The following is a 56411-nucleotide window of genomic DNA, read 5'->3' as shown; positions in this document are numbered from 1 at the left end:
CCAGCCGCACGTCCAGCGTGATGGGGAGATTGCCGCGCCCGCCGAACTCCCGCACGGTTTGTTCGAGCGCCGGGCCGAGCCCGCCCTCGATTTTCAGGCGGAAGGTGGACAGGAGACCGCGCAGTTGGCGGCAGGCGGTGTCGAGCTCCGTGCCGAGCTCCGCCAGGGCGCCGTCGGCAGCCGGCTGCTTCGGCGCTTCCCGCACGGCGGATTCGAGGCGGGCCACCTGGATGCGCATATAGGCCAGGGACTGGGCGACGGAGTCGTGCAGCTCGCGGGCGATGGCACTGCGCTCCTCCAGCAGCGACAGGCGACGGTGCTGTTCCTGGTGGCGTGCGGTGCCGATGGCCGCGCCGCAGTGGCGGGATAGGGCGTCGAGCAGCTGTTTCTGCCAGGGGGCGCTTTCCCAGCGCTCTGGCAACAGCAGTTGCAGCAAGCCGTGTTGACGCTGCGCATCCTGCAGGGGAACAGCCAGCACGCGCCGGCCGCCGAGCCGGCGCGTGTGCACGCCGCGGCGGCGCAGGCATTCGGCGCAGCCGCTCAAGCGGCAGAAATCGGGATCCGCTTCGCGGCGCAGAGTGGAGGCCAGCACCCGGGCCCGCGCCCGGTCCTCGTCGACCAGACAGGCAATCCCGCGCTCCGCGCCGAGCCCGTTTTCCAGATCCTTGAGCATGATCAGGTAGGTCTCGCGCGCCAGGGGGCCGTTGTAGACCCGCGCGATGGACTGGTACAGCAGATTCAGCGCGCGGTTGCTGCGCTCCAGGTCGGCTGTCTTGGCAGCCACGCGGGCCGCCTGTTCGGCCTGCAGCCGGACCAGGTCTTCCGCCATGCCGTTGAAGGCCCTGCCGAGCTGGCCCAACTCGTCGGCGCCCACGTAGGCGGTGCGGGCGGCGAGCTCGCCCCGGCGGAAGGCGGTTGCGCAGCGCAGCAGTTCGCGCAGGGGAGCGAGCAGTTCGGTGTGCAGGTGGTACAGGGTCACCGCCACGGCGGCCAGGGTGAGGAAGAGCGCGGCGCCGAGGATCCCGCGCACCCATTGGGCCGTGGAACCGGGCAGGGTATTGGCCAGGATGGCGGCGCTGCCGATGCCGAGCACGGTCAGCAGGACGACAGCGCCCAGGCCCGCCCCCAGCCGCAGCAGCAGCGATGATGCGAAGAGCTTCTGCAATGTCCGCATGTGGTTCCGGTCCGACCGACCGTCCTCCCGAAGCAGAGGTGATACCTCCAAGGAGCCGCCAGGGGGCTCCGCCCGCGAGTTTCCAGCTGCAAATCTCATTTTTAGCAATAACTTAGCCGTTCATCAAGCTACCACTTTGGTGGTAGGCGGCCGCTTTTGCCGGCCGGCGCGCACCGGCTGCCCGCCAAACCGCGGCCCGACGGAAAGGTCTCATCCATCGATGAGAGCGATGCGCCTATCCAGGACCCAGGGACAGCCATGGCGACGCAAACCCACCAGCAGATAGCCGTGCTCACCATGAGCACGCTGGCTTTCACCGTTTGCTTCGCGGTGTGGATGATGTTTGCCGTGATCGGCATTCCGATCAAGGAGCAGCTCGGACTCAACGAGACCCAGTTCGGCCTGCTGGCCGCCACGCCCGTGCTCACCGGCTCCCTGGTGCGCCTGCCGCTCGGCATGCTGACCGACAAGTACGGCGGCCGCAGCGTTTTCTTCGCGCTGATGCTGAGTACCGTCCTGCCCCTCTACCTCATCGGCCAAGCCCGCGAGTTCTGGCAGTTTCTGCTGCTGGGGCTCTTCGTGGGGCTGGCCGGCGGCGCCTTTTCGGTGGGCATCAGCTACGTGGCCCGCTGGTTCGGCAAGGCGCGCCAGGGCCTGGCCATGGGCATCTTCGGCGCCGGCAACGCCGGGGCGGCGCTGACCAAGTTCGTGGCGCCGTCCATCGTGGTGGCCTACGGCTGGACCATGGTGCCGACCGTCTACGCCGCCGCCATGCTCGTCATGGCATTGCTCTTCTGGTTCCTGACCTACTCCGACCCGGCGCACCGGGTGTCGGCCACGGTGACCGTGGGCGAGCAGCTGCGTGCGCTCAAGGACCCGCGGGTGTGGCGCTACTGTCAGTACTATTCCATCGTTTTCGGCGGCTACGTGGCGCTGGCCCTGTGGATGACCAAGTACTACGTCGCCGAATACGGCTTTGACATCCGGATCGCCGCCCTGTTCGCCGCCGCCTTTTCGCTGCCGGGCGGCGTGCTGCGCGCCTTCGGCGGCTGGTTGGCCGACCGCTACGGCGCCCATACCGTCACCTGGTGGGTGCTGTGGGTGTCGCTGGTGGCGCTATTTTTCCTGTCCTATCCGCGCACCGATTTCGTCGTTCATACCGTGGACGGTCCTCGGACCTTCCACATCGGGCTCAGTGCCTGGGTCTTCACCGCGCTGCTCTTCGTGGTCGGCGTGGCCTGGGCCTTCGGCAAGGCGTCGGTGTTCAAGTACATCTCCGATCAGTATCCGCACAACATCGGCGTGATCTCCGGCATCGTCGGGCTGATGGGCGGCCTGGGCGGCTTCATCCTGCCCATCCTCTTCGGCGCCCTGGTGGATCTCACCGGCGTGCGCTCGTCGGTCTTCATGCTCCTGTTCGGCATCATCTGGGTGTCGCTGATGTGGATGTACTGGACCGAAGTGCGGCCCATGGCGGCGGCCCGGGAGCGGCAGCGGGCCGCGGCGGGGGACGTGCTGGAATGAGGGGCGATCGGATGCGCGGGACACCATGGGGGAGACAGGCATGGCCACGCATGTGCTGACGAGCTGGAACCCGGAAGACCGGGCCTTCTGGGAGCGCGAGGGCAAGGCGATCGCCCGGCGCAATCTGTGGATCTCCATTCCGGCCCTGTTCCTCGCCTTCGCGGTGTGGATGGTGTGGAGCATGGTGGTGGTGAACCTGCCCAACGTCGGCTTCCGCTTCAGCGAGAATCAGCTCTTCTGGCTGGCGGCGGCACCGGGCCTATCGGGGGCGACCCTGCGCATCTTCTACTCGTTCATGGTGCCGATCTTCGGCGGGCGCAAGTGGACCACCCTGAGCACCGCGGACGTGTCTGCGGTCTTCCTGATCCTGGCTCTGCTCTGCGGCTTCGGCGGCGGCAATTTTTCTTCCAGCATGGCCAACATCAGCTTTTTCTTCCCGAAGGCGGAGAAGGGCACGGCCTTGGGCCTCAACGCCGGGCTCGGCAACCTGGGGGTGAGCGCCATGCAGTTCCTGGTGCCGCTGGTGATCACGGCCGGGGTATTCGGCGCCCTGGGCGGCGAGCCGCAGACCTGGGTCAAGGGAGGGGCGACCCGCGACATGTGGCTGCAGAACGCCGGCTTCATCTGGGTACCCTTCATCGCGCTGGCGACCCTGGCCGCCTGGTTCGGCATGCACGACATCGCCTCGGCCAAGGCCTCCTTCGCCGAGCAGGCGGTGATCTTCAAGCGCCGGCACACCTGGATCATGAGCTGGCTTTACCTGGGCACCTTCGGCTCCTTCATCGGCTTTTCCGCCGGACTGCCGCTCCTGACCAAGTACCAGTTTCCCGACGTGGACCCGACCCAGTACGCCTTCCTGGGGCCGCTGATCGGCGCGTTGTCCCGCCCGCTGGGCGGCTGGGTGGCGGACAAGGTCGGCGGTGCGCGGGTGACCTTCTGGACCTTCATCGTCATGGCGCTGGCGGTACTGGGCGTGCTCTATTTCCTGCGCGGCGAGGCGCATGGCGGCGTGTTCTGGGGCTTCATGGCCATGTTCCTGCTGCTTTTTTTCAGCACCGGCATCGGCAACGGCTCCACCTTCCGCATGATCCCGGTGATCTGCTCGACCATGTTTCGGCGCGAGACCGAGGCGCGCGGCACGGCGCTGTCGGAGGAGGCGCTGCGCAAGGAAGCGGGCATGCTGTCCGCCGCCCTGCTCGGCTTCAGCTCGGCGGTGGGCGCCTATGGGGCCTTCTTCATCCCCAAGGCCTTCGGCACCTCCATCGCCATGACCGGCGGGCCGCAGGCGGCCCTGTACACCTTTCTGCTGTTCTACGTGACCTGCATCGCGGTCAGCTGGTGGTACTACGCCCGCCGCGGCGCGGAAGTGCCTTCTTGAACGCGCCCGGCGCAGCCTATTGGAACAAGGAGTGATCTCATGAGCCATTTTCTCGACCGGATGCTGTTCTTCCGAAAAAACGTGGGGCACTTCGCCGACGGCCTGGGCGTGGTGGTGAAGGAGGATCGCGAATGGGAGGACGCCTACCGGATGCGCTGGCAGACCGACAAGGTGGTGCGCTCCACCCACGGGGTGAACTGCACGGGATCGTGCTCCTGGAAGATCTATGTCAAGAGCGGGCTCATCACCTGGGAAATCCAGCAGACCGATTATCCGCGCACCCGTCCGGACCTGCCCAACCACGAGCCGCGCGGCTGCCCGCGCGGCGCCAGCTATTCCTGGTACGTCTACAGCGCCCAGCGCCTGAAGTATCCGCTGGTGCGCGGACGCCTGATGGAGCTGTGGCGCGAAGCGCGCAGCCGCCTGGGGCCGGTGGAGGCCTGGACCGCCATCCAGGCCGATCCGGCCAAGCGCAGGCAGTACACCGCCGTGCGCGGCCTGGGCGGCTTCGTGCGCAGCAACTGGGACGAGGTGACGGAGCTGATCGCCGCCGCCAACGTCCACACCATCAAGCAGCACGGCCCGGACCGGGTGATCGGCTTCTCGCCGATCCCGGCCATGTCCATGGTCAGCTACGCCGCCGGCGCCCGCTACCTGTCCCTGATCGGCGGCGTGCTGCTGTCCTTCTACGACTGGTACTGCGACCTGCCGCCTTCGAGCCCGCAGGTCTGGGGCGAGCAGACCGACGTGCCGGAGTCGGCCGATTGGTACAACTCCACCTATCTGCTGGTCTGGGGCTCCAACCTGCCGCAGACCCGCACCCCCGACGCCCACTTCTACACCGAGGTGCGCTACAAGGGCACCAAGACCGTGGCCATCGCCAGCGACTACGGCGAATACGTGAAGTTCGGGGACATCTGGCTCGCCCCGAAGCAGGGCACGGACGCGGCCCTGGCGCTGGCCATGGGCCACGTGATCCTGAAGGAGTTCCACCTGCCCGGCAAGAGCGCCTACTTCGACGCCTATTGCCGCCAGTACACCGACATGCCCATGCTGGTCACCTTGCGCGAGCACGACGGCACCCTGGTGGCGGACCGCCTGCTGCGCGCCGCCGACCTGGAGGGCGGGCTGGGGCAGGCCAACAATCCCGAGTGGAAGGCCGTGGTGATCGATGAGCTCACCGGCTATCTGGTGTCGCCCAACGGCAGCATCGGCCACCGCTGGGGCGAGGTCGGCGTGTGGAACCTGGAGCTCCGGGACGCCGCCAGCGGCCAGGAGATCAAGCCGCGGCTGAGCCTCATGGGGGTGCAGGACGAGGTGGCGGCGGTGAGCTTCCCCTACTTCGGCGGCGACCGTGACGCGCTGCTGGCCCGCCAGGTGCCGGTCAAGCGCCTGTCCGTGAACGGCCGGGAGACCCTGGTGGCCACGGTCTACGATCTGCTGCTGGCCAATTACGGCATCGACCGCGGGCTGGGCGGGGAGAACGTGGCCGCCAGCTACGACGAGGACGTGCCCTATACGCCGGCCTGGGCGGAGAAGATCACCGGCGTCAAGCGCGCCGACATCGTCACCGTGGCCCGCGAGTTCGCCGACAACGCCGACAAGACCCAGGGCAAGTCCATGGTCATCCTGGGGGCGGGCCTCAATCACTGGTACCACAACGACATGATCTACCGCGGCATCATCAACATGCTGGTGATGTGCGGCTGCGTCGGCCAGTCGGGCGGCGGCTGGGCGCACTACGTGGGACAGGAAAAGCTGCGGCCGCTGACCGGCTGGACGCCGCTGGCCTTCGCCCTCGACTGGCACCGGCCGCCGCGGCAGATGAACGGCACCTCGTTTTTCTACAACCACAGCAGCCAGTGGCGGCACGAAAAGCTCAAGGTCGACGAAATCCTGTCGCCCACCGCCGACCCCGCCCTGGTCGACCAGCGCCTGATCGACTTCAACGTGCGCGCCGAGCGCATGGGCTGGCTGCCGTCCGCCCCGCAGTTGGAGAGCAATCCGATCGAGGTGGTGCAGCAGGCGGAAGCGCTGGGCCTGGACCCGGTCAAGTACGCGGTGGAGCAGCTGAAATCCGGCGCCCTGCGCTTTGCCAGCGAGGATCCGGACAATCCCCGGAATTTCCCGCGCAACCTCTTCGTCTGGCGCTCCAATCTGCTCGGTTCCAGCGGCAAGGGCCACGAGTATTTCCTGAAATACCTGCTGGGCACCCAGAACGCCGTGCTGGGGCCGGATCTGGGCGAGCTCGGGGAGCCCAAGCCCAACGAGGTCGTGTGGCACGAGCAGGCGGCGGAGGGCAAGCTGGATCTGCTGGTGACCCTGGACTTCCGCATGTCCACCACCGCCCTCTACTCGGACGTGGTGCTGCCTTCCGCCACCTGGTACGAGAAGGACGATCTCAACACCTCCGACATGCACCCCTTCATCCACCCGCTGACCGAGGCGGTGCAGCCCCTGTGGCAGAGCCGCAGCGACTGGGAGATCTACAAAGCCATCGCCAAGCAGTTCTCGGCGCTGGCCGCCGAGCACCTGGGCACCCGCAAGGACCTGGTGCTCGTGCCTCTGCAGCACGACACCCCCTCCGAGCTGGGCCAGCCGCTGGACGTGCGCGACTGGAAGAAGGGCGAGTGCGAGCCGGTGCCGGGCAAGACCCTGCCCCATGTGGTGGTGGTGACGCGCGAATACGGCGACACCTACAAGAAATTCACCGCGCTGGGTCCGCTGCTGGACAAGCTCGGCAACGGCGGCAAGGGCATCAACTGGAACACGGACGTCGAGCTCAGGCAGCTGGCCGAGCTCAACCGGACCGTGCAGGCCGAGGGCGTCAGCCAGGGGCGGCCGCGCATCGACACCGCCGTCGACGCCTGCGAAGTGATCCTGATGCTGGCGCCGGAGACCAACGGGCACGTGGCGGTGAAATCGTGGGAGGCGCTGTCCACCATCACGGGCCGCGACCACACCCACCTGGCGCTGCCGCGGGAGCACGACAAGATCCGCTTCCGCGACATCGTGGCGCAGCCGCGCAAGATCATCTCCTCGCCCATCTGGAGCGGCATCGAATCCGAGGAGGTGAGCTACACCGCCGGCTACATCAACGTGCACGAGCTCATCCCCTGGCGCACCCTGACCGGCCGCCAGCAGTTCTACCAGGACCACAAGTGGATGCTGGACTTCGGCGAGGGCCTGTGCGTGTACAAGCCCCCCATCGCCACCAAGACCGTCCAGCCGGCCATCGACCGCTTCGGCAACGGCCAGCCGCATCTCGTGCTCAACTGGATCACGCCGCACCAGAAATGGGGCATCCACAGCACCTACACCGACACCGGCCACATGCTGACCCTGTCGCGCGGCGGTCCCCACATCTGGATTTCCGAAGTGGAGGCGCGCGAGGCGGGCATCCGCGACAATGACTGGGTCGAGGTCTTCAACGTCAACGGCACGTTGACCGCGCGCGCCGTGGTGAGCCAGCGCGTGCCGCGCGGCATGGCGCTCATGTACCACGCCCAGGAGAAGATCGTGAATGTGCCCGGCGCGGAGACCAGCGGCTTCCGCGGCGGCATCCACAACAGCGTGACGCGCACGATCACCAAGCCGACCCACATGATCGGCGGCTACGCCCAGCTGAGCTACGCCTTCAACTACTACGGCACCGTCGGCTCCAACCGCGACGAATACGTCATCGTGCGCAAGATGCAGCACGTGGACTGGATGGAAGGGCCGCTGACCCCGGAGCGGGAGGCCATGCGCAGCCCGGCCCGGGCGCGATGACGTCCGCCGCCGCAAAACGAGGAGATCCGCATGAGAGTGAGAGCGCAAATCGCCATGGTGATGAACCTGGATAAGTGCATCGGCTGCCACACCTGTTCCATCACCTGCAAGAACGTCTGGACCTTCCGCGACGGCATGGAATACGTCTGGTACAACAACGTCGAGACCAAGCCCGGCATCGGTTATCCCAAGGAGTGGGAGAACCAGGAGCGCTGGAACGGGGGCTGGGCGCACAAGGGCGACGGCGAGATCCAGCCGCGCCAGGGCAGCCAGTGGCGCATCCTCGCCAATATTTTCGCCAACCCCAACCTGCCCGCCATTGACGACTACTACGAGCCCTTCACCTTCGACTACCAGCGCCTGCACGACGCGCCGCTGTCCGAGACCCCGCCCACGGCGCGGCCGGTGTCCATCATCACCGGCGACAAGATGGACAAGGTGGTCTGGGGGCCAAATTGGGAGGACGATCTCGGCGGCGAGTTCGAATCGCGCAGTCGCGACATCTGCTTCGACGACGTGCAGAAGGAGATGTACGCCACCTTCGAGAACACCTTCATGATGTACCTGCCGCGCCTGTGCGAGCACTGCCTCAATCCCACCTGCGTGGCCTCCTGTCCCTCGGGCTCCATCTACAAGCGCGCCGAGGACGGCATCGTGCTGGTGGACCAGGACAAGTGCCGCGGCTGGCGCATGTGCATCAGCGGCTGCCCCTATAAGAAGGTCTACTACAACTGGAAATCGGGCAAGGCGGAAAAGTGCATCTTCTGCTTCCCGCGCATCGAGGTCGGGCAGCCGACGGTCTGCTCGGAATCCTGCGTCGGGCGCATCCGCTACCTAGGCGTGCTGCTCTATGACGCCGACGGCATCCGCGAGGCGGCCAGCGTCGCCGACGAGCAGGATCTCTACGAAGCGCAATTGGGCATCTTCCTCGACCCCAACGACCCGGTGGTGATCGACCAGGCGCGCCGCAACGGCATCGCCGAGGCCTGGCTCGAGGCGGCGCGCCGCTCGCCGGTGTACAAGCTGGCCATGGACTGGAAAATCGCCTTCCCCCTGCACCCCGAGTTCCGCACCCTGCCCATGGTCTGGTACGTGCCGCCCCTGTCGCCGATCCAGGCCGCCGCCGAGAGCGGCCGCATGGGCATGAACGGCATCATTCCCGACACCCGCTCGCTGCGCATCCCGGTGAAATACCTGGCCAACCTGCTCACCGCCGGCGACGAGGCGCCCGTGGTCCGGGCGCTGGACCGCATGCTCGCCATGCGCGCCTACATGCGCGGCAAGTCGGTGGAGGGCCGCGCCAATACCGAGGTGCTCAGCCAGGTGGGGCTGAGCGAGGCGCAGGTGGAGGAGATGTACCGCTACCTGGCCATCGCCAACTACGAGGACCGCTTCGTCATCCCCACCGTGCGCCGCGAGGTGTCGGAGGAGGCCTTCACCGACAAGGGCTACTGCGGCTTCTCCTTCGGCAACACCTGCTCCGACGGCGTGTCCAAGGCGGGCCTCTTCGGCACCCGCAAGACGCAGCGGCTGCACTACCATCCGCGCCCCAAGTCCACGGGAGGGCTGCCTTCATGAAAACTTTCAAGGCATTGGCGTTGCTGCTCACCTATCCGGAGCCGGCCTGGCTGGCCGCCCTCGACGAAGTGGAGGCGGTCCTGGTCGAGGAGACGGCCTCCAACGGCGCGGCGGCAGGCTCGCTGAGCGCGCTGCTGCAGCACCTGCGCGGCGAGCGGCTGATCGAGCTGCAGCAGCACTACGTGGCCACCTTCGACCGCAATCCGGCCCACTCGCTGCATCTTTTCGAGCATATCCACGGCGAGTCGCGGGAGCGCGGGGAGGCCATGGTGAGCCTGCTGCAGGAATACCGGCAGCACGGCCTGGAGATCGACGCCGACGAGCTGCCGGACTACCTGCCGCTCTTCCTGGAGTATCTGTCCCTGCGGCCGGAGGACGAGGCGCTGGCCCTGCTGGGCGAAGCGGTGGACGTGCTGGCGCTGATCGGTGGGCGCCTGGCCCGGGACGGCAGCCCCTACCAGGGCATCTTCCGGGTGCTGGAGGCGCTCTCGCCGGTGGCGGCCGCGCCGCTGGCCGAGCAGCCATCGCGCGACATGGAAGACGCCCTGGTGCGGTTCGGGCCGGGGGCGGACGGCGTCGAGCCCCTGCTGACGCCCAAGCCGCAGGTGGCCTACGTGGACCCGCCCCGGCCGGGCTCGCGGGCGCCGACCGGCATCGGTCAGGCGTAGCGGTTTGCATCGATTCGGCATCGCGACACGGGAGATTCGGCCATGGACAACCTGGATTACCTGCTTTTCGGCATCTATCCCTACGTGGGGCTGGCGATCTTTCTGCTGGGCAGCCTGTTCCGCTTCGAGCGCGAGCAGTACACCTGGAAGAGCGACTCCAGCCAGCTCCTGCGGCTCGGGCAGCTGCGCCTGGGCAGCAATCTCTTCCACATCGGCATTCTCTTTCTCTTTTTCGGCCACCTCTTCGGCCTGCTCACGCCCCACTGGCTCTATGAATCCTTCGGGCTGTCCACGCCCGACAAGCAGATGCTCGCCATCATCAGCGGCGGCATCGCCGGCATGATCTGCCTGGTGGGCCTGGTGCTGCTGATCCACCGGCGCCTGGTCGAGCCGCGCATCCGCGCCACCACCCGGCCCATGGATCTGGTGGTGCTGTTCTGGCTGCTGATCACGCTGGTCCTGGGACTCATCACCACCTATTTCTCCTATCAGCACCGCGACGGCAGCGTCATGCTGCTGCTGGCCGGCTGGGCGCAGCACATCCTGACCTTCCGCGGCGGCGCCGTGGAACTCATCGCGCCCGTGCCGATCATCTACAAGATCCACATCTGGTTCGGCATGACCGTGTTCGTGCTCTTCCCCTTCAGCCGGCTGGTGCACGTCTGGAGCGGTTTCGCCGCCGTCGCCTATCCCTGGCGCAGCTATCAGGTGGTGCGGCCAAAATGATCCGAGGAGGAGCGGCATGTCCATTACCGTGAACGGCATCGAGATCACCGACCAGGACGTGGAGCGGGAGCTGCCCTTCCACGCCGCGGCCGAAGCGCCGCTGCGGTCGGCGGCGCAGGCCCTGGTGCTGCGGCATGTCCTGCTGCAGGAGGCGGAAAGGCTAGGACTGACGGCCGCGGCGGCTGACGCGGGCGAGCGTGCCGAAGCGCTGATCGAGCAGCTCATCGCGCAGGAGGTGCGGGTGCCGGAGCCGACCGAGGCCGAGTGCCGGACCTATTACGCCAATCATCCCGAGCGCTTTCGCAGCGGCGATTTGGTGGAAGCCAGCCACATCCTGTTCCAGATCAACGAAGGATCGCCGCTGGCGCTGATTCGCGCCAAGGCCAACGAGGTGCTGCAGGAGGTCCTGGCGCAGCCCGAGCGCTTCGGGGAGCTGGCGCGCCGCTATTCCAACTGCCCTTCCGGCGCGGCCGGCGGCAATCTCGGCCAGCTCTCGCGCGGGCAGAGCGTGCCGGAATTCGAGGCGGTGGTCTTTCGCATGCGCAGCGGCGAGATCCGCAGCCGCCTGCTGGAAACGCGCTTCGGCCTGCACATCGTCAAGGTGGAGCGCCGGATCGACGGCGTGCAGCTGCCCTTCGAGGCGGTGCGGGAATGCATCGCCGGCTACATGAGCGAGGCGGCCCGCCGCCGGGCGATCCACCAGTACCTGCAGATCCTGGTCGGCCAGGCCGTGATCCACGGCATCGAGCTGACGGGGGCGGAAACGCCGCTGGTACAGTAGCGACAGCATGCGCGACGGGCCGCGCCCGTCCGCTCAAGGAGGCACACCATGACACATGTGGCAGTGGTGGGCGCGGGTATCGCCGGCGTGCCGGCGGCCTACGCCCTGCGGGAGCGGCTCGGGCCGCAGGACCGGGTGACGGTCCTGTCCGACCGGGACTACTTCCATTTCGTCCCTTCCAACCCCTGGCTGGCCGCGGGCTGGCGCGATCGCAACGACATCGCCTTTCCCATCGGTCCCTATCTGGCCGAGCGCGGCATCGACTTCCTCGCCCGGCCGGTGGCCCGCGTCGATGCCGCGGGCAAGCGGCTGGAACTCGCCGACGGCGGCGGCCTGGACTATGATTTCCTGGTGCTGGCCACCGGCCTGGAAGCGGCCTTCGACGAGATCGACGGGCTCGCCGCCCATACCCATGCGGTCATCCACCTGGAGCAGGCGCTGCGGACCCGGGCCGCCTATCGGGATTTTCTCGCCAAGCCGGGGCCGATCGTCATCGGCGCCGCCCAGGGCGCGTCCATCCTGGGCCCGGTATATGAATACGCTTTCCTGCTGGACGCCGATCTGCGCCGGCGGGGCATGCGCGAGCGCATCCCCATCACCCTGGTGACCCCGGAGCCCTACGTGGGACACCTGGGCATCGGCGACAGCGAGGCGCGCAGTCTGCTGGAGGCGGCGCTGCACGAGGCGAAGATCGGCTATCTGTGCAACGCCAGGACCCTGCGGGTGGAGGCGGGCCAGATCCACGTCATGGAGCACGACGGCAGCGGCCGCGAAACCCAGGCCCATGCGCTGCCCTTCGCCTTCAGCGTGTACTGGCCCGCCTTCCGCGGCGTCGCCGCCCTGCGGGCCAGTCCCGACCTGACCGACGAGCGCGGCTTCGTGCGCGTCGACGAATACCTGCGCAATCCCGGGCACCCCGAGGTGTTCGCCGCCGGCGTCTGCGTATCGCGCCCGCCGGTGGCGCCCACGCCGGTGCCCATCGGTGCGCCGGCCTCGGTCTATTCCATCCAGCAGGAGGTCGACAGCGTGGTGCACAACATCCTGGCGGCCCGCGACGGGCAGGCGCCGGCCAGTTCGGCGCCGCTGCGGGCCCGCTGGCTGGCGGACATGGGCGAGACCGGCGCTGCCTACCTGTCTGCGCCCCAGGTGCCGCTGCGCGACATCAATTGGCTCAAGCAGGGGCGCTGGGTGCATCTGGCCAAGGTGGATTTCGAAAACTATTTCCTCAACAAGATCAAGCTCGGGCCCACGGCCGGGGCCAGCAGCGTGGCCACCGTGGTGCGCCGCCTGGAGTCCAGCCAGGGGCAGGCCGCGCCGCTGCCGGCCGCTGGGCGGGCGGCAACCCACCTGGATGTGCCCGTGCAGCAGGAACTGGATTACGAACTCCGGGCCCTGGCCCAGGTGTTCGGCCGCGACGAAGGCAGCGTCGCCGCCGAGCTGCTGAGCGCCGCCCTCAAGGATGCCCGTGCCCTGATCGGCGGGCGCTTGCGGGAAGACGTGGAACGGGCGCGCCGGCAGATCGTGCTCGCCGAGCTGCCGGAACGGCGACCGGGGGCGGAGTTCGAGGCCGGCGCCCCCTGAGCGCGGCGGCCGGCGTGCGTTGCGACCTTGCCCGCCGCTGGCGGGCAAGGCGTTTCAGGGGGGGCGTGCCTCAGCCCGGCTTGCCGTCGGCCCGGGGCCGCCAGTAGAGCGGCGCGTATTTGGCCGCCCAGGGGCCGACGCTGGCCAGCCAGACCAGGGCGGCCAGGGGGTAGGCCAGCCCGGGGGCGAGCGGCAGGCCCAGGTCGGGGAGAACGCGCAGCAGGGCGGTGGCCTGCATGCCCAGGAAGAGCGCCCAGGTGATCGCGTCAGCCACCAGCGGCCGGCCCGAGTGGCCCAGGGTCACGCGCGAGGCCATGCCGATGACCATGGAAGCGAAAAAGCCGATGGCCAGGGCGTGCAGGGGGGCGAGCCCGAACGGCACGCCAGCGGGATCCCGCAGCGCGCCCAGGCTTTGCAGGCCGTAGAGGGCGAGGGCCACGGCCAGCCACAGGAAGGACAGGTGCAGCACGGCCAGCAGGCGCGCCTGCAAGCTGCGCCGCAGCCCCCAGCGCCAGGACAGCAGGACGGCGATGGCCAGCAGGGGCAGGTCGACGAGCCAGCGCCAGGCAAGAAGGCCGAGCAGTTCCAGCAGGACATGCCCGGCGGCGCCGGCCAGCACGGCCCCGAACACCCAGTACGGCCGATAAATGACGTAGGGGGCCAGCACGCGGCTGGAGAAGAAGGGGATCATGCGGTGGCTGACGGTGAAGAAGACCGGCAGCAGGAAGAGCCAGACGCCCACGCCGCGGCTGATCTCGATCCAGCGCGGGTTGCCGCCGAGCAGCCCCAGGCCGAAGGCGGCGGCCCCCAGCCAGCCCAGGCTCAGGCCCAGGCTGGTGACGCGGGCATGGCGCTTGTCGGCCTCCCGGCTGCGCCACTGGATCTCCAGCAGGGTGGCGAGCCCCAGGCCCCAGCCGGCCAGGAGCAGCAGCACGGCGCCGGGCAGCAGCGCCCGGCCGGCGACCAGTCCGACGTAGAACAGCAGCATGCCCGCCGCCATCAGCAGGGCCGCCGGCACAAAGCGCGCCGGCGGGACCTTCGCCCCGTTCAGCCAGTTGGGGTAGGTGGTCATCAGGAAGCCGAAGATGTAGAAGGGAAAGAAGCCGTAGATCAGCAGGAAGGCGTGCCCCCAGGCGGGCGGAATGCTCCACGGCAGCGGCGCGTAGACTTGGGCATAACGGCCCAGCAGATCCACGAGCCACCACAGCATGGCGCCGACGGCCTGCAGCGCCCCGAACAGAAACATGAGCCGGTGCGGGGCGGCACCGAGCTGGCGCCACCAGGAGAGTTTGCCAGCCACGCCTTTTTCCTCCTCCATGCCGGGCCGCGCAGCCGGGAGCTGTTCCGCCAGCCCCGGGCGCGGGAAAGTCGTCTTGCTCATCAGTAATTGTAGGTCATGAACACCCAGGTCTTCTGGATATCCACGTTGGCTTGGGCTGTGCCGGGGAAGTTGACGCCGGCCTGCTCGTCGGCGCGGTAATCGGCGTACTTGGCCCCCAGGGTCAGACGCTGCATCAGCGGATAAGTTGCCAGAAAGTCGATTTCGCTGCCGAAGCGCACGTCGCCGGCATCGGAGCGGTAATCGTGGTAGACCATGGAGAGCTGCGCCTTGGCGACGGTGGCGCCCAGGGTAGCGAAGAGATCGCGCAGGCCGTTGCCGGGGGTGGTCAGGAAGAGGTCGGCCCAGCCGTTGAAGGCGTGCCTGGTCGCCAGCGGCGTCTGGAAGCCGTAAGTGGCGTTGGCGTTGGTGCCGAGCACTTCGTAATCGAATCTGGCGCTGATGTTGTGGAACTGCGGCCAACTCAGGCCGGCGCCCAGGTGCCAGTAATCGGTGTTGAGCCCGGCGCGGCCGCCGGCGTAGGCCAGTTGTTTGGCGTACTCGGCCGTGTACAGCGCCTTCACCCCGCCCAATGGATAGCCGCCGTCCAGGCGCAGGCCGGTGATGCCGTTGGACAGGTTGTTGGCTGCCCCGTCGGCCTTGGTGCGGTCGTCGTAGAAGTAGCCGAAGCCGGCCAGGGTCGTGCCCTTGACCGGCTCGATGCCGGCGCGCAGCAGGGTCAGGCGTACCGGTTGCAGGTTTTCGTTTTGTCCCACCGGCGGCTGGAAGTGAGCGTAGCTGGCATGCACCCGGGTCAGATAGGCGGCATACAGGGTCACGCCCGCCAAGCTTTTGTTCTCCAAGCTCACGCCGTCGAAAGTCTGCATGTTCTGGCGCCAGTCCACGTTGCCGATGAAGCGATGGTTGTCCAGGGTGATGATCTGTCGGCCCAGCTTCAGGGTGGTCTGCGGCAGGCCCGTGTAGCTCAGCAGCGCCTGATTGACCGCGGTCCGCTCCGCGTCGGCCACGGTTGGGTACTGGGTCTTGCCGTTGCTGCCGTCGAAGAAGGCGTCGTTGGCCAGATGAGTGACGTTGCTGAGCTGCAGGGTGGCGCCGAGGCCGGCCACCGGCCGGGTGCTGTAGCCGAGCAGGGTGCGCATGGTGAAGGCCTGGGCGTTCTCGGTCTTGCCGTCCTGGTTCACGAACTCATAGCGCGGGCGCAGCTGCAGGCTGACTTTGCCGCCGCTGATGGCGTCGCTCAGCACGTCCGCGCTTGCTGCCGGCGCGGACAGGTTCAGGGCCAGCAGCAGGGCCGCGGACAGGGAGAGGGGGTGGGGCTTGCGCATGGCTTTCTCCTTTGTGGGTGATGCAGCCGGTACAACGTAGGTCCTGCTTCAGGTCACCAGCTTGACCGGGATGCCCAGGCCCTCGACCCTGAGGGCGAAGTCCCGCATCCAGGCCGCCGGCAGCCGCGACACGTGCACCGCTTCGGGGCGTTGGACGGGCCGGCTTGGTCCGTAGAGGTGCACGCCGCGCAGGGGTACGCAGTCCGCCTGCAGGTTGCGCAGCAGTTTCAGATAGGCCTGGGTTTCCTCCGGAGGCGGCGGCTGGCCGTCCCAGGCGAAGAGGCAGGTCTGCAGCCAGGTGGGACAGGTGCGCGCGGCCAAGGCGATGTTGTGGGTCATGCGCTTCACCACTTGGCGGATGCCGTTGATTCGATACATGCCCATGCGGCTGGCGCTGTCCACCTTGAACCAGATCTCGCCGTTGCGCGCCGCCATCTGCGTCAGCCCCTGCCGTACACGCAGGCGGGAAAGCAGGCTGCCGTTGGTCAACAGGAGCAGCTTGATTCGTCCGTTCAGGTGGAACTCATCCATGATCTGCGCGATGCATTCGAGCACCTCGTCGAAGTTGGGGGAGAGCGTCGGTTCGCCATTGCCGGACAGGGCGATATCGCTCAGCCGGCGTGCCTCGGGCGGCACTCGCCGGATCATGAAATCGCCATCCAGCACTTGCCGCAGAAAACCACGCAATTCCCGGGCCAACAGGCCGATGTGGATCGGCGGCGCCGCGCCGCGCCTGGGTGCGGGCACCTGGCAATAGACGCAGCGCCAGTTGCAGGCGTGGTTGGGATTCAGATTGATGCCGATTGAAACGCCGCCGGTGCGGCGCGAGATCACCGGATAGACGTAGCTCAGTCCGGCGCTGTTGCGGCTGTGCTCGTCAAAGCTCAGCACCTGGGACGCATGGGGCACGGCGCACCTCCTGTGGGTCAGGGTGTGTCCCGGCCCGGAGGCCGGCTCTGTATCGGCATTGTCTGGTGCGGCCGCGTCCACCGGCCTTGATCAAGGTCAAAAAAACACGGATTCCGCCCGCCGGCCCGGCCCCCTGAAAAGCGTTTTTTTTGACTTGCATCAAGGTTCCGGCCCTTGCTTCATGTCACCTTGAGCGCGTCGGTCAAGCCCTTCAATCAGGAGGACGGGAGGCGCGCCATGGCAAGTCAACGCTACAAACAGATGTCGGTCCTGACGATGAGCACCGTGGCCTTCACCACGTGTTTCGCCGTGTGGGTCATGTTCTCCATCATCGGCATCCCGATCAAAGAGCAGCTCGGACTCAACGAGACCCAGTTCGGCCTGCTGGCCGCCACCCCGATCCTGACCGGCGCCCTGGTGCGCCTGCCGCTCGGCATGCTGACCGACAAGCTCGGCGGCCGCAGCGTTTTTTTTGCGGTCATGTTAGGGACAATCATACCCATTTATCTTGTTGGGCGGGCAACACAGTACTGGCAGTTTCTGCTGCTGGGGCTCTTCGTGGGGTTGGCCGGCGGCGCCTTCTCGGTAGGCATCAGCTACGTGGCCCATTGGTTCGGCAAGACGCGCCAGGGCCTGGCCATGGGCATCTTCGGCGCCGGCAACGCCGGCGCGGCGCTGACCAAGTTCGTGGCGCCGTCCATCGTGGTGGCCTACGGCTGGACCATGGTGCCGACCGTCTACGCCGCCGCCATGCTCGTCGTGGCATTGTTGTTCTGGTTCCTGACCTACTCCGACCCGGCGCATTGCGCGCCCCGGCACGTGACCTTCCGGGACCAGCTGCTCGCCCTGCGCGATCCCAAGGTCTGGAAGTACTCCCAATATTATTCCCTGGTCTTCGGCGGCTACGTGGCGCTGGCCCTGTGGATGACCAAGTACTACGTCGCCGAATACGGATTCGATCTGAAAACGGCGGCGCTGCTGGCGGCGGCCTTCTCGCTGCCGGGCGGCGTGCTGCGCGCCTTCGGCGGCTGGCTGTCGGACAAGTGGGGCGCGCACCCGGTCACCTGGTGGGTGCTGCTCGTCTCCTGGGTGTGCCTCTTTTTCCTGGCCTATCCGCAAACCGAGCTGACCGTCCGCACCCAGCACGGCGAGATGCACTTCGCCATCGGCCTCACGCCGCCGGTGTTCACCGTGATCATGTTCGTCATGGGCACGGCCTGGGCCATCGGCAAGGCCTCGGTCTTCAAATACATCGCCGACGATTACAAGCAGAACATGGGCGTGGTGTCCGGCGTGGTCGGCCTGGCCGGCGGCCTGGGCGGCTTCCTGCTGCCCATCATGTTCGGCGTGCTGCTGGACTTCACCGGCGTCAATTCCAGCATCTTCATGCTGCTGTGGGGCATCACCCTGGTGTCCCTGGTGTGGATGTACTGGACCGAAATCGTGCCCGCGCGCAAGGAGGGCCGGAAGCCGAGTCCGGTCGCCGGCGCCGTGGCGCAACGAGTGTGAGCATTACGGCTGAACCCACCCTGAGTGAAAGGAGGAAGTCATGGCAGCCCATGTATTAACCCGTTGGAATCCGGAAGACCAGCTCTTCTGGAAAGCGGAGGGCAAGGCGATCGCCCGGCGCAACCTGTGGATCTCCATTCCGGCCCTGTTCCTCGCCTTCGCGGTGTGGATGGTGTGGAGCATGGTGGTGGTGAACCTGCCCAACGTCGGCTTCAAGTACGACAACAACCAACTCTTCTGGCTGGCAGCGCTGCCCGGCCTGTCGGGGGCCACCCTGCGCATCTTCTACTCGTTCATGGTGCCGATCTTCGGCGGGCGCAAGTGGACCACCCTGAGCACCGCCTCGCTGCTGATCCCGGCCCTGGGCATCGGCTTCGCCGTGCAGAACCCGGACACGCCCTACAGCACCATGGTGCTGCTCGCCATCCTGAGCGGCTTCGGCGGCGGCAACTTCGCCTCCAGCATGGCCAACATCAGCTTTTTCTTCCCCAAGGCGGAGAAGGGCACGGCCTTGGGCCTCAACGCCGGGCTCGGCAACCTGGGGGTGAGCGCCATGCAGTTCCTGGTGCCGCTGGTGATCACGGCCGGGGTGTTCGGCGCCCTGGGCGGCGACTCGCAGACTTGGCTCAAGGACGGCGTGAGCAAGGACATGTGGCTGCAGAACGCCGGCTTCATCTGGGTGCCCTTCATCGCGCTGGCGACCCTGGCCGCCTGGTTCGGCATGCACGACCTGGATGCCGCCAAGGCCTCCTTCGCCGAGCAGGCGGTGATCTTCAAGCGCAAGCACAATTGGCTGATGTGCTGGCTCTACATCGGCACCTTCGGCTCCTTCATCGGCTACTCCGCGGGCTTCCCGCTCTTCACCAAGACCCAGTTTCCCGACGTGAATCCGACCCAGTACGCTTTCCTGGGGCCGCTGATCGGCGCCTTGGCGCGGGTGGCCGGCGGCTGGATCTCCGACAAGCTGGGCGGCGCGGTGGTGACCTTCTGGACCTTCATCGTGATGGCGCTGGCGGTGTTCGGCGTGCTGGCCTTCCTGCCCCATGACGGCGCCGGCGGCAATTTCTGGATGTTCTTCGCCATGTTCATGGTGCTCTTCGCCGCCAGCGGCGTGGGCAACGCCTCCACCTTCCGCATGATCCCGGTGATCTTCACCACCCATCACCAGCGCGCCGCGGCCGGCAAGGGGCGGGCCGCCGAGGAGCAGGCGGTCAAGGACGCCAACCGGGAGGCGGCCGCGGTGCTCGGCTTCAGCTCGGCGGTGGGCGCCTACGGGGCCTTTTTCATCCCCAAGGGCTTCGGCACCTCCATGGCCATGACCGGCGGCCCGCAGGCGGCACTCTACGTCTTCATCGCCTTCTACGTGAGCTGCCTGCTGATTACCTGGTGGTTCTATTCGCGCAAGAACGCGGAAATGCCGAGCTGAGGGGCATCCGGGGCGCGGTCGCGCATTCGCGGCCGCGCCCCGCGTCCGTCCGCGCGCCAAAGGGGATGAGCGCGCGCGTGGACGGACCGGAAGCGAATCGGGCTTTTTTGACATACATCAACAACCGTCGCCCCGCTTCGTGGTGTGATAACAACCGACAAAGGCATCAGAAGATTCTGAAATGCCGATCAGGGGCTGACTTGGAGGCAATATGAGCCACTTTATCGATCGTCTGAAGTTTTTCAACAAGGTCCAGGACACGTTCTCCAAGGGACACGGGATCGTGACCAGCGAGGACCGGCAATGGGAGGATGCCTACCGGCGGCGCTGGCAATTCGACAAGGTGGTGCGCTCCACCCACGGGGTGAACTGTACGGGCGGCTGCAGCTGGAAAATTCACGTCAAGAACGGTTTGGTGGCCTTCGAGATCCAGCAGACCGATTATCCGCGCACCCGTCCGGACATGCCCAACCACGAGCCGCGCGGTTGCCAGCGCGGCGCCAGCTACTCCTGGTACCTGTACAGCCCCCACCGGATCAAGCACCCCATGATCCGCGGCCGCCTGCTGGAGCTCTACCGCGCCGAGCGCGCCGCCGGCAAGGACCCGGTGGAAGCCTGGGCCGCCATCCAGGCCGATCCGGCCAAGCGCAAGCAGTACACCGCCGTGCGCGGCCTGGGCGGGTTCGTGCGCAGCAACTGGGACGAGGTGACGGAGCTGATCGCCGCCGCCAACGTCCACACTATCAAGCAGCACGGCCCGGACCGGGTGATCGGCTTCTCGCCGATCCCGGCCATGTCCATGATCAGCTATGCGGCGGGCTCGCGCTACCTGTCGCTGATCGGCGGCGTGCCGCTGTCCTTCTACGACTGGTACTGCGACCTGCCGCCTTCGAGCCCGCAGGTCTGGGGCGAGCAGACCGACGTGCCGGAAGCGGCCGACTGGTACAACTCCACCTATCTCATCGTCTGCGGCGCCAACCTGCCCATGACCCGCACCCCGGACGCCCACTTCTACTCGGAAGTGCGCTACAAGGGCGCCAAGGTGGTGTCCATGGCCCCGGATTACGCCGAGTACGTGAAGTTCGCCGATCTGTGGATGCCGGTGCGCCAGGGCACGGACGCCGCCGTCTTCATGGCCATGGGCCACGTGGTGCTCAGGGAGTTCTTCCTCGAGCGCCAGGAACCCTATTTCCTGGACTACGCCCGCACCTACACCGACCTGCCCATGCAGGTGATCCTGCGCCCGCACGGCCAAGGCTACGCCAGCGACCGTTTCCTGCGCGCTTCCGACTTCGACGGCCAGCTCGGCGAAGCCAACAATCCCGAGTGGAAGACCATCGTCTATGACGAAGTGAGCGGAGCCTTCGTGGCGCCCAACGGCTCCATCGGCTACCGCTGGGGCGAGGAGGGCAAGTGGAACCTGCTGCCCAAGAACGCCGCCGACCAGTCCGCGATCCGGGCGGAGCTGTCCTGCATCGAGCACCATGACGCGGTGGTGCCGGTCGGCTTCCCGCACTTCACGCCGGGCGAGTCCTCGCTCCTCTACCGCAATGTGCCGGTGCGCCGGATCCGGCTGGCCGGCGGCGAGGAAGCCTACGTCGCCTCGGTCTTCGACCTGCAGGTGGCCCAGTACGGCCTGGACCGCGGTCTGGGCGGGGAGAACGTGGCCAGTTCCTACGACGACGCCCGGGTGCCCTACACCCCGGCATGGCAGGAGAAGATCACCGGCGTCAAGCGCGCCGACGTGATCCGCACCGGCCGCGAGTTCGCCGACAACGCCGCCAAGACCCAGGGCAAGTCCATGGTCATCCTGGGCGCGGCGATCAACCACTGGTTCCACAACGACATGAACTACCGCGCCATCATGAACCTGCTGCACCTGTGCGGCTGCGTGGGTCAGAGCGGCGGCGGCTGGGCGCACTACGTGGGCCAGGAGAAGCTGCGGCCGCAGGCCGGCTGGGCGCCGGTGGCCTTCGCCCAGGACTGGCACCGGCCGTCGCGCACCATGAACGGCACCACCTTCTTCTACTTCCATACCGACCAGTGGCGCTACGAGCGCGTGGCCGCCGACGAGCTCCTGGCCGACACGGCCAAGGGCAAGTACCGGGGCTATAGCCTGGGCGACTACAACGTGGTGTCTCAGCGGCTGGGCTGGCTGCCCTCGGCCCCGCACTTCGACCGCAATCCCCTGGAGATCGTCGCCGCGGCGGAAAAGGCCGGCGCCAAGGACGAGGCCGGGGTGGCCAAGTACGTGGTGGAGCAGCTCAAGAGCGGCAAGCTGGCCTTCGCATCCGAGGACATCGACAACCCGGCCAACTTCCCGCGCAACCTCTTCGTCTGGCGCGCCAATCTGCTGGGCTCCAGCGCCAAGGGCCACGAGTATTTCCTGAAGCATCTGCTGGGCGCCCAGAACGGCGTGATGACGGACGGCACGGAAGGCCGCGAGTCCAAGGAAATCCGCTGGCGCGAGGAGGCGCCCATCGCCAAGCTCGACCTGCTGGTGGACATCAACTTCCGCCTGAACTCCACCGGCGCCTACTCGGACATCATCCTGCCGACCGCCACCTGGTATGAGAAGAACGACCTCAACACCACGGACATGCATCCCTTCATCCACCCGTTGAGCGAGGCGGTGACGCCGGGCTGGGAGTCCAAGTCCGACTGGCAGATCTTCAAGACCATCGCCAGGCAGTTCTCGGCGCTGGCGGCCAAGCACCTCGGCACCCGCAAGGATCTGCTGGCGGTGCCCATGATGCACGACTCGCCCATGGAGCTGGCCCAGCCGCTGGGCGTCAAGGACTGGAAGAAGGGCGAGTGCGAGCCGGTGCCGGGCAAGACCCTGCCGCTGCTGAAGCTGGTGGAGCGCGACTACGCCAACACCTACAAGAAATTCACCGCCCTGGGCCCGTTGATGAGCAAGGCCGGCAACAACGTCAAGGGCATCGACTGGAACACCGAAGCCGAGTACGAGGAGCTCAAGCACCTCAACGGCACCATCCAGGATGAAGGCATCAGCCAGGGCATGCCCTCGCTGGCCGAGGACATCCACGTCTGCGATACGGTGCTCCTGATGGCGCCCGAGACCAACGGCGAGGTGGCGCACAAGTCCTGGACCAGGCTCTCGCAGAAGACCGGCGTCGACCACCTGCATCTGTGCGAGGGCCGGCGCGAGGACAAGATCCACTACCGCGACATCCAGGCGCAGCCGCGCAAGATCATCACGGCGCCCACCTGGAGCGGCATCGAGTCCGAGCACGTGAGCTACACCGCCGGCTACACCAACATCCACGAGCACATCCCGTTCCGCACGCTGACCGGGCGCGCCCAGTTCTACCAGGACCACGAATGGATGCTGGACTTCGGCGAGGGCTTCTGCGCCTACCGCCCGCCGGTCGACCTCAGGGCCCACAGCAGCATCCCGGCGGCGGTGCGCGGCAAGCCGCACTTGGTGCTCAACTGGATCACGCCGCACAGCAAGTGGGGCATTCACAGCACCTACAACGACAACCTGCGCATGCTGAACCTGTTCCGCGGCGGCCCCACGGTGTGGGTGGCCGAGGCCGACGCCCGCTCCATCGGGCTGCAGGACAACGACTGGGTGGAAGCGGTCAACGCCAACGGCGCCACGGTGGCGCGCGTGGTGGTGAGCCAGCGCATCCCGCGCGGCATGGCCATGATGTACCACGCCCAGGAGAAGATCGTGAACGTGCCCGGATCGCCGTCCACGGGCAAGCGCGGCGGCATCTTGAACAGCGTGACCCGGGTGGTGGTCAAGCCGACCCACATGATCGGCGGCTACGCCCAGCTGAGCTACAGCTTCAACTACTACGGCACGGTCGGTTCGCAGCGCGACGAGTACGTGGTGCTGCACAAGATCGAGGACCGCGACGTCAACTGGCTGGAGCGGGGACTGACGCCGGAGCGCGAAGCCGCGCTCAACCCGCCCGGCGTCCGCTAGCAAGTTTTGTGGAGAATGAGGCAACGCCCCATGGGTAACTCTCTCGTCCATCCCCATGGCTCATTCTCCACCCTTTGAATTCAGGAGAAAGATATGAAAGTCCGCGCACAGTTTGCCTTCGTGTTCAACCTGGACAAGTGCATCGGTTGCCACACCTGCTCGGTGACCTGCAAGAACGTCTGGACCAATCGCAAGGGTGTCGAATACGCCTGGTTCAACAACGTCGAGTCGAAGCCCGGCATCGGCTATCCCAAGCAGTGGGAGAACCAGGACATCTGGGAGGGGGGCTGGGAGAAGCGCAACGGCAAGCTGGAGCTCAAGGCCGGCGGCCGCGCCAGCAAGTTGGTCAACATCTTCAACAACCCGAAGCTGCCGGAGATCGACGACTACTACGAGCCCTTCACCTACGACTACGCCCACCTGCAGACGGCGCCCCTGTCCGAGGCGGCGCCCACGGCGCGGCCCCTGTCGCAGATCGACGGCAGCCGCATGGAGAAGGTCACCTGGGGACCCAACTGGGAGGACGACCTCGCCGGCGAGTTCGAGAAGCGCGCGGCCGACAAGAACTTCGACAAGATCCAGAAGCAGATCTACGCCGAGTTCGAGAACACCTTCCACATGTACCTGCCGCGCATCTGCAATCACTGCCTGAATCCGGCCTGCGTGGCGGCCTGTCCCTCGGGCTCGGTCTACAAGCGCGAGGAAGACGGCATCGTGCTGGTGGACCAGGACAAGTGCCGCGGCTGGCGCATGTGCATCAGCGGCTGCCCCTACAAGAAGGTGTTCTACAACTGGGAGTCCGGCAAGGCCGAGAAGTGCATCGGCTGCTATCCGCGCGTGGAATCGGGCCTGCCCACGGTCTGCTCCGAATCCTGCGTCGGGCGCATCCGCTACAACGGCATCGTCCTCTACGACGCCGACCGCATCCTGGACACCGCCAGCCAGGACAGCGTCCAGGACCTCTACAAGGCGCAGATGGACATCTTCCTCGACCCCAACGATCCGGCGGTGATCGCCCAGGCGCGCGCCGACGGCGTGCCGGATTCCTGGATCGAGGCCGCCCAGCGCTCGCCCATCTACAAGATGGCCATCGACTGGAAGATCGCCTTCCCGATGCACCCCGAGTTCCGCACCCTGCCCATGGTCTGGTACGTGCCGCCGCTGTCGCCGGTGCAGTCGCAGATCGACCAGGGCGCCCTGCCGACCGGGCCGGACGGGGTCATCCCGCGCGCCGACGCCCTGCGCCTGCCGGTGAAGTACTTGGCCAACCTGCTCACCGCCGGCCAGGAGGCGCCCATCGTCAGCGCCCTGAACCGGCTCATCGCCATGCGCAGCTACATGCGCTCGGTGCACGTGGAGGGCCAGGCCGACACCCGCGCCCTGGAGGCCGCCGGCCTCGACGAGGCGACCGCCAAGGAGATGTACCGCTACCTGGCCATTGCCAACTACGAGGACCGCTTCGTCATCCCCACCAGCCACGAGGAGCTGCGCCTGGAGGACTTCTACGCCTTCCAGGGCCAGAACGGCTTCGCCTTCGGCAACGACAGCTCGGCCGGCCGCAGCGGCTTCTCGCTCTTCCCCGACCGGCGCAAGGAAACGGTGGAGCCGCTGCACTTCGTGCCGCGCGCCAAGATCAAGGGCTAAAGGAGATACCCATGCTGATCTACAGAATCCTGTCACGACTGCTGGACTACCCGGACCAGGCCCTGCGCGAGCACCTGCCGGAAATCGCCGCCCGGATCGAGGCCGATCCGGGCCTCGACGAGGCGGAGCGGGACACGCTGCTGGACTTCCTGCACTGGATGCGGGCGGCCGACCCCTACGCGCTGGAGGGCCATTACGTGCAGACCTTCGACCTGACGCCGGAGCACAGCCTGCACCTGACCCATCATCTCTTCGGCGACGAGGACCGCGAGCGCGGGCCGGCCATGGTGGACATTGCCGAGCACTACAAGAGCTACGAGCTGGAGGCGGTCGAGGGCGAGCTGCCGGACTACCTGCCGCTGCTCCTGGAGTACGCCTCCACCCTGGAGGAAACGGAGGGGCGCTTCTTCCTGGCGGATGCGGCCAAGGTGCTGAACGTGCTGGCCGCCAACCTGGAAAAGGCGCACAGCCCCTACGCGCCGCTCGTCCGTCTGATTGAACATCGCGGCCGTCTGGTCAGCCAGGCCGCTTAAGGAGTCGACCATGAACCTGCACAATTTCCTCTACGGCGTCTACCCCTACCTGGCGGGGACCATTTTCCTGATCGGCAGTTGGGTGCGCTTCGACCACGAGCAGTACACCTGGAAGAGCGACTCCAGCCAGCTGCTGTCCAGAAAGCACATGCGCCTGGCCAGCAATCTCTTCCACGTGGGCATCATCTCCATCTTCTTCGGCCATCTCGTCGGCCTGCTGACCCCGCACGCCTTTTTCCTGAGCCTCGGCGTGTCCGACATGACCCACCAGTACATCGCCATCGCGGCGGGTTCCATCTTCGGGACCATGTGCCTGATCGGCGGCGTCATGCTCTGGCTCCGGCGCATGTTCAACCCGCGCATCTCGTCGGCCAGCCGCTTCTCCGACAAGCTGATCCTGAGCTGGATCCTGGTCACGCTCCTGCTCGGCCTGTCCACCATCCCCGTGTCCCTGGGCCATGCCCAGCACGGCAATCCGGGTGTGATGATCGCCTTGGCGGAATGGGCGCAGAGCATCGTCACCTTCCAGCCACAGCCGTCGCTCATCGCCGGGGTGGACACCATCTTCAAGGTCCATCTCTTCTTCGGCATGACGGTGTTCCTGCTCTTCCCCTTCACCCGCCTGGTGCACGTCTGGAGCGTGCCGCTCGCCTACCTGCGGCGCCCCTACCAGATCGTGCGCACCAAGCGGCCCGCGCTGTCCCGCTGAGCAAGCCGTCCGTCCTGTCCGGGCCAGTATCCGGACAGGACTTCCACAGTCCGGCGGCCGCCGGTTTCGGGGAGATGCGTCATGAGTCCCTTGGTCGTCCTGGCGGGCATCGCCACCGGCATCCTGCTGGGCCTCTTCGGCAGCGGCGGCTCGATCATCGCCGTCCCCGCGCTGCTCTACCTGCTGCACGTCGGCGCCAAGCCTGCCATCGCCATGAGCCTCGGCATCGTCGCCGTCACCGCCAGCATCTCCGCCGTCGACCATTGGCGCCGCGGCAACGTGAAGCTGCCGGTGGCCGCCGTCTTCGGTCTGTGGGGCGTGATCGGCACCTACGCCGGCGCCCGTCTGGGCGTGCGGGTGCCGGCGAGCGTGCAGCTCGCCCTCTTCGCGCTGGTGATGTACCTGGCCGCCTACAAGATGCTGCGGCCGAAGCCGGCGCCCGCCGGCGCGCCCGCGGCGGACGCTCCGGCGCCGCGCCAGGGCCGCATCGCCCTGCACGGCCTGGCCGTGGGCCTGCTGACCGGCCTGGTGGGCGTGGGTGGCGGCTTCCTGATCGTGCCCGCCCTGGTGCTGCTCTCGGGCATTCCCATGAAGGAGGCGGTGGGCACCTCGCTGGCGGTGGTGGCGGCCAAGTCCTACGCGGGCTTCATCGGCTACCTGGGGGCGGTGGAGATCGACTTCCTGCTGATGGCCCTGTTCACCGGCGTGGCCATCGCCGGCAGCTTCGCCGGCGCCTGGCTGTGCCGCCATCTGCCCGCCGAGGTCCTGAAGCGCGGATTCGCCGTGTTTCTGGTCTTCGTGGCCAGCTACATCCTGTTGAAAAGCGTCTTGTGAAGACGGAGGAGTCCGGAGGACTGGCATGCTGAATACCGATCTGCCGTTGCTGCGCATCAGGGAAAAACGGCTGTTGCCCGTCGTTCAGGGCGGCATGGGGGTCGGCGTGTCGGCGCACCGCCTGGCTGGCACGGTGGCGAGCCATGGGGCGGTGGGCACCATCGCCAGCATCGACCTGCGCCATCACCATGCCGACCTGTTGGCGCAGACCCGCCGCTGCCGCGACAAGGACGAGCTGGAACGCATCAATCTGCTCGCCCTCGACCGCGAAGTGCGCGCCGCCCTGCAGCTGGCCGCGGGGGAGGGGCTGGTGGCGGTGAACGTCATGAAGGCGGTCAGCGCCCACGCGGACTACGTGCGCCAGGCCTGCGCCAGCGGCGCCCAGGCCATCGTCATGGGCGCGGGCCTGCCGCTGGACCTGCCCGAGCTGACCGCCGATTTTCCCGCAGTGGCGCTCATTCCGATTCTCTCGGATGCGCGCGGCGCGGCCCTGGTCCTGAAGAAGTGGATGCGCAAGCAGCGCCTGCCAGACGCCATCGTCCTCGAGCACCCCCGCTACGCCGGCGGGCATCTGGGCGCGCCCAAGGCGGAGGACATCCAGGACCCGCGCTTCGACTTTCCCACGGTGCTGGAAGGGGTGTTCGCGGTGTTCCGGGAACTCGGCATCGAGCGCGAGTCCGTGCCCCTGATCCCGGCCGGCGGCATTCACAGCCACGCGCAGATCCGCGAACTGCTTGCGCTGGGCGCCAGCGCCGTGCAGATCGGCACGCCCTTCGCCGTGACCGCGGAGGGTGACGCCCATCCCAACTTCAAGCGCGTCCTGGCCGAGGCCGGGCCGGAGGACATCGTCACCTTCATGAGCGTGGCGGGGCTGCCGGCCCGCGCGGTGCTTACGCCCTGGCTGAAAAATTATCTCAAGCGCGAAAGCCGGCTGCAGGCCTGCGCCCAGGCCGACCGGCGGCGCTGCGCCATCGCGCTGGATTGCCTGAGCCACTGCGGCCTGCGCGACGGCAATGCGCGGGCGGGGCAGTTCTGCATCGATGCCCAGCTGGCTGCCGCGCTGCGCGGCGAGGTGGACAAGGGGCTCTTCTTCCGGGGGGCGGGGCGCCTGCCCTTCGGCGCGGAGATCCGTCCGGTGGGCGAGCTGCTGGCGCATCTGCTGCAGGCGAATGCGTGAATCGTTGACGCGCGTCAAGGTTTCGGTCCGCCGGCCGGGCTAAGTTGAGGCTTCGTCAACCAGGCGGGGGGCCCATGGCGCTATCCGACTACGTGAACACCTTCGGGCAAGCAATGCTGCAACGCTACGGCGAGCGCGTGCACAAGCTGGCTCTTCACGCCGGCTTCACCTGCCCGAATCGGGATGGCAGCAAGGGGCACGGCGGCTGCACCTTCTGCAACAACGCCTCCTTCAATCCGGCCGGGCGCCGGCCGGCGGTCATCGCGGCGCAGCTCGCCGACGGTCGGCGGGTGATCGGCGGGCTCAGCAAGGCGCGGCTCTTCCTGGCCTACTTCCAGGCCTACACCAACACCTATGCCGCGCGCGAGGTGCTGGCCGCGCTCTACGACCAGGCGCTGGCGGAGCCGGACGTCATCGGCCTGGCCGTCGGCACGCGCCCGGACTGCGTGCCCGACACGGTGCTGGATCTCCTGGCCGACTACCGCCGCGGCGGGCTGGAGGTCTGGCTGGAGCTGGGCTTGCAGTCGGCCTGCGACGAGACCCTGGCGCGGGTGCGGCGCGGCCACGGCCTGGCCGAGTACCGGCAGGCGGTCCGCGCCGCCCGCGCGCGCGGCATTCCGGTCTGCACCCACCTCATCGCCGGCCTGCCGGGCGAGACGGCGGCGCACTGCCGGCGCAGCCTGGATATCGTGCTGGAGCTCGGCGTGGACGGCCTCAAGCTGCACCCGCTGCACGTGGTCCGGGGCACGCAGCTGGCCCGGGAGTGGCGGCGCGGCGATTACCGGCCGCTGGCTTTGGACGAGTACGTGGACATCGCCGCCGATCTGGTCCAGCGCACGCCGGCGCAGGTGGTCTTCCACCGGCTGACCGGCACGGCGCCGGCGCCGCTGCTGCTGGCTCCCGACTGGTGCGTGGGCAAGTGGCGGGTGCTCAACGGCATCGAGCGCGAGCTGCAGCGGCGCGGCCGCGGCCAGCTCGTCCCACCCGCAATGATGAAGGAGGAAGCGCAACGTGCCATCTGATGCCCTTCTGGAGCTGGTCTGCCCGGCGGGCAGCCTGCCCGCCCTCAAGGCCGCCGTGGACAACGGCGCCGACTGCGTGTATCTCGGCTTTCGCGACAACACCAACGCCCGCAACTTCAGCGGCCTGAACTTCGATGCGGCGGGCGCCCGCGAGGGCATCCGCTACGCCCGCGATCGCGGCGCCCGGGTGTTCCTGGCTCTGAACACCTACCCCCAGGCGGCGGACTGGCAGCAGTGGCATGGTGCCATCGACAAGGCGGCGGCGCTCGGCGTGGACGCCGTGATCCTGGCCGACCCGGGCCTGATGCGCTACGCCGCGGACAACTACCCGGATCTGCGCCTGCACCTGTCCGTGCAGGGTTCGGCCACCAATCACGAGGCGATCAACTTCTATCACGAGCAGTTCGGGGTGTGCCGGGCGGTGCTGCCGCGGGTGCTGTCCCTGGCCCAGGTCGAGCAGGTGCTGCGGCACAGCCGGGTGGAGATCGAGCTGTTCGGCTTCGGCAGCCTGTGCGTCATGGTGGAGGGGCGCTGCGCGCTGTCCTCCTACGTCACCGGCGAGTCGCCCAATACCTGCGGCGTCTGCTCGCCGGCCAAGATGGTGCGCTGGCAGCACACCGCCCGGGGCCTGGAGTCGCGCCTGAACGGCGTGCTCATCGACCGCTACGCGGCGGACGAGAACGCCGGCTACCCGACCCTGTGCAAGGGCCGCTTCCAGGTGAACGGCGAGACCTACTACGCCATCGAGGAGCCGACCAGCCTCAACACCCTGGCGCTGTTGCCGGCCATGCTGCGCATGGGCGTGGCCGCGATCAAGATCGAAGGGCGGCAGCGCAGCCCGGCCTACGTCGCCCAGGTGGCGCGGGTGTGGCGCGTGGCCATCGACGCGTGCAAGCGCGATCCCGCCGGCTATGCCGCGCGGCCGGACTGGGTCCGCGCGCTGGATCGCGTGGCCGAGGGGCAGCAGCACACCCTTGGCGCCTATCACCGTCCCTGGAAGTGAGGTGCGCATGAAGCTGGCCCTGGGTCCTGTCCTGTATTACTGGCCGCGGCAGCGGCTCCTGGATTTCTACGAGATGATTGCCGCCGCGCCCGTGGACATCGTTTATCTCGGTGAAGTGGTCTGTTCCCGGCGCCACGAGCTGCGCCTGCCCGACTGGCTGGCGCTGGCGGAGCGGCTGGCCGCCGCCGGCAAGGCGGTGGTGCTGAGCACCCAGGCCCTGATCGAGTCCGAGTCCGACCTCAAGGTCATGCGGGCGCTGGCCGATCAGGAGCGCTTCACCGTCGAGGCCAACGACACGGGAGCGCTGCGCCTGCTGGCGGGCCGACCTTTCGTCGCCGGGCCCCATCTCAACGTCTACAATCCGCCCACCCTCGCCTGGCTGGCGGGGCTGGGGGCGCGCCGCTGGGTGATGCCGGTGGAAATGGGGCGTGAGGCCCTGGGCCATCTGCAGCGGCAGCGCCCGGCCATGGAGACGGAGGTCTTCGCCTACGGCCGCCTGCCGCTGGCCTTTTCGGCGCGTTGCTTCACCGCGCGCCACCACAATCTGAGCAAGGATGATTGCCGTTTCCGCTGCCTGGAGGCGGATGACGGGCTGACTCTGCACACCCGCGAGGGCCAGGGCTTCCTGGTGCTCAACGGCACCCAGACCCAATCCGCCGCGGTGTACAACCTCATCGCAGCGGTGGACGAGCTGCGCGATTTGGGTGTGGACGTGCTGCGGCTCAGCCCGCAGTCCCGGCACACGGAGCACGTCATTCGGCTTTTCCGCGAGGCCCTGGACGGCCGCCTGGCGCCGGTCGCGGCGGCGCAGGCGCTGGCGGCGCTAATGCCCGACGTGCCGTGCGACGGCTACTGGCACGGCGGGCCGGGCTTGGTGCTGGCCGGCCACGGGGGCGGACGATGAGCGCCGGCATCCCGGTCCGGGTCTGGGACAGCGGCCTGCGGGCCGGCAGCGAGAACCTGGCTCTCGACCGCCAGTGGCTGCATGAGCACGCCCTCGGCAACTGCTCGAACCTGCTGCGTTTCCACCGTTACCAGCCCAGCGCCAGCGTGGGCCGCCATCAGGCCCTGGACCGCGAGCTGCGCCTGGATTACTGCCGGCGTCAGGGCATCGAGGTGCTGCGCCGTCCCAGCGGCGGCGGTGCCCTTTACCAGGATGCCGGGCAACTGGCGCTCAGCCTGATCATCCCGCGCCCGCCGGCTTGGCACGGCGGGGATATGGGCACGATGCTGCAGGCCTTCTGCCGGGGCCTGGCCCGTGGGCTGCGGCGCTTGGGCCTGGCGGCCGCCTTCAAGGCGCCCAACGACCTGGAAGTGGGCGGGCGCAAGCTGGCCTCGGCTTTCCTGACCGGCGAGGGCGAGTCGCTGCTGTTTCAGGCATTCCTGCTGCTGGAGGCGGACGTGCGCTGCATGCTCCAGGCCTTGCGCGTGCCCACCGAGAAGCTGTCTCCCTCGGGGCTGGCCGGCGCGCGCGAACGGCTGATCACCCTCGGCCAATGCCTGGGGCGCAGCCCGGCGCCGGCGGTGCTGCAGGAGTCCTTGCTGGCCGGCCTGGGCGCCGAGCTGGGTCTGCGCTTTCAGCCGGCCGACGCGCACTTGTGCGCCGGCTTGCGTCCGACGCCGGCGCAGGAGGCGGCCGAGGCGCGGCGCATCGACTGGAGCGAGCCGCGCGGCGAGGCGCTGGAAGCCCTGTGGCGGACGGCGGGCGGCGTGCTGCGCGCCCGCGTCACCCTGGATGCCGAAGGCAAACGCATCCGCTGGGCGGAATTCGCCGCCGACCTGCACCTGCGGCCCGCGACCCTGCTGGAGACCCTGCAGGCGGCCATGGCGGATCTGCCCGTGCCGCTGGCCGGCGCCTGCGTGGCGCACGTGCTGCAAAGGCAGCGGGCCGATCTGCTGGGTTGCGATGCCGCAGACCTGCAGCGGGTGCTGCAGCTCGCCTTGGACAAGTTCGCCCTGCGCCAGCGCCTGGGCTTGAGTGTCGCCGAGGCCAACGCGCTGATGCTGCACGCCGGGACTGCCGACGCCGTGCTCGAGCGCGCGCAGGCGATGCTGGTGCCCTACTGCGCCAAGCCGGCCTGGTGCAAGTGGCGCCATCTGGATGGCTGCACCGAATGCGGCAAGTGCGAGGTGGGGGAGGCCTACCGCCTGGCCCGCGAGCGCGGCATGCCGGTGACCTCCATCAACAATTACGAGCACCTGGTCGCCACCCTGGCGCGCATGCGGGCCCAGGGCGTGCAGGCCTATGTGGGCATGTGCTGCAGCAACTTCTTCATCAAGCGCCACCGGGCCTTCCGCGAGGCGGGCATGCCGGCGCTGCTCATGGACATCAGCGGCTCCAACTGCTACGAGCTGCAGCAGGAGGAGCAGGCCTACGCCGGCACCTTTCAGGCGCAGGCGCGGCTGGAGGTGGCGCTGCTGCGGCGGGTGATGCAGGGCGTGCCCGGCACGGACAGGACGCAATCGGGAGGAGTGAAGCATGAGGGAAACGACACCGCCGGCCAGCCGGCTCACCTTGCCGAAGGGCATGACTAGACTGCTGGCCCGCTTGCCGGCCTACCCCCACTCGCTGCTGTTCGCGGCCGCCCTGAACCAGGCCCTCGGCCGCCGGCTCGGGGCGGAGCTGCTGCAAGCCCTGCGCGGCAAACGCTTGCGCATCCGGGTCGCCGACGCCGGGCTGAGCTTCTTCGTGGGCGTGGGCGGCGGCGGCTTCCACGCCTGCCGGCCCGGCCCGGCGGACCTGGCCATCAGCGCCAGCGCCTATGATTTTCTGCTGCTGGCCCTGCGCCGGGAGGATCCTGACACGCTCTTTTTCAGCCGCCGGCTGCTCATGGAGGGCGACACGGAGCTGGGTTTGCTGGTCAAGAACACCCTGGACGCGCTGGAGCCGCCCGCCTGGGTCGAGCGGTTGCTGCAGCCGATTATGGCGCGGGTGGACGGCTGAGGCGCCTCAGCCGCCGGTCATTGCCATGAAGCGCAGCACCTTGTGCGGCTGCTCGCGGAACTCGTGGCGCAGCGGCTTCAGCTCCAGCGCGGCGCGGATGGCGGCTTCCAGGACCGCGTCGGGCGCCTGCCCGCGCAGCAGCGGACCCAGGGCGACGCTACCTTCCTCTCCGAGGCAGGTGTGCAGCGCGCCGTCCACGCCGATGCGCAGGCGGTTGCAGGTCTCGCAGAAGTGCTGGGAGATGGGCGTGATGAAGCCGAGGGCGAAGGCGCCGTCGCGGCTGCGCAGATAGCGCGCCGGCCCGCCGCCCGGCTCGACGCTGTCGACCAGGTCGAAGCGCGCCTGCAGCCGGCGCCGGACCGGCTGCAGATCCAGGTAGCCCGCCTGCCGGCCGGTCTCGCCGACGGGCATGGTCTCGATCAGGCGCAGGACGAAGCCCCGGTCCAGGCAGAAGGCGACCATGTCGTCGATCTCGTCATCGTTGACGCCGCCCATCACCACCATGTTGATCTTGATCGGGCGCAGGCCGGCCGCCTGCGCCGCCGCCAGGCCGGCCAGCACCTCGTCCAGGCAGTCGCGCCCGGTGATCCGCGCCAGCCGCTCCCGCCGCAGCGAGTCCAGGCTGACGTTGATGCGGCCGACCCCGGCCCGCGCCAGCGCCGGCGCGTGCCGGGCCAGCTGCGTGCCGTTGGTGGACAGGGAGAGGTCCGCGATGTCGGGGATGGCGGTGAGCCGGCCGGCCAGCTCGGCCAGGTCGCGCCGCAGCAGCGGCTCGCCGCCGGTCAGCCGCACCCGGCTGACTCCGAGGCGGGCGAAGAGGCCGGCCAGGCGCTCGATTTCGGCGAAGGACAGCCACTGCGCCGGCTCCTCGAAGCCCTTGAAGCCCTTGGGCAGGCAGTAGCTGCAGCGCAGATCGCAGCGGTCGGTGACCGACAGGCGCAGGTAGTCGATGCGCCGGCCGGCCCGGTCACTCAGGGTGCGTATGTTCTTATCCATGGCAAGCTCCGGCCTCCGTCAGGTCATCGCCCCACGCCACCAGTGCCGGGGGCGTGGGCTCTTGGAGCGGGAAGCGACCGCTGTCGGGATCCAGGCTCTTCACCGCGTATTCCTCGAGGATGTAGTGCCAGCCGTGCAGGAAAAGCTCGCCCGCCTCGATGGGTTTGCGCACCGTGGGGTAAATCAGCAGGCGCATCAGTTGCAAAGTGATGGAGCGCGCCTCGGTATGCCGCAGCACGGAGGGGAAATGATCATCCCCGACGCAGCCCCTTCGACAGCTCTGCTGGCATGGCGGTCTCCTTGAGCCCGTGGAAGGGAAGCCCGGACCCGGCGGATCGCGGCAGGCACTTATCCTCCCAATGCCACTCTAAGCAAGGAACCCTGGAAAATCCTTGACCCATGTCAAAGACGGCGGCTTTTCGGCTCTGCGCCCCTGCGTGCGGCCCCTTGCGCGGGTACTTGCATAGCGGGGACGGCTTGGCTATCTTGCAAGAGTGGCAGTGCCCTTCCGGCACCCGGAGAGCCGCCTCGAGCTTGCAGCAGCTAGCAAAGGATCCCCCATGACGAACCCCCGCCGATCCACCGAGGCCAAGCTCAAGGTTGCCTGCTCCAGCTGCAACCTGCGCCAGCTCTGTCTGCCCGTGGGCCTGTCGCCCGCCGACCTCGACAAACTGGATGCCATCCTGAATCTGCGCCAGCGCGTCCAGGCGGGCCAGCACGTCTACCGGGCTGGCGAGCCCTTCCGTTCCCTTTATGCCATCCGCTCCGGCGTCTTCAAGCTGTATCGGCTCAGCGCCGACGGCAAGGAGCAGGTGCTGGGCTTCCATCTGCCCGGCGAGCTCTTCGGCCTGGGCGCCATCAGCACCGGCGTGTACGCCGTCAATGCGATGGCCTTGGAAGACAGCCATGTCTGCGAGGTGCCCTTCGCGCGCCTGGAGGAACTGGCCCAGCAGGTGCCGGCGCTGCAGCGGCAGATTTACCGCTTCCTGAGCGCCGAGATCCTGCAGGACTGGAACGCCATGACGGTGCTGGGTTCCATGCAGGCCGAGGAGCGCCTGGCCGCGTTCCTGCTGGATCTGTCCGAGCGCCTGCAGCGCCGGGGCTTTTCCCCCAGCGCGCTGCACCTCAGCATGTCCCGCGAGGAAATCGGCAATTATCTGGGCATGAAGCTGGAGACCGTCAGCCGCACCTTTTCCAAGCTGCAGAAAGACGGCCTGATCACGGTCGAGCGGCGCCTGCTGGAGATCCGCGACATGGCGCGGCTGAAGAAGCTGGCCGGCTGCGCCGAGGCGGTCGGCCGGGAGAGCGTCCCCGCCTGAAGCCGGCCGCCGGCTCGCGTCAGTCGATGACGCCGAGCGTGCGCTGGCGGAAATCCGCGCCCATGGTCGCCGCGATGCCTTCGCAGGCGGCGAGATCCACCCCCGGCAGGCCCGCGATGGCGGTCAGCGTGACTTCGGGCACGAAGTCGCAGGCCCGGTCCGCGAAATCCAGCACCGCCCCGCGGCTGTGGGCGTGCCGGGGTCGGCAGTAGCGATTGTAGGTGCTGTCGTCCTGGGCGTTGAGCGAGACCGACAGGGCATCGATGTGGCCTTCCAGATCCGCCGTGATGTCGCGGTCGTGGCGCAGGTTGGCCAAGCCGTCCGTATCCAGCCGCACGCGCCCGCCCAGCCGGCGGATTTCCTTCCCCGCCTCCAGCACCGTGTAGAGCCGCATGGTCGGCTCGCCCAGTCCGGCAAACACCACCTCCCGGTAAGCCCCCGGATCACCCACCGCGGCCACGATCTCCTCCAGCGTCGGCTCATGCTGCAGCCGCAGATGGCGGCCGCCGATGCGCCAGTCGCCGCCCGTTTTCGGGCAGAAGCTGCAGCGCAGACTGCAGGTATTGGTAACGTTCAGATAGAGCCGGTCGCCCTGGGGGTAGGCGATGACGCTGCGCTTCAATCGGATCACGGAGCCGGTGCGCCTGGACATGGGACTTGCCTTGGCAATGACGGTCGTTGGTCAGCCTAGTATTCCATTTTTTTTGCGCCGTGCTTTGACATAAGTCAAGGAAAGTCCGGCACAAGCCCGGGTAGCATCCTGTCTCAACGGCTACAATATGTAGTGTTTGGGACGGTGGGCCAGGAGGAGCAGGGCATGACGGCGGACGCGCAGACGGGTACGGCATCGGATCCCGCATTTCCCTTTCGGCAGGTGCGCAAGCGCGACGGCAGCCTCGCGCCCTTCGACGCCGGCAAGATCCGCGCCGCCATCCGCCGCGCCGGGGCGGCCACCGGTGAGTTCGACGCGGCCGCGGCCGCCCGCCTTGCCGAACAGGTGCTCAAGGTGTTGAGCCATCAGCACCGCCAGGAGCCGCCCGCGATCGAGCGCATCCAGGACGTGGTGGAGCAGGTGCTGATCGCCGCCGACCACTTTCGCACCGCGCGCGCCTACATCATCTACCGCGAAAGCCACGCCAAGCTGCGCCGGGACCGCCAGACCCTGGTGGACGTGGCGAGCTCGGTCAACGAGTACCTGGAGCGCGCCGACTGGCGGGTCAATGCCAACGCCAACCAGGGCTACTCCCTGGGCGGCCTGATCCTGAACGTGTCCGGCAAGGTGGTGGCCAATTATTGGCTGAACCACGTCTATCCGCCGGCGGTGGGGGAAGCGCATCGGGACGGCGACCTGCACGTCCACGATCTGGACATGCTGGCCGGCTACTGCGCCGGCTGGTCGCTGCGCACTCTGCTCAACGAGGGACTCAACGGCGTGCCCGGCAAGGTCGAGGCCGGCCCGCCGCGGCACATGTCGAGCGCGGTCGGCCAGATCGTCAATTTCCTCGGCACCCTGCAGAACGAATGGGCCGGCGCGCAGGCCTTCAGCTCCTTCGATACCTACATGGCGCCCTTCATCCGCAAGGACGGCCTCTCCTATGCCGAGGTGCGGCAGTACATCCAGGAGCTCATCTACAACCTCAACGTGCCGTCGCGCTGGGGCACCCAGACCCCCTTCACCAATCTCACCTTCGACTGGACCTGCCCGGAGGATCTGCGCGAGCAGGTGCCGCTGATCGGCGGCGAGGAGATGCCGTTCACCTACGGCGAGCTGCAGACCGAGATGGACATGATCAACCGCGCCTACATCGAGGTGATGACCGCGGGCGACGCCAAGGGCCGGGTCTTCACCTTCCCCATCCCCACCTACAACATGACCCGCGATTTCCCCTGGGACAGCGAGAATGCCGAGCGCCTCTTCGCCATGACGGCCAAGTACGGGCTGCCCTATTTCCAGAATTTCATCAACTCCGACCTGCAGCCGAACATGATCCGCTCCATGTGCTGCCGCCTGCAGCTCGACCTGCGCGAGCTGCTGAAGCGCGGTAACGGCCTCTTCGGCTCCGCCGAGCAGACCGGCTCGGTGGGCGTGGTCACGGTCAACTGCGCGCGCCTGGGCTACCTGCACAAGGGCGACGAGGCGGGGCTGTATCGGCGCCTGGACCGGCTGCTGGAGATCGCCCGCGACAGCCTGGAGATCAAGCGCAAGGTGATCCAGCGCCACATGGACGCCGGCCTCTTTCCCTACACCAAGCGCTATCTCGGCACCCTGCGCAATCATTTCTCCACCATCGGCGTGAACGGCATCAACGAAATGATCCGCAACTTCACGGACGACGCCGAGGACATCACAACGCCCGGGGGACGTGCCTTCGCCCTGCGCCTGCTCGATCACGTGCGGGCCCGGATGCTGGCTTTCCAGGAAGAGACCGGCCACATGTACAACCTGGAGGCCACGCCGGCCGAGGGCACCACCTACCGCTTCGCCAAGGAGGACCGCAAGCGTTTTCCGGACATCCGGCAGGCGGGCACCGCGGACACGCCTTACTACACCAATTCCTCGCAACTGCCGGTGGGCTTCACCGACGATCCCTTCGAGGCCCTGGAGCGGCAGGAGCCGCTGCAGCGCAAGTACACCGGCGGCACGGTGCTGCACCTTTACATGAGCGAGCGCATCTCCAGCGCCCAGGCCTGCAAGACCCTGGTGCGCCGGGCCCTGGAGCGCTTCGGCCAGCCCTACATCACGGTGACGCCGACCTTTTCCATCTGCCCGAAACACGGCTACCTGAGCGGCGAGCACCCCTTCTGCCCCCGCTGCGACGAGGCCCTGCTCGCCGAGAAGCGCCGGGCCCTGTCCAGCATCCAAGCCAAGGAGGAGATCCCATGAGCGAATCCGTCAAAGCACCCCACCCGGCAGCGGCCGAGATCACCCTGAGCGACGCGGAGCGCCAGCCCTGCGAGATCTGGACCCGGGTCATGGGCTACCACCGGCCGGTGGCGTCCTTCAACATCGGCAAGCAGGGCGAGCACCGGGAGCGCCGCTGCTTCCGCGAAAGCCGGGCCCGGCTGGGCGGCTGAGGACGCCATGCCGCCGCTGCGCGTGGGCGGCTTCGTCCCGCTGAGCGCCACCGATTTTCCGGACGCCCTGGCGGCGGTGGTGTTCTGCCAGGGCTGCCCCTGGCGCTGTCCCTACTGCCACAACCCGCATCTGCTGCCGCGCCGCGCTGCGGCCATGCTGGATTGGGCGCAAATTCTCGATTTTCTGCGACGCCGGCAGGGTCTGCTGGATGCCGTGGTGTTCAGCGGCGGCGAGCCCACCCTGCAGGACGCCCTGCCGGCGGCGTTGCGCGAGGTGCGGGCGCTGGGCTTCCGCGTCGGCCTGCACAGCGCCGGCCCGCATCCGGCGCGGCTGGCGCAGGTGCTGCCGTATCTGGACTGGATCGGCATGGACATCAAGGCGCCCTTTGCGGACTATGCGCCGGTGACCGGCGTGCGCGGCAGCGGGGCGCGGGCCCTGGCCAGCGCCCGCCTGGTGCTGGCCAGCGGCGTGCCCCACGAGTTCCGCAGCACGGTGCACCCGGCGCTGCTGAGCCGGGAGGCCGTGCGGGCGCTGGCCCGAGGGCTGGCCGAGCTGGGCGCGCGGCGCTTCGTGCTGCAGGCTTTCCGCAGCCGCGGCTGCGAAGACGCGCCGCTGCGCGAGCCGCCCGCCGGCAGCTTTCCGGATCCGGGCCTCTGCGCGGAGCTGAGTGCTTTGTTCGAGCACTTCAGCGTGAGAGCCTAACCCGGGCGCGGCAATGCGGTGAGCGCATGAAAGTCCACGCCATCCTGTCCAACATTCCGCTGTTCAGAGAGGCCGATCCCGCGGAGATCGGGCGGATCGCGCGCGGCACCCGCGAGCTGCACGCCGCCCGCGGCGAGGTCCTGTTCCAGAAGGGCGACACGCCGCAGGGCTTTTACATCGTCGTCTACGGCCAGACCAAGCTGGCTTTCTGCACGCCTCAGGGCGCGGAAAAGGTGGTCGACATTGTCGGCGCCGGCCAGAGCTTCGGCGAGGCGGTGATGTTCATGGACAAGCCGTATCTGGTCTATGCCCAGGCCATCGCCGACTCCCTCCTGCTGCACATCGGCAAGGCGGCGGTCTTCGCCGAGCTCGAGCGCAATCCCGCCTTCGGGCGCAAGATGCTGGCCGGCCTCAGCCGGCGCCTGCACACCCTGGTCAGCGACGTGGAAGCCTATTCCCTGCGTTCCGCCACGGCGCGGGTGATCGGTTATCTGCTGCGCCACGAGGCGGAGGAGGCCGGCGCGGACCAGACGCTGCGCATCCGGCTCCCGGCCAGCAAGGGCCTCATCGCCTCGCGCCTGAACCTGTCGCCGGAGACCTTCTCCCGCATCCTGCACGACCTGGGCACGGCGGGATTGATCAGCGTCGACGGCCGCGAGATCCAGGTGCACGATCTGGAGCGGTTGCGCGGCTACGGCCATTGATCCAGGCGCCGGTGGGCGCGGTGCGCTATCCTGGGCCGACGGAGGTGACGAGCATGACGGATCTGGTAATCGCGCGGGCGCTGCACGTGCTTGGCGTGGTGTTGTGGATCGGCGGGGTGGCCATGGTGACCACCGTGCTGCTGCCGGCGGCGCGGGATTTCAGCGCGCCCGGCGAGCGTCTGGCTTTCTTCGAGCGCATCGAGGGTCGCTTCGCCCGCCAGGCGCGCTGGACCACTCTGCTCACCGGCCTGAGCGGCTTTTACATGCTGCACGTCCTGCATGCCTGGGGCCGCTACGCCCAGCCGGCGTACTGGTGGGTGCACGCCATGACGGCGGTGTGGCTGCTCTTCACCCTGATGCTCTTCGTGCTCGAGCCCTTCTTCCTGCACCGCTGGTTTCACGCGCGCGCGGCGCGCGATCCGTTGGGGACCTTCGCCTTGATCCAGCGCCTGCACTGGGTGCTGCTGAGCGTGAGCCTCATCACCATTCTCGGCGCCATGATCGGCGTCCACGGCGGCTGGCTGTTCCGCTAGCGGGCGGCGGCCGCCGCTCGGCCGTGGCCGTGCTCGAAGCGGTAGACCCGGTAAGCCCCATAAAGGTTGAACCACAGCCATCCCGCCGAGGCGGCCAGGAGCAGGGCGGCTGGGTAGAGGAAGGGCTGCGGGCGCAGGATGGCCAGGGCCAGCAGCGCCAGGGCCAGGCAGTGCAGCCAGAACTGCCCGCGCGTGTGCTGCTCGGGCACGATGAGCCGGATGTTGGGCGCCGCGCCGCGCTGGCTCTGCAAGTGGAACCAGACCAGAAAGGGCACGATCTTGTACAGCATGCCGTTGACCATGGACACGGCGAAGCCCGCGATCACCAGCATCCCGAGCAGCGGCTCATAGGCGGGCAGGGCCGCCACGGCAGGCAGCAATCTTCCGCTGATCCAGAGCCCCACCGCCAGCAGCAGGCTGAGCATGGCGGCGCGCGCGAAGAGCAGGGTGGCGTCGGGCTGGCGCCGCCGCCGGCGCGCCTGCAGGCGCAGGGTGACGCCGGCAAAGGCGGCCAGGACGGCCGCCAAGGCAAGCCCGGCCAGGGCGGCGGCGCCCTCATGCCCGCTCCAGGCGGCGGCGGACCAGGCCGCCAGCAGGGCGAAGGCGGCGGGCGCCAGCCAGCGCGCCAGGCGCTTCGGGTAGGCCGGCGTCAATTGGAACATGGGCACCACCTGGTAGGCCACGCCGACGATCAGCAGGCCGACCCAGCCCAAGAGCCCCCAGGCCAGGTGCAGGTCGACCAGCCGCAGGCGCGCCGCCAGCGGCCAGGGCCAGGCGTAGCGGCTCGCCAGGACCAGCCCCAGCAGCACGGTGGCCAGCAGCGCCAGGGCGGCCAGGCCCATGGCGGTGACGGTGGGATTGCGGGCGGCACGGGTCAGAGCCAGGCCCACGGCTGCCAGGAAGACGGCGAAGCCGGCGCCCAGCAGCGGCAGCGCCAGTTGGAAGAGGAACGGGCGCTGGAACAGGAAGCCGCCCATGAGGCCCAGAATGCCGAATGCCAGCGGCACGTGGACGGCCATGGCGGTCTGCCGCGGCCGCGCCACCGGCGCGCCGGCGACCACCGGCAGCATCTGCAGCAGGGCGCCGATCATCACCAGCCCCAGGAAACCGAGGGTGAAAGCGTGGGTGACCGCCAGCAGGCCCGGCGACCAGCGGCTGGCGAGCAGGGTGGGGCCCTGCCACAGCAGCACCACGGCGGCCAGCAGCAGAAAAGGCGGGGCGCTGAGAAAAAAACGCAGCGGCACGCCGAGCGGCGGCGCCTGCTCGAAGGAGAGGCCGGGAGCGGACACGGATCGCCTCCTGCTCAGCCCGGCGCCGGCTCACGGCGCCAGATGCGGATTTCGTAGCAGTCGTCCGCCGCCTGCCGGGTGTCGTGGGCGTAGCCGCGCTTGTCGAGGATGGGGTAGAGCAGGCGGGGCTCCCGGTGGTGCACCATGCGCAGGTGCTGGTTCGGCGCCAGGGAGGCGAGCGCCGCCAGCACCCGCTCCATGGGTTCCGGCGGCTCCAGGCCGCGCACGTCGATGACCCGTTCCTCAGCCATGTCCCACCGCCTCGGCCCGCCCGGCGAGCGCATCCATGCGGGCGATCAGCGCCGCCCGGCCGGCCTGCAGCACCTGGTCGGCCATGGGGTAGAGGACCTGTTCTTCCTTGAGGTTGTGCTGCTGCATCATGATCAGCAGCGTCTCCGCCCCGCCCAGGAAGTCCTCGGCCCGGCGCTGCGCCAGCGCTTGCTTCATGCCCTCCAGCAACTCCTCCATCTGCCGGTGTTCCATGCGCATGATGCGGGTCGGGCCAAGCGGGCTGGTCTGCGCCTCCAGCGCGGGAAAGAGCACTTCCTCCTCCATGCGGAAGTGCTGGGCCGTGGCCTCGGCAAAGGCGCGGAAGCCGGCCTCGCAGGCCGCCCAGTCGCGCCGCGCGGCGGCATCTTCGGCTTGGGCGAAGAGGTCGTCGCAATGGTGGTGATCGGATCCCAGATAACGGCTGATGCTGTCCATGGTCATGTCCTGAATAGATGAGGTTGGCAGGCGGTCCGGCCGGATGCCGGCGTGGGACACCCGGTTGCGGCCCTGGAAAAATTGTTGACCAATCCGCTCGGAGAATCTTTGATCCAGATCAAGGCAGGACCGCCCGGCAGGCGCTAAGCTGCTTTCCAAGTTGCCGGCGGCATCCGCGTTCGGCAGCGCCGATCAGTTGCCGAACAAGGGAGGTCTCCGTCCAAAAACATGCATTCAATATATATCTTTGACGCTCCGTTCGCGGAGCACTGGTATTCGGACTTCAGCGTATTCTGGGAGAGAACATGAGCCAATCGTTCACCAAGTCCATGGCGCGCAACATCTTTTACGGCGGGGCGGCGTTTTTCTTCCTGCTCTTCGTCGGCCTGACCTTCGACACCGTGCACACCCTGCCCAAGCGCGACCACCGCGAGAACATCACCGAGCAGGTGGTACGCGGCAAGCACGTGTGGGAGCGCAACGACTGCATCGGCTGCCACACCCTCTACGGCGAGGGCGCCTACTATGCCCCCGAGCTCGGCAACGTCTATCAGCGGCGCGGCGGCGAATTCATCAAGGCCTGGATCAAGGGCCAGCCGACCGGCGTGCCCGGGCGGCGGCAGATGCCCCAATTCCACCTGACCGAGCAGGAGCTGGACGACGTGGTGGCCTTTTTGAAGTGGGCCTCCGAGGTCAACACCAGCAACTGGCCCCCGAACATCGAAGGTTAACGGCGCACAACAAGGAGTGCTATCTATGCAATACCAATCTCAAGCGGTGGCGAAACCGTACTTCATCGCGGCGCTGGGGCTGTTTTTCGGGCAGATCATCTTCGGCCTGATCATGGGCTACCAGTACGTGGCCGGCGATTTCCTCTTCCCGGCCATTCCCTTCAACGTGGCGCGCATGGTGCACACCAATCTGCTCATCGTCTGGCTGCTCTTCGCCTTCATGGGCGCAGCCTACTATCTGGTGCCGGAGGAGTCGGAAACGGAGCTCTTCAGCCCGCGGCTGGCCTTGGCCATGTTCTGGGTCTTCCTGATCGCCGGGGCCCTGACCATTCTCGGCTACCTGATGGTGCCCTATGCCGCGCTTGCCGAGATGACCGGCAACAATCTCCTGCCGACCATGGGGCGCGAGTTTCTGGAGCAGCCGCTGATCACCAAGGTGGGCATCGTCGTGGTGGCGCTGGCTTTCCTCTTCAACATCTCCATGACGGTGCTGAAGGGCCGCAAGACTTCCATCACCCTGGTGCTGCTGCTGGGCCTCTGGGGGCTGGCGGTGTTCTTCCTCTTCTCCTTCTACAACCCGTCCAACCTGGTGCTGGACAAGTACTTCTGGTGGTGGGTGGTGCATCTGTGGGTGGAAGGCGTGTGGGAGCTGATCCTCGGCGCCATTCTGGCCTTCGTGCTGATCAAGGTGACCGGCGTCGACCGCGAGGTCATCGAGAAGTGGCTCTACGTCATCATCGCCATGACGCTGATCACCGGTATCCTCGGCACCGGGCATCACTACTACTGGATCGGTGCGCCGGAGTACTGGCAGTGGCTGGGTTCTGTCTTCTCCGCCATGGAGCCGATTCCCTTCTTCATGATGACGGTCTTCGCCTTCAACATGGTGAACAAGCGCCGCCGCGACCACCCCAACAAGGCCGCCACCCTGTGGGCGCTGGGCACCGCGGTGATGGCCTTCCTGGGCGCCGGCGTCTGGGGCTTCCTGCACACCCTGGCCCCGGTCAACTACTACACCCACGGCACCCAGATCACGGCGGCCCACGGCCATCTGGCCTTCTTCGGCGCCTACGCCATGATCAGCCTGACCATCATCTCCTACGCCATGCCCATCCTGCGCGGCCGCGTCGCCAACAGCCCCGCCGCCCAGCGCTGGGAGATCGCCGGCTTCTGGCTGATGGTGACGTCCATGCTGGCCATCACCCTGTTCCTGACCGGGGCCGGCATCCTGCAGGTCTGGCTGCAGCGCTACAGCGACACGCCGCTGCCGTTCATGGTGGTGGCCGAGAAGGTGGCGCTCTTCTACTGGATGCGCGAGGTGGCCGGCTTCACCTTCCTGGCCGGCCTGATCTCCTATCTCGCCAGCTTCTTCGTGGTGGGCCAGGAAGCCTGGGAGCACAAGCCGGCTGCCGCGGGCGCCTACGCCAAGTGAGCGCTCAAGGCACTGGGGCATCGGGAAGGGGGCATCCCGCCTCCTCCCGGCCCTCCCACCAAGCTCGTTGTGACTGGAGATGACCATGCAAGCACAAAGCATCAGCGCGGATGAGCCGCATGCCGGCGCCCTGCCGGGCGACTTCGCCATTTGGGTCTTCATCTTCGCCGAACTGCTGGTTTTCGGCATCCTGTTCCTGGCCTACGCCTTTGCGCGCAGCCAGCATGTGGAGCTGTTCAACGCTTCCCAGCTTACCCTCAACCGGGCGGCGGGCCTGGCCAATACCCTGGTGCTCATCACCAGCAGCTACTTCGCGGCCCGCGCCGTGGCGGCCATCAAGCTGGGCCAGGCACGCGCCTGCGCCCACTGGCTGCTGGGCACCCTGGGCCTGGGCGGCGTGTTCATCGTCATCAAGCTCGCGGAGTTCCACGCCAAGTTCTCGGCCGGCATCTCCCTGAGCACCAACACCTTCTACATGTTCTACCTGTCCCTGACCATGTTCCACTTCATGCACGTGCTGCTGGGCATGGTGATCCTGGCGGTGGTGATGCACAAGGCCCGGCGCGGCGCCTACAGCGCGGCGGAGCACACGGGCGTGGAGACCGGCGCCTCCTACTGGCACATGGTGGACCTGGTCTGGATCGTGCTGTTCGCGCTGGTTTACATCATTCGGTGAGGGCGCCATGCACTCGGACGATCGGAAAACAAGCCTGCGCATGCGGCCCTGCACCCGCATCTGGCTGCTGCTGGTGCTGCTGACCCTGGTCAGCTTCGCCATCGGCGAGGCGCAGCTGGGCGGCACGGCGGTCATGCTTTTCGTGTTGGCGCTGGCCCTGCTCAAGGGGCGCCTGGTGGCGAGCCACTTCATGGGGCTGCGCCGGGCGGCCTTCCTGTGGCGCTTCGTGATGGCCTCCTACCTGCTGACGGTCGGGGGCATGGTGGCCGCCGCCTATCTGCTGGCGGCCTGATTTTCGGACTTATCTACGCAAGAGGCGAATCCCATGCGACACAACGCTTCCAATCTGGCCGTGGCGCCCGCGCCGCGCGAAACCGAACAGGCGCTGCCCTTCTACCAGCCCGCGGCGCATGAAATCGCGCTCTTCGAACACGCCTGGCGCAACCAGCTGCCGCTGCTCATCAAGGGACCGACCGGCTGCGGCAAGACGCGCTTCGTCTCATACATGGCGCAGCGTCTGGGGCGGCCGCTCTACACCGTGGCCTGCCACGACGACCTGAGCGCCGCCGATCTGATCGGCCGGCATCTGATCGGCGACGGCGCCACCTACTGGAGCGACGGTCCGCTGACCCGCGCCGTGCGCGAGGGCGGCATCTGCTATTTGGACGAAGTGGTGGAGGCGCGCAAGGACACCACCGTGGTCCTGCATCCGCTGTCCGACGACCGACGCATCCTGCCCATCGAGCGCACCGGCGAGACGCTGCAGGCGCCGCCGGAGTTCATGCTGGTGGTGTCCTACAACCCCGGCTACCAGAATTTCCTCAAGAGCATGAAGCCCAGCACGCGCCAGCGCTTCGTCTCGCTGCGCTTCGACTTCCCGGCACCAGCCGCGGAGCAGGAGATCGTCATGGCGGAGACCGGCATCGACGGGCCGGCGGCCAAGCGTCTGGTCTCCCTGGCCCAGGCCTTGCGCGCGTTGCGGGAGCACGATCTGGAGGAAGTGGCCAGCACCCGGCTGCTGGTCTACGCCGCCAAGCTCATCCAGGGCGGCTTCGATCCCCTGGAGGCCTGCCGGGCCGCGCTGGTCGAGCCGCTCACCGACGACGAGGAGACGGCGGCGGCCTTGATGGAAGTGGTGCAAACCCTTTTCGCGCGGTGAGGTGCCGATGATGCTATGGTCCAAAAGCAAAGCCCGCGTGGCGATCCTGGAAACAGATTGCCAGCGCTTGAGTCGGGAGAACGCCGCCCTCCAGGCGCAGCTCGCCGCCCTGCAGGAGGAGCGCGATCATTGGCATGCGCGGAGCGAGATGCTGGAAGCGCAGCGCACCTGGAGCGGACAACTGTTTGCGAAACTGGCCGCTTTCGGCGATTCCATCGGCGGCGTGCGACTGTCCTTCGCCGAGCTGGCCCGCATCCTGCACGCCGAGCGGGAATCCGTCCTGCTGGCCGCCAGCGAATCGGACGGCAACCGGCTGGCATTCCAGCGCATCACCGAAAACCTGCGGCTCATGCTGGCGGGCACCCGGGAAACCGTTGCTAGCGTCGACGCGCTCAACGGGCGCGTCAATGAGATCGAAGGCATCGTGCAGCTCATCCAGGAGATCGCCGACCAAACCAATCTGCTGGCCCTGAACGCGGCCATCGAGGCGGCACGGGCCGGCGAGCAGGGGCGCGGCTTTACGGTGGTTGCCGACGAGGTGCGCAAACTCGCCGAACGGACGACGCGGGCTACCGGCGAGATCTCCAGCCTGGTGGCTTACATCCGCGAGGAAATGCGGCAGGCCCGGCAGGTGATGGAAGTCCGGTCCGCCGATACGCGCCGCTTCAGCGAAGAGAGCAGTGCCGCCATGCACAGCATGGAAAAGCTGCTCGACCTCTCCCGGCGCATGGAGGGCGCCATTTCCGGTTCTTCCCTGCTGAGCAACATCCAGTTGGCCAATATCGAGGAGCTCTTGCTCAAGCTGGAGGTGTACAAGGTGCTCATGGGCCTGTCGCCGATGACAGCCGACGACATTCCCGATGAGACCGGGTGCAGCCTGGGACAGTGGTATTACGCGGGCGAAGGCAAGGCGTTGTTTTCCCACATACCCGGCTATCGGGAGCTGGAGGAGCCGCACAAGGCGGTGCACGTGCACGCCCGCCGCGCCGTGACGTGCCACCATGCCGGCGAGCGCGAGGCGGCGATGGAGGCGCTGGGTCGCATGGAGCAGGCGCACGCGGTGGTCATGGACGGCTTCGGACGGATGCTCCGGCGCCACGGGATTTTGGGTGAATCGGACGTTGGAAGGGACATGGCCCACGCCGGCGTGCGGGAGCAGGCACATGCATAAGACGCAGCGACAACGCCGCTACTTCCAGGCCGGCTTTCTGCTGCTGTTCATCCTGGCGCCGGTTTTCGACATTTTCCGGCTGGACCTGTACCAGAAGCACTTCTTCTTTTTCGGGCTGCACTGGACGCTGGGCCTGGATGATCTGGCCGCCGGGCGCATCGGCATCGGCGAGGCCATGGTCAATCTGACGTTGCGCGGCTTTCTGCCGATCGCGGCGGTGGTCGGCGCGGGCATCTGGATGTCGCTGCGCTACGGCCGGCTCTACTGCGGCTGGCTGTGCCCCCACTTCTCGGTGGTGGAAAGCCTCAACGGATTGATGCGCCGCGCCATCGGCAAGCACAGCCTGTGGGACCGCCAGCGGTTGCCGGAGCAGGACCCCGACGGCAGCCGCGTGCGGCCGAATCGCTGGTACTGGCTGCTGCTGACGCCCGCGGGCCTGGCCGTCGCCTTCGTCTGGGCCACGGTGCTGCTCACTTATCTGCTGCCGCCGGCGGTGGTTTACGGCAACCTGTGGCATGGCGCCCTGACCCGCAATCAGGCCCTGTTCATCGGCGCCGGCACGCTGCTGTTCTTCATCGATTTCACCCTCGCCCGCCACCTGTTCTGCCGCTTCGGCTGCGCCGTCGGCCTGTTTCAGAGCTTCGCCTGGATGGCCAACCGGCGGGCGCTGGTGATCGGCTATGACCGCCGCCGGGCGGCGGCTTGCGCCGACTGCAACGCCGCCTGCGAGCATGCCTGCCCGATGCGACTGCGGCCGCGCAGCATCAAGCGCCAGATGTTCGCCTGCACCCAGTGCGGCCGCTGCGCAAGCGCCTGCGGCGAGGTCCAGCGCGGCAACCCGCAGGGATCGCTGCTGCAGTGGGTGCAGGGCGACTGCGCCCTGGACAAATCGGCCCGCGACTTCGGGCAGCATCCGCCGTCGCCGGGCCACTGCTTCCCGCGCGCCGGCGCGGCGGGAGAAGTGAAGCCGCTGATTGCACACGGCCTGGCCTCTTCCGCCAGGCGGGGAGGATAGCATGGAGGAGCAGATCGGCGCCCTGTGGCATCGCCTGATTACCCGCGCCGCCGAGCGGCGCTACCCGGAAGCGGCGGTGACCCTCGACGGCCTCGGCAAGACCGCGGGCATCCTGTTTCGCGCCCTGGGCGGTGACGGCGGCCTGACCGTCGAGGCCGCCACGGCGACCGCCCACGGCGCCCGCCGCGGCATGCTGCAGCGCCTGGCCGGCGACAGCCGGAAAGTGGAGCTGACTTGGCTGGACGAGGCGACCCTGCGCCTGCCGGGGGCCATCGATCTTTTCCCCACGCGCGCGCTGAACCGCGATCTCTATCTCTGGCTCATTGCCCTGGCGGCCACGTCCGCGGCGGCGGAGCAGCCCTGGCTGCTGCGCAGCCAGCAGGCCACGCTGCAGGCCTTCGCGCGCTTTCCGGGCATGCGCGCACGCTACGCGCGGCTGTTGGAGCCGGCGCTGGCCCTGCGTCCGGCGCCCGAGCGGCTGCCTGCCGACGAGGCGGCGCAGGAGCGCGCCATTCGCGCCGCGCTCCGGCAGCCCGGCAGCGTCGCTGCCCTGCCGCCCGCCAGGCGCCCGCCCCATCCCGTGCACCTGTGGCTGCATCCCAATCCGCCCGTCGGCGCAGCGGACAACGTGGCCGGAGCGGCGGAGCTGCCGCCGCCGGAGTGCGACGGCGGCAGCCGGAATGCGGCGGATCAGCGCCGCCGGCAGGCCGAGCGGGTGGAAATGCCGGACAACAAGAGCGGCTTCATGCTGTTCTTCCGTGCCGAGAGCATTCTCAGCTGGGCCGAGTACGTGCGCGTGAACCGTCCCACCGAGGAGGACGACGCGACCGGCGCCGAGCAGGCCGCCGACGATCTGGACCGTTTGAGCGTGGCCCGCGACCAGAAAGCCGTGGCCTCGCGCCTGCGCTTTGATCTGGATCTGCCTTCCGCCGCGGTGGACGACGTCCCGCTGGGCGGCGGCATCCTGCTGCCGGAGTGGCACTACCGCAAGCGGGCGATGCAGCCCGAGCACTGCCGCGTCCAGCCCCTGATCGCCCAGCGGGCCGTCCCCTGCGCCCTGCCGTCCCACTTGGCGGCCACCGCGCGGCGCATCCGCAGCCAGTTCCAGGCCCTGGCCCCGGCGCGGGTCTGGCTCAAGGGCCAGTTCGACGGTCCCGACCTGGATCTGGACGCCTGCGTGCGGGACAGCGCCGAGCGGCACAGCGGCGCCTTGGCCGGCGAGCGTGGCCTGTACCGGGCGCAGCATCGCCGCGATCGCGATCTGGCCTGCCTGCTGCTGGCCGATCTGTCCCTGTCCACCGACGCCTGGGTGAGCGACGAGGCGCGCGTCATCGACGTGATCCGCGACGGCCTTTTCCTCTTCGCCGAAGCGCTGTCCGCCAGCCAGGACCGCTTCGCCCTCTACGGCTTCAGCTCCCTGCGCCGCGACAACGTGCGCTTCCACACCCTGAAGGACTTCGGCGAGAGCTACGGCGCCCAGGTGCGCGGCCGCATCGCCGCGGTCAAGCCCGGCTACTACACGCGCATGGGCGCGGCCATCCGCCACGCCAGCGTGCTCCTCGAGCGCGAGCGCGCCGGACAGCGCCTGCTGCTGCTCCTGACCGACGGCAAGCCCAACGACTTGGACCAGTACGAAGGGCGCTACGGCGTGGAGGACACCCGGCAGGCGGTGCTGGAGGCGCGCCGGCGCGGCCTGCTGCCTTTCTGCGTCACCATCGACGAAAAAGCCGGCGGCTATCTGCCGCACCTGTTCGGGCCCGGCGGCTACGTGGTGATCCGCAAGCCCGCGGAGCTGCCGCGGCGCCTGCCGCTGCTTTATGCCCAGCTGACCCGTTGACGATCCGCGGACGGTCGCCACCGCATCGAGGAGCCGGCCATGCACCTGACCCTTTACACCGACTATGCCCTGCGCGTGCTCATCTATCTCGGCCGCCAGCGCGACCTCCTGACCACCACCGGCGAGATCGCGCGCTACCACGGCATTTCCAAGAACCACTTGATCAAGGTGGTGCACCACCTGGGCAACTGGGGCTACATCCGCAGCGTGCGGGGCCGCGGGGGCGGCATCCAGCTGGCCCGCGCCCCGGAGGCCATCAACGTCGGCGAGGTGGTGCGCCGCGCCGAAGAGGACCTGCATCTCGTCGACTGCTTCGGCAGCTGCGGCCGGCGCTGCGTGATCGAGCACAGCTGCGCTCTGAAGGGCGCACTGCACGAGGCGCTGGAACAGTTCCTGGCGGCGCTGGACCGCTACACCCTGGCCGATTTCCTGCGGATGCCGGCGCCGGCGCTGGGCTATATGCGGCCTTGATCCAGATCAAGGCGCCGCCCCTGCCGCTGGGCTAGGATGGATGCATCCTGGGCAGCGTGCTGCGCGGCGGGGTGGTGCGCACCCTGGCCTGCGCGCCAATTCTTGAGTGATTTGCTCGGGTATGGGGCTTCATTGGACATGCAAGGAGGAGATGATGGGTACGAATGATTCCATGGATACGCAAGCGCAGGGCATCGCCGGCCACGGGGCTTTTTTCCAGGCCACCAATCTCAGCACCGATGAGGCGGAGCGCGCCACCTCCTGGGTGCGCAAGCACGTGGACCGGCGCACCATCGACCTCGGCGAGCGCATCGACGACATCCGCGACCACATGTGGGAGCTGGAGAAGGAGGGCGAGATCATCGTCCACCGCATCCGCGACGAGCACGCGCCGGTGATGACGAAAACGCTGTACGGCTGGGACAAGCGCATCCCCACCAAGCAGCTCTGGCATCACAAGTCCTGTGGCCAGTGCGGCAACATCCCAGGCTACCCGACGAGCCTCCTGTGGCTCATGAACGAGCTCGGCCAGGTGCCGGGGCGCGACTATCTGGACGAGACCGACCAGACCTCCTGCACGGCCTGGAACTATCACGGCTCCGGCATCGGCAACGTCGAGTCGCTGGCCGCCGTGTTCCTGCGCAATTTCCACCAGGCCTACGTCTCGGGCAAGCAGCACGGCTATGGTCCCGGCTATTTCTATCCCCTGGTGCACTGCGGCACCTCCTTCGGCAATTACAAGGAGGTGCGCAAGTATCTGATCGAGAGCGCCGAGCTGCGCGAGAAGGTGAAGAAGATCCTCGGCAAGATCGGCCGCTTGGTGGACGGCAAGATCGTCATCCCCGAGGAGATCGTGCACTACTCCGAGTGGCTGCACGTCATGCGCAATCGCATCGCCTCCGACCTGCAGAAGATCGACGTGTCCCACATCCGGACCACCGTGCATCCGGCCTGCCACGTCTACAAGATGGTGCCCGAGGATGCCATCTACGATCCGGATGTGCTGGGCGGCAACCGGGTGGCCGTCACCACCTCGGTGCTGATGGCCCTGGGCGCGCAAGTGATCGATTATTCCACCTGGTATGACTGCTGCGGCTTCGGCTTCCGGCACATCATCTCCGAGCGCGAATTCACCCGTTCCTTCACCATCGACCGCAAGATCAAGGTGGCGCAGGAAGAGGCCAAGGCCGACGTCATGGTGGGACATGACACCGGCTGCATCACCACCATGGACAAGAACCAGTGGATCGGCCGTGCCCACGAGAAGAACTACTCCATGCCGATCATGGCCGACGTGCAGTTCGCGGCGCTGGCCTGCGGCGCCGATCCCTTCAAGATCGTGCAGCTGCAGTGGCATGCCTCGCCCTGCGAGGAGCTGGTCGAGAAGATGGGCATCTCCTGGTCCGAGGCCAAGAAGCAATTCGAGCAGTACCTGAAACAAGTCGAGGCCGGCAACGTCGAATACCTGTACGACCCCAACCTGGCGCTGGTGAGTGCCCAGCAGGTCGGCCCAATTTAAGGAGACATGAAGCATGGCGTCGAGTGCGGAACAGACGGGCAAGCGGCTGCGGCCGACTTTCGCGGAGATCGGCCTGCCGCGCATCCGCGCGGTGGTGGATGACTTCTACGACCGCATCCAGCGGCATCCCACCCTGGCCGAGCCCTTCGGCATCGTAAGCGACTGGGACGAGCACAAGGCCCACCTCACCCATTTCTGGTGGATCAGCCTGGGCGGCCCGCGCTTCCGGCCGGACGGCTACAACCTGATCGACAAGCACGCTCCGGTCGGCGTGACCCCGGCCCTGATCGACGACTGGCTCGCACTCTTCGCCCAGACCCTGGCCGACCACCTGCCGCCCGAACTGGCCGCCGCCTGGCTGGAACGGGCGGTCAACATGGGTCGCTCCCTGCGGCTCATGTGCGAGTTCTACCAAGAGCAGCAACCGACACCCTGATCGGCATTCAGTCCAAGGAGTTTGCCATGCACGCAGAAATCGCCACCTTTTCCCCCAAGCCGGTCCATCCCTTCGACGCCCGCGGCGTCGCCAAGCGCTTCCGCCATGCCGCCATCTTCGGGGCGCTGGACGCGCTGCAGCCGGGGGAGACCATGCGCTTTACCAACGACCACGATCCCCTGCCGCTGCTCGATCAACTGCACGCGCGCTACGGCGACGGCGTGCAGATCGAGTACGTGGAGCGGCAGCCGGGCCAGATCGTCATCGACTTCACCCGGCGCTAAGGCCATGCAGCTCTCCAGCCCCGCCCCGGACTTCAGCGATCCCCTGGGCCTGCTGGGCGCCTGCCACGGCCGCATCAAGGCCCAGTGCGCCACCCTGCTGCGCCTGCCCGATTACCTGCGGACGCACGGCTGCGACGAGCAGGTGCGCCAGGCGGCGGCCAAGGCCCTGCGCTACTTCGACAGCGCCGGCCGCCATCACCACGAGGACGAGGAAGCGAATCTCTTTCCGATCCTGCACCGCCACGCCACCGCCACCGGCGGCCATGCCGTGTTGCAGACCCTGCATCAGCTCGAAACGCAGCACCGGGCGATGGAACAGGCCTGGGCGGAGCTGGCGCCCCTGCTGCGCCGACTGGCCCAGGGCGAGATGGTGGCGCCGGAAGCGTTGCCGGTGGCACGCTTCGCCGAGCTCTACCACGCGCACATGGCCACCGAAGACGAACACATCCTGCCTTTGGCGCGGCAAGTGCTGTCGGCGGCCGATCTGCAGGTCCTGGGCCGGCACATGGCCGAGCGGCGCAAGGCCGGCGCTTGACGCAGATCAATGCCGGGCGGGCCGGATGCTGGCAAGCTGGGGACATCCGATCCGAGGAGGTGAACCATGCAGGCATTTCATCCTTTCCGCGATTTGCGGGGACAGGACCCGGTGGCGGTGCGCAGCCAGGCCTTTGCGCTGGCGCGCGACCTGCATCCGGGGCAGACGGCGGGATTGCTGGTGGCGGAGGAGCCCACGCTCCTGATGCAGAGCGTCAATCTGCAGGTGCGCCACCGCCTGCACTGGGAAGCCGAGCCCATGGCGGCCGGCGGCTGGCGCGTCGAGCTGCGGCACCGCGACGACGTGGAGCCGGGCACCCTGATGGAGCTGCTGGGCCGCGACCACGAGCGGCTCGACCGGCTCTTCGCCGAGGCGCTGCACAGGGTCAACGCCAATGACGTGCCGACCGCCGCGCCGCTGCTGGACTCCTACACCCTTGGCCTGCGGCGCCACGTGCACGTGGAAAACCTCATTTTGGCCCCGGCCCTCGAAGTGCCGCGGGAGCCGGTGACGGTGATGCTGGAGGAGCACGAGCGCATCGTCGAGCAGCTGGACATCCTGGCGTCCTTCTTCGAGGACGGGCTGCCGGCGGCGGGGGAGGTGGCGCCCTTCTTCGCTCTGCTGTCCGGTTCCCTGGCCAAGCACGAGGCGCGCGAGGAGCAGAACCTCTTCCCCCTTTGGGACGCCGCCCTGAAGCTCCGGCACGCCGAGGCCGAGCAGGCCGCGCTGCTGGAGCGCGTCAAGGGCATCCTGGCGGGCAGCGAGGACGACCGGCTCAGCCACTGAGCCGGTCGCCGGTGCTTCGGCCGGCGGGGGTGCGCCTCAGGCGGCCCGCGCCGCCAGTTCCGACAGCACGGTGGCCGATTGCGGCTGCAGCAGCCCGTCGATGGCCGGATACAGCTCGTTTTCCTCCTTGGCGTCGTGCTGTTCCAGGATCACCTGCACCGTGCCCATGACCTCCAATGCCTCCTCGGCGTCCTGGGACAGGATGGCCTCCAGGACCTCCTCGAAAAAGGCGCGCAGGTCCTTGTGCCCCTTGCGCAGGATGTGGGTCAGCGGGTCATCCGCGTTCCCGGGCGCGCCCTCGAAGGCCGGAAAGAGAAAGGTCTCCTCCACCCGCATGTGGTTCTCGATGCCGCGTCGGAAGGCGCTGAAATGCTCCTGCGCCAGCGCCCAATCGCCAGCGCCGATGGCTTGGCGCGCCGCTTCGAACAAGGCGTCGGCCCGGTGATGATCCTCGATGAAAGCCGCCTGCAAAGTCTCCATGCTCGCTTCTCCCGTTGGTTCAGGCCCGTTGCGCCGTCCTGCCGCAACCTGCCTTCCATTCTTGTCTAAATGCCGGGAAGCGTCCTTGACCCAAATCAAGGCGCTCCGGCCGGCGGCGGGCGTACATTGGTTTCTGAGGCGCGCCGCCTTGCCGTGACGCGCCTCGGGGGTCCGCGCACCCGGCGATGTCGCGTCCGTTCGCATGTCACAAGGAGTCAGTCATGCAAGTCACCCTGCTTACCTCCAAATGGTGCCCCACCTGCCCCGAAGCGGAGAAAGTCTGGTCGGAAGTCGCCCGCCAGCGGCCGATCGAGTATCAGGTCCTCGACGTGGCCGACAAGGCGGGACGCACCCTGGTCAGCAACCTGCGCATCAAGTCCGTGCCCGCCCTGGTGGTGGACGGCAAGCTGAAGGCGGTGGGCGTGCACTCCCTGGGCGAGGCCCTGAAGATGGTGGACAGCGCCGCTTAGGGGCGGGCCCGCCGCCGGTCTCCTTGCCTTCCGGGGAAATATAAAGCCTGCCGGCGGCCTTTCGCCCGTCCGTGGGCAGTTCCAGGCTGCGCCCCACACAGTTTCCGTACTGCATCACGCGCCGGGCAAGCCGGCGCGTATCGTCTTGCGGTGGCTTGGCGCCTGGCCGCGATGCGGGTGACGGCAGCGTTAAAGCGCACATCCCGCAGCATCAGGTAAAAAAACGGCCTCTTTTCAATTTCGAGTGGGTAAGCTGGACCTGAGCAGGTACGGGATCGGGTATGACTGACAAGCTGTTTGAGGCTGCCTTGGGGGTCTCTCCGCCGTGGCAGGTGACGGGCGCGGACTTCGATTTGGCGGCCAAGACGCTCACCATCCGGGTGGACTTCATCGCCGGCAGCCGCTTCGCGCTGGCTGGCGTGGAGGGCCAGCATCCGGTTCACGACACCGTCGCCAAGCGTTACCGGCACCTGAACTTCTTCCAGCACGAGTGCTTCCTGGAAGTGCGTGTCCCCCGGGTAAAGCTGCCCGATGGCAGCGTCCGCCAGGTCGATCCGCCGTGGGCCGGCAAG

At 67.8% G+C, this 56411-nt stretch carries 52 protein-coding genes and 3 pseudogenes (1 of these 55 running past the window's edge); 44 read left to right on the top strand and 11 right to left on the bottom strand.

Annotation, left to right across the window (positions count from 1 at the left end; genetic code table 11):
- A pseudogene (locus tag G579_RS19695) lies at positions 1 to 1174 on the bottom strand (histidine kinase); its annotated part reaches 194 nt to the left of the window's first position; the annotation flags it as partial.
- 258 nt (positions 1175 to 1432) lie between these two features.
- Here G579_RS19695 and G579_RS0105750 point away from each other — a divergent pair.
- From G579_RS0105750 to G579_RS0105715, 8 genes are read left to right on the top strand one after another with little or no spacing between them, the layout of a single operon-like run.
- Positions 1433 to 2698: an MFS transporter gene (locus G579_RS0105750; protein WP_028989423.1), complete on the top strand. Its 1266-nt coding sequence runs from the start codon at positions 1433 to 1435 to the stop codon at positions 2696 to 2698.
- Positions 2699 to 2738: 40 nt separating this feature from the next.
- A complete protein-coding gene (locus tag G579_RS0105745) occupies positions 2739 to 4076 on the top strand; it encodes an MFS transporter (protein WP_028989422.1) in 1338 nt (445 codons plus the stop codon).
- Positions 4077 to 4115: 39 nt separating this feature from the next.
- Positions 4116 to 7847, top strand: a complete 3732-nt coding sequence (locus G579_RS0105740) for a nitrate reductase subunit alpha (protein WP_028989421.1) — start codon at positions 4116 to 4118, stop codon at positions 7845 to 7847.
- A 30-nt stretch (positions 7848 to 7877) separates the two neighbouring features.
- The gene (narH, locus tag G579_RS0105735; RefSeq protein WP_028989420.1) at positions 7878 to 9425 is read left to right on the top strand and encodes a nitrate reductase subunit beta; all 1548 of its coding nucleotides are present in this window, start codon (positions 7878 to 7880) and stop codon (positions 9423 to 9425) included.
- On the top strand, positions 9422 to 10093 hold the full coding sequence (gene narJ / locus G579_RS0105730; protein WP_028989419.1) for a nitrate reductase molybdenum cofactor assembly chaperone: 672 nt from the start codon (positions 9422 to 9424) through the stop codon (positions 10091 to 10093). The genes narH (G579_RS0105735) and narJ (G579_RS0105730) overlap by 4 nt, the downstream gene beginning before the upstream one ends.
- A 42-nt stretch (positions 10094 to 10135) precedes the next feature.
- Positions 10136 to 10819, top strand: a complete 684-nt coding sequence (gene narI, locus G579_RS0105725; protein WP_028989418.1) for a respiratory nitrate reductase subunit gamma — start codon at positions 10136 to 10138, stop codon at positions 10817 to 10819.
- A 16-nt stretch (positions 10820 to 10835) separates the two neighbouring features.
- Complete coding sequence (locus tag G579_RS0105720; RefSeq protein ID WP_028989417.1) at positions 10836 to 11600, top strand: peptidylprolyl isomerase; 765 nt, start codon at positions 10836 to 10838, stop codon at positions 11598 to 11600.
- Positions 11601 to 11648: 48 nt separating this feature from the next.
- Positions 11649 to 13181, top strand: coding sequence for an NAD(P)/FAD-dependent oxidoreductase (locus G579_RS0105715; RefSeq protein ID WP_028989416.1), 1533 nt, complete (start codon positions 11649 to 11651; stop codon positions 13179 to 13181).
- Between the two features lie 70 nt (positions 13182 to 13251).
- On the opposite strand, the gene G579_RS0105710 is transcribed toward G579_RS0105715, so the two are convergent.
- Genes G579_RS0105710 through G579_RS0105700 form a run of 3 tightly spaced genes read right to left on the bottom strand, consistent with a single transcriptional unit; the run spans position 13252 to position 16754 of the window.
- Positions 13252 to 14562 (bottom strand): NnrS family protein, encoded by a 1311-nt coding sequence (locus G579_RS0105710; RefSeq protein WP_211218663.1) that lies wholly within the window; start codon positions 14560 to 14562, stop codon positions 13252 to 13254.
- Positions 14562 to 15845, bottom strand: coding sequence for an alginate export family protein (locus tag G579_RS16060; protein ID WP_051180938.1), 1284 nt, complete (start codon positions 15843 to 15845; stop codon positions 14562 to 14564). Before G579_RS16060 ends, G579_RS0105710 begins: the two co-directional genes overlap by 1 nt.
- 48 nt (positions 15846 to 15893) lie before the next feature.
- Positions 15894 to 16754 (bottom strand): radical SAM protein, encoded by an 861-nt coding sequence (locus G579_RS0105700; protein WP_028989414.1) that lies wholly within the window; start codon positions 16752 to 16754, stop codon positions 15894 to 15896.
- 237 nt (positions 16755 to 16991) lie between these two features.
- Here G579_RS0105700 and G579_RS16055 point away from each other — a divergent pair, with 237 nt between their 5' ends.
- From G579_RS16055 to ubiT, 13 genes are all read left to right on the top strand, one after another.
- Complete coding sequence (locus G579_RS16055; protein WP_051180935.1) at positions 16992 to 18263, top strand: MFS transporter; 1272 nt, start codon at positions 16992 to 16994, stop codon at positions 18261 to 18263.
- Positions 18264 to 18303: 40 nt separating this feature from the next.
- Entirely contained in the window at positions 18304 to 19689 is a 1386-nt protein-coding gene (locus tag G579_RS0105690; protein ID WP_028989413.1) for a NarK family nitrate/nitrite MFS transporter, read from the top strand.
- A 211-nt stretch (positions 19690 to 19900) separates the two neighbouring features.
- A complete protein-coding gene (locus tag G579_RS0105685; protein ID WP_028989412.1) occupies positions 19901 to 23647 on the top strand; it encodes a nitrate reductase subunit alpha in 3747 nt (1248 codons plus the stop codon).
- A gap of 93 nt (positions 23648 to 23740) precedes the next feature.
- Positions 23741 to 25291: a nitrate reductase subunit beta gene (gene narH, locus G579_RS0105680; RefSeq protein WP_028989411.1), complete on the top strand. Its 1551-nt coding sequence runs from the start codon at positions 23741 to 23743 to the stop codon at positions 25289 to 25291.
- Positions 25292 to 25302: 11 nt separating this feature from the next.
- Positions 25303 to 25824: a nitrate reductase molybdenum cofactor assembly chaperone gene (gene narJ, locus G579_RS0105675; protein ID WP_028989410.1), complete on the top strand. Its 522-nt coding sequence runs from the start codon at positions 25303 to 25305 to the stop codon at positions 25822 to 25824.
- A 10-nt stretch (positions 25825 to 25834) separates the two neighbouring features.
- A complete protein-coding gene (narI, locus tag G579_RS0105670; RefSeq protein ID WP_028989409.1) occupies positions 25835 to 26533 on the top strand; it encodes a respiratory nitrate reductase subunit gamma in 699 nt (232 codons plus the stop codon).
- An 81-nt stretch (positions 26534 to 26614) separates the two neighbouring features.
- Entirely contained in the window at positions 26615 to 27367 is a 753-nt protein-coding gene (locus G579_RS0105665) for a sulfite exporter TauE/SafE family protein (RefSeq protein WP_028989408.1), read from the top strand.
- A 25-nt stretch (positions 27368 to 27392) separates the two neighbouring features.
- A complete protein-coding gene (locus tag G579_RS16050; protein WP_038018427.1) occupies positions 27393 to 28544 on the top strand; it encodes an NAD(P)H-dependent flavin oxidoreductase in 1152 nt (383 codons plus the stop codon).
- 74 nt (positions 28545 to 28618) lie between these two features.
- On the top strand, positions 28619 to 29566 hold the full coding sequence (locus tag G579_RS0105655) for a TIGR01212 family radical SAM protein (RefSeq protein ID WP_028989407.1): 948 nt from the start codon (positions 28619 to 28621) through the stop codon (positions 29564 to 29566).
- On the top strand, positions 29556 to 30569 hold the full coding sequence (gene ubiU / locus G579_RS0105650; RefSeq protein ID WP_028989406.1) for a ubiquinone anaerobic biosynthesis protein UbiU: 1014 nt from the start codon (positions 29556 to 29558) through the stop codon (positions 30567 to 30569). The genes G579_RS0105655 and ubiU overlap by 11 nt, the downstream gene beginning before the upstream one ends.
- A 7-nt stretch (positions 30570 to 30576) precedes the next feature.
- Positions 30577 to 31473 carry a ubiquinone anaerobic biosynthesis protein UbiV gene (ubiV, locus tag G579_RS0105645; protein ID WP_028989405.1) on the top strand — a complete coding sequence of 299 codons (897 nt, stop codon included), beginning with the start codon at positions 30577 to 30579 and terminating at the stop codon, positions 31471 to 31473.
- Positions 31470 to 33104: a lipoyl protein ligase domain-containing protein gene (locus tag G579_RS16045; RefSeq protein ID WP_051180933.1), complete on the top strand. Its 1635-nt coding sequence runs from the start codon at positions 31470 to 31472 to the stop codon at positions 33102 to 33104. The genes ubiV and G579_RS16045 overlap by 4 nt, the downstream gene beginning before the upstream one ends.
- Positions 33097 to 33513: a ubiquinone anaerobic biosynthesis accessory factor UbiT gene (ubiT, locus tag G579_RS0105635; RefSeq protein WP_211218662.1), complete on the top strand. Its 417-nt coding sequence runs from the start codon at positions 33097 to 33099 to the stop codon at positions 33511 to 33513. Before G579_RS16045 ends, ubiT begins: the two co-directional genes overlap by 8 nt.
- A gap of 6 nt (positions 33514 to 33519) precedes the next feature.
- On the opposite strand, the gene moaA is transcribed toward ubiT, so the two are convergent.
- Positions 33520 to 34509, bottom strand: coding sequence for a GTP 3',8-cyclase MoaA (gene moaA, locus G579_RS0105630; protein WP_028989403.1), 990 nt, complete (start codon positions 34507 to 34509; stop codon positions 33520 to 33522).
- A complete protein-coding gene (locus G579_RS0105625; protein WP_028989402.1) occupies positions 34502 to 34747 on the bottom strand; it encodes a carbonic anhydrase in 246 nt (81 codons plus the stop codon). Before G579_RS0105625 ends, moaA begins: the two co-directional genes overlap by 8 nt.
- Before the next feature lie 322 nt (positions 34748 to 35069).
- Here G579_RS0105625 and fnr point away from each other — a divergent pair, with 322 nt between their 5' ends.
- Positions 35070 to 35828, top strand: coding sequence for a fumarate/nitrate reduction transcriptional regulator Fnr (fnr, locus tag G579_RS0105620; protein WP_028989401.1), 759 nt, complete (start codon positions 35070 to 35072; stop codon positions 35826 to 35828).
- A 19-nt stretch (positions 35829 to 35847) separates the two neighbouring features.
- Here fnr and G579_RS0105615 read toward each other — a convergent pair whose 3' ends face one another.
- On the bottom strand, positions 35848 to 36480 hold the full coding sequence (locus tag G579_RS0105615; RefSeq protein ID WP_051180931.1) for a TatD family nuclease-associated radical SAM protein: 633 nt from the start codon (positions 36478 to 36480) through the stop codon (positions 35848 to 35850).
- A gap of 165 nt (positions 36481 to 36645) precedes the next feature.
- On the opposite strand from G579_RS0105615, the gene G579_RS16040 reads away from it, so the two are divergent.
- The 5 genes from G579_RS16040 to G579_RS0105590 are packed head-to-tail and all read left to right on the top strand — an operon-like array spanning position 36646 to position 40843.
- Entirely contained in the window at positions 36646 to 38712 is a 2067-nt protein-coding gene (locus G579_RS16040; RefSeq protein WP_051180927.1) for a ribonucleoside triphosphate reductase, read from the top strand.
- Positions 38709 to 38903 carry an anaerobic ribonucleoside-triphosphate reductase gene (nrdD, locus tag G579_RS19585; RefSeq protein ID WP_028989399.1) on the top strand — a complete coding sequence of 65 codons (195 nt, stop codon included), beginning with the start codon at positions 38709 to 38711 and terminating at the stop codon, positions 38901 to 38903. Before G579_RS16040 ends, nrdD begins: the two co-directional genes overlap by 4 nt.
- A 7-nt stretch (positions 38904 to 38910) precedes the next feature.
- On the top strand, positions 38911 to 39606 hold the full coding sequence (locus G579_RS0105600) for an anaerobic ribonucleoside-triphosphate reductase activating protein (RefSeq protein WP_038018421.1): 696 nt from the start codon (positions 38911 to 38913) through the stop codon (positions 39604 to 39606).
- 26 nt (positions 39607 to 39632) lie between these two features.
- Positions 39633 to 40310 carry a Crp/Fnr family transcriptional regulator gene (locus G579_RS0105595; RefSeq protein WP_028989397.1) on the top strand — a complete coding sequence of 226 codons (678 nt, stop codon included), beginning with the start codon at positions 39633 to 39635 and terminating at the stop codon, positions 40308 to 40310.
- 53 nt (positions 40311 to 40363) lie between these two features.
- The gene (locus tag G579_RS0105590; RefSeq protein ID WP_028989396.1) at positions 40364 to 40843 is read left to right on the top strand and encodes a membrane protein; all 480 of its coding nucleotides are present in this window, start codon (positions 40364 to 40366) and stop codon (positions 40841 to 40843) included.
- Here the strand turns inward: G579_RS0105590 and G579_RS16035 are convergent.
- From G579_RS16035 to G579_RS0105575, 3 genes are read right to left on the bottom strand one after another with little or no spacing between them, the layout of a single operon-like run.
- Complete coding sequence (locus tag G579_RS16035) at positions 40840 to 42132, bottom strand: hypothetical protein (protein WP_038018412.1); 1293 nt, start codon at positions 42130 to 42132, stop codon at positions 40840 to 40842. The two genes, G579_RS0105590 and G579_RS16035, sit on opposite strands and share 4 nt — an antisense overlap.
- 14 nt (positions 42133 to 42146) lie before the next feature.
- On the bottom strand, positions 42147 to 42383 hold the full coding sequence (locus tag G579_RS0105580) for a DUF2249 domain-containing protein (RefSeq protein WP_028989395.1): 237 nt from the start codon (positions 42381 to 42383) through the stop codon (positions 42147 to 42149).
- On the bottom strand, positions 42376 to 42837 hold the full coding sequence (locus G579_RS0105575) for a hemerythrin domain-containing protein (protein ID WP_028989394.1): 462 nt from the start codon (positions 42835 to 42837) through the stop codon (positions 42376 to 42378). The genes G579_RS0105580 and G579_RS0105575 overlap by 8 nt, the downstream gene beginning before the upstream one ends.
- Positions 42838 to 43142: 305 nt before the next feature.
- Between G579_RS0105575 and G579_RS0105570 the strand changes: the two genes are divergently transcribed.
- From G579_RS0105570 to G579_RS0105505, 15 genes and pseudogenes are all read left to right on the top strand, one after another.
- On the top strand, positions 43143 to 43568 hold the full coding sequence (locus G579_RS0105570) for a c-type cytochrome (protein WP_028989393.1): 426 nt from the start codon (positions 43143 to 43145) through the stop codon (positions 43566 to 43568).
- A 25-nt stretch (positions 43569 to 43593) separates the two neighbouring features.
- Positions 43594 to 45000, top strand: a complete 1407-nt coding sequence (locus tag G579_RS0105565) for a cbb3-type cytochrome c oxidase subunit I (RefSeq protein ID WP_028989392.1) — start codon at positions 43594 to 43596, stop codon at positions 44998 to 45000.
- 85 nt (positions 45001 to 45085) lie between these two features.
- A complete protein-coding gene (locus tag G579_RS0105560) occupies positions 45086 to 45676 on the top strand; it encodes a cytochrome c oxidase subunit 3 family protein (protein WP_081662612.1) in 591 nt (196 codons plus the stop codon).
- Between the two features lie 7 nt (positions 45677 to 45683).
- Positions 45684 to 45968 (top strand): cytochrome C oxidase subunit IV family protein, encoded by a 285-nt coding sequence (locus tag G579_RS0105555; protein WP_211218661.1) that lies wholly within the window; start codon positions 45684 to 45686, stop codon positions 45966 to 45968.
- Between the two features lie 33 nt (positions 45969 to 46001).
- Entirely contained in the window at positions 46002 to 46835 is an 834-nt protein-coding gene (locus G579_RS0105550; protein WP_051180923.1) for a CbbQ/NirQ/NorQ/GpvN family protein, read from the top strand.
- Between the two features lie 7 nt (positions 46836 to 46842).
- A pseudogene (locus tag G579_RS19760) lies at positions 46843 to 47523 on the top strand (methyl-accepting chemotaxis protein); the annotation flags it as partial.
- Positions 47524 to 48006 (top strand): CZB domain-containing protein, encoded by a 483-nt coding sequence (locus G579_RS19685; RefSeq protein ID WP_408033216.1) that lies wholly within the window; start codon positions 47524 to 47526, stop codon positions 48004 to 48006.
- Entirely contained in the window at positions 47999 to 49021 is a 1023-nt protein-coding gene (locus G579_RS16025; protein ID WP_081662611.1) for a 4Fe-4S binding protein, read from the top strand. Before G579_RS19685 ends, G579_RS16025 begins: the two co-directional genes overlap by 8 nt.
- Before the next feature lies 1 nt (position 49022).
- Positions 49023 to 50858, top strand: a complete 1836-nt coding sequence (locus G579_RS0105535; protein ID WP_028989388.1) for a nitric oxide reductase activation protein NorD — start codon at positions 49023 to 49025, stop codon at positions 50856 to 50858.
- A 39-nt stretch (positions 50859 to 50897) separates the two neighbouring features.
- The gene (locus G579_RS0105530; protein WP_028989387.1) at positions 50898 to 51329 is read left to right on the top strand and encodes an RrF2 family transcriptional regulator; all 432 of its coding nucleotides are present in this window, start codon (positions 50898 to 50900) and stop codon (positions 51327 to 51329) included.
- Between the two features lie 154 nt (positions 51330 to 51483).
- Entirely contained in the window at positions 51484 to 52848 is a 1365-nt protein-coding gene (locus G579_RS0105525) for a heterodisulfide reductase-related iron-sulfur binding cluster (protein ID WP_038018404.1), read from the top strand.
- 13 nt (positions 52849 to 52861) lie between these two features.
- On the top strand, positions 52862 to 53284 hold the full coding sequence (locus G579_RS0105520; protein ID WP_028989385.1) for a group III truncated hemoglobin: 423 nt from the start codon (positions 52862 to 52864) through the stop codon (positions 53282 to 53284).
- A 26-nt stretch (positions 53285 to 53310) separates the two neighbouring features.
- Entirely contained in the window at positions 53311 to 53568 is a 258-nt protein-coding gene (locus tag G579_RS0105515; protein ID WP_038018401.1) for a DUF2249 domain-containing protein, read from the top strand.
- A 4-nt stretch (positions 53569 to 53572) separates the two neighbouring features.
- Complete coding sequence (locus tag G579_RS0105510; protein WP_028989383.1) at positions 53573 to 54103, top strand: hemerythrin domain-containing protein; 531 nt, start codon at positions 53573 to 53575, stop codon at positions 54101 to 54103.
- A gap of 66 nt (positions 54104 to 54169) precedes the next feature.
- Positions 54170 to 54889: a hemerythrin domain-containing protein gene (locus G579_RS0105505; protein WP_028989382.1), complete on the top strand. Its 720-nt coding sequence runs from the start codon at positions 54170 to 54172 to the stop codon at positions 54887 to 54889.
- A 36-nt stretch (positions 54890 to 54925) separates the two neighbouring features.
- Here G579_RS0105505 and G579_RS16020 read toward each other — a convergent pair whose 3' ends face one another.
- Positions 54926 to 55369, bottom strand: a complete 444-nt coding sequence (locus G579_RS16020) for a hemerythrin domain-containing protein (protein WP_051180919.1) — start codon at positions 55367 to 55369, stop codon at positions 54926 to 54928.
- Between the two features lie 221 nt (positions 55370 to 55590).
- Here G579_RS16020 and G579_RS0105495 point away from each other — a divergent pair, with 221 nt between their 5' ends.
- Complete coding sequence (locus G579_RS0105495; protein WP_028989381.1) at positions 55591 to 55839, top strand: thioredoxin family protein; 249 nt, start codon at positions 55591 to 55593, stop codon at positions 55837 to 55839.
- A 281-nt stretch (positions 55840 to 56120) separates the two neighbouring features.
- Positions 56121 to 56411: pseudogene (locus G579_RS0105490) on the top strand (ISL3 family transposase); the annotation flags it as partial.

The organism is Thermithiobacillus tepidarius DSM 3134 (assembly GCF_000423825.1).
Taxonomy (GTDB): Bacteria; Pseudomonadota; Gammaproteobacteria; order Acidithiobacillales; family Thermithiobacillaceae; genus Thermithiobacillus; species Thermithiobacillus tepidarius.
Note: the sequence above shows the minus strand (reverse complement) of the source record. Positions and strands in the feature narration are given on the sequence as shown.

Excerpts from the sequence above, each read along its gene's own strand:
- narH (WP_028989420.1), top strand. The coding sequence starts at position 7,878 with ATGAGAGTGAGAGCGCAAATCGCCATGGTGATGAACCTGGATAAGTGC.
- G579_RS0105655 (WP_028989407.1), top strand. The coding sequence starts at position 28,619 with ATGGCGCTATCCGACTACGTGAACACCTTCGGGCAAGCAATGCTGCAA.
- G579_RS0105520 (WP_028989385.1), top strand. The coding sequence starts at position 52,862 with ATGGCGTCGAGTGCGGAACAGACGGGCAAGCGGCTGCGGCCGACTTTC.
- G579_RS0105495 (WP_028989381.1), top strand. The coding sequence starts at position 55,591 with ATGCAAGTCACCCTGCTTACCTCCAAATGGTGCCCCACCTGCCCCGAA.
- narI (WP_028989418.1), top strand. The coding sequence starts at position 10,136 with ATGGACAACCTGGATTACCTGCTTTTCGGCATCTATCCCTACGTGGGG.
- G579_RS0105665 (WP_028989408.1), top strand. The coding sequence starts at position 26,615 with ATGAGTCCCTTGGTCGTCCTGGCGGGCATCGCCACCGGCATCCTGCTG.
- fnr (WP_028989401.1), top strand. The coding sequence starts at position 35,070 with ATGACGAACCCCCGCCGATCCACCGAGGCCAAGCTCAAGGTTGCCTGC.
- G579_RS0105685 (WP_028989412.1), top strand. The coding sequence starts at position 19,901 with ATGAGCCACTTTATCGATCGTCTGAAGTTTTTCAACAAGGTCCAGGAC.
- G579_RS16060 (WP_051180938.1), bottom strand. The coding sequence starts at position 15,845 with ATGCGCAAGCCCCACCCCCTCTCCCTGTCCGCGGCCCTGCTGCTGGCC.
- narH (WP_028989411.1), top strand. The coding sequence starts at position 23,741 with ATGAAAGTCCGCGCACAGTTTGCCTTCGTGTTCAACCTGGACAAGTGC.
- G579_RS0105720 (WP_028989417.1), top strand. The coding sequence starts at position 10,836 with ATGTCCATTACCGTGAACGGCATCGAGATCACCGACCAGGACGTGGAG.
- G579_RS0105505 (WP_028989382.1), top strand. The coding sequence starts at position 54,170 with ATGCAGGCATTTCATCCTTTCCGCGATTTGCGGGGACAGGACCCGGTG.
- G579_RS0105715 (WP_028989416.1), top strand. The coding sequence starts at position 11,649 with ATGACACATGTGGCAGTGGTGGGCGCGGGTATCGCCGGCGTGCCGGCG.
- G579_RS16045 (WP_051180933.1), top strand. The coding sequence starts at position 31,470 with ATGAGCGCCGGCATCCCGGTCCGGGTCTGGGACAGCGGCCTGCGGGCC.
- G579_RS0105690 (WP_028989413.1), top strand. The coding sequence starts at position 18,304 with ATGGCAGCCCATGTATTAACCCGTTGGAATCCGGAAGACCAGCTCTTC.
- narI (WP_028989409.1), top strand. The coding sequence starts at position 25,835 with ATGAACCTGCACAATTTCCTCTACGGCGTCTACCCCTACCTGGCGGGG.
- G579_RS0105595 (WP_028989397.1), top strand. The coding sequence starts at position 39,633 with ATGAAAGTCCACGCCATCCTGTCCAACATTCCGCTGTTCAGAGAGGCC.
- G579_RS16020 (WP_051180919.1), bottom strand. The coding sequence starts at position 55,369 with ATGGAGACTTTGCAGGCGGCTTTCATCGAGGATCATCACCGGGCCGAC.
- moaA (WP_028989403.1), bottom strand. The coding sequence starts at position 34,509 with ATGGATAAGAACATACGCACCCTGAGTGACCGGGCCGGCCGGCGCATC.
- G579_RS16025 (WP_081662611.1), top strand. The coding sequence starts at position 47,999 with ATGCATAAGACGCAGCGACAACGCCGCTACTTCCAGGCCGGCTTTCTG.
- ubiV (WP_028989405.1), top strand. The coding sequence starts at position 30,577 with ATGAAGCTGGCCCTGGGTCCTGTCCTGTATTACTGGCCGCGGCAGCGG.
- G579_RS0105740 (WP_028989421.1), top strand. The coding sequence starts at position 4,116 with ATGAGCCATTTTCTCGACCGGATGCTGTTCTTCCGAAAAAACGTGGGG.
- G579_RS0105555 (WP_211218661.1), top strand. The coding sequence starts at position 45,684 with ATGCACTCGGACGATCGGAAAACAAGCCTGCGCATGCGGCCCTGCACC.
- G579_RS16055 (WP_051180935.1), top strand. The coding sequence starts at position 16,992 with ATGGCAAGTCAACGCTACAAACAGATGTCGGTCCTGACGATGAGCACC.
- G579_RS0105525 (WP_038018404.1), top strand. The coding sequence starts at position 51,484 with ATGGGTACGAATGATTCCATGGATACGCAAGCGCAGGGCATCGCCGGC.
- G579_RS0105530 (WP_028989387.1), top strand. The coding sequence starts at position 50,898 with ATGCACCTGACCCTTTACACCGACTATGCCCTGCGCGTGCTCATCTAT.
- narJ (WP_028989419.1), top strand. The coding sequence starts at position 9,422 with ATGAAAACTTTCAAGGCATTGGCGTTGCTGCTCACCTATCCGGAGCCG.
- G579_RS0105565 (WP_028989392.1), top strand. The coding sequence starts at position 43,594 with ATGCAATACCAATCTCAAGCGGTGGCGAAACCGTACTTCATCGCGGCG.
- G579_RS0105515 (WP_038018401.1), top strand. The coding sequence starts at position 53,311 with ATGCACGCAGAAATCGCCACCTTTTCCCCCAAGCCGGTCCATCCCTTC.
- G579_RS0105615 (WP_051180931.1), bottom strand. The coding sequence starts at position 36,480 with ATGTCCAGGCGCACCGGCTCCGTGATCCGATTGAAGCGCAGCGTCATC.
- G579_RS0105710 (WP_211218663.1), bottom strand. The coding sequence starts at position 14,562 with ATGAGCAAGACGACTTTCCCGCGCCCGGGGCTGGCGGAACAGCTCCCG.
- G579_RS0105575 (WP_028989394.1), bottom strand. The coding sequence starts at position 42,837 with ATGGACAGCATCAGCCGTTATCTGGGATCCGATCACCACCATTGCGAC.
- G579_RS0105750 (WP_028989423.1), top strand. The coding sequence starts at position 1,433 with ATGGCGACGCAAACCCACCAGCAGATAGCCGTGCTCACCATGAGCACG.
- G579_RS0105550 (WP_051180923.1), top strand. The coding sequence starts at position 46,002 with ATGCGACACAACGCTTCCAATCTGGCCGTGGCGCCCGCGCCGCGCGAA.
- G579_RS0105535 (WP_028989388.1), top strand. The coding sequence starts at position 49,023 with ATGGAGGAGCAGATCGGCGCCCTGTGGCATCGCCTGATTACCCGCGCC.
- ubiT (WP_211218662.1), top strand. The coding sequence starts at position 33,097 with ATGACTAGACTGCTGGCCCGCTTGCCGGCCTACCCCCACTCGCTGCTG.
- G579_RS19685 (WP_408033216.1), top strand. The coding sequence starts at position 47,524 with ATGCACAGCATGGAAAAGCTGCTCGACCTCTCCCGGCGCATGGAGGGC.
- G579_RS0105745 (WP_028989422.1), top strand. The coding sequence starts at position 2,739 with ATGGCCACGCATGTGCTGACGAGCTGGAACCCGGAAGACCGGGCCTTC.
- G579_RS16040 (WP_051180927.1), top strand. The coding sequence starts at position 36,646 with ATGACGGCGGACGCGCAGACGGGTACGGCATCGGATCCCGCATTTCCC.
- nrdD (WP_028989399.1), top strand. The coding sequence starts at position 38,709 with ATGAGCGAATCCGTCAAAGCACCCCACCCGGCAGCGGCCGAGATCACC.
- G579_RS0105580 (WP_028989395.1), bottom strand. The coding sequence starts at position 42,383 with ATGGCTGAGGAACGGGTCATCGACGTGCGCGGCCTGGAGCCGCCGGAA.
- narJ (WP_028989410.1), top strand. The coding sequence starts at position 25,303 with ATGCTGATCTACAGAATCCTGTCACGACTGCTGGACTACCCGGACCAG.
- G579_RS16050 (WP_038018427.1), top strand. The coding sequence starts at position 27,393 with ATGCTGAATACCGATCTGCCGTTGCTGCGCATCAGGGAAAAACGGCTG.
- G579_RS0105570 (WP_028989393.1), top strand. The coding sequence starts at position 43,143 with ATGAGCCAATCGTTCACCAAGTCCATGGCGCGCAACATCTTTTACGGC.
- G579_RS0105560 (WP_081662612.1), top strand. The coding sequence starts at position 45,086 with ATGCAAGCACAAAGCATCAGCGCGGATGAGCCGCATGCCGGCGCCCTG.
- G579_RS0105510 (WP_028989383.1), top strand. The coding sequence starts at position 53,573 with ATGCAGCTCTCCAGCCCCGCCCCGGACTTCAGCGATCCCCTGGGCCTG.
- G579_RS0105600 (WP_038018421.1), top strand. The coding sequence starts at position 38,911 with ATGCCGCCGCTGCGCGTGGGCGGCTTCGTCCCGCTGAGCGCCACCGAT.
- G579_RS0105590 (WP_028989396.1), top strand. The coding sequence starts at position 40,364 with ATGACGGATCTGGTAATCGCGCGGGCGCTGCACGTGCTTGGCGTGGTG.